The following is a 56,104-nucleotide window of genomic DNA, read 5'->3' on the forward strand; positions in this document are numbered from 1 at the left end:
TGCCGGGGTGTACCCGGCCTCGGCAAGGGCTTTACGGGCACGCTCCGCGGCGGCGGGATCGGTTTCGATCGCGGTCGTGTTCTCCTGCCCCGCCACTTCACAGACGTACGCGCTCGACAGGCCCGTACCCGCGCCGATGATCAGCACCCTTTTCCCTCGGGTGACGCCGGCCTGCTCGATCATCCACAGGATGACTCCCGGGAGGGTCGAGGACGACGTCGGGGTGCCGCCGGTTACCGGTCCCGTCGCGTTCTCGGCGAGAACGCCGTCGATCTGCGTGACCCATGTCGTGTTCTCGTAGCTGAGACGCAGCCAGTCCTCGGCCGAGAGATCAGCGCGGCGCGTGGGAGTCCAGACGGTGGTGCCCGGCGGCGGGCTGGGCCGGTAGATCGCCGGGCCGAGGAAGATCTCGCGGGGAACGGTCTCTCCGGCGCGGCGAACCTCGGGATCGTGCAGCAGGTCGTCGGCGACGAGCAGTTCGACGAGCCGTCGGCGCAGGGCTTCGGCGATGTCGGTGGTCATGTGGTGCTGCCCTTCAGGAGGGTGTCCGCGAGCGCGCTCGCGATGGCCTGAGTTGTCGGGTCGTCAACGAATGCCCACTGGCCGTTCGGATTGCACTCCAGGAACCACCATCGTCCGTCGCCGTCGAGAGCGAAGTCGAAAGCGCCGAAGAGCAGCCCGAATGCGTGAAGGTAGGACTGGACCGCGTCACGGATGGTCCGGGGAACGGGGATGGGCGAGCAGGTGATCAGCCCCTGGTCGTAACGCCAGTCCACGTGGTCGCCGTCGGTGTCGATCCGGCTCGCGAACATGCGGTTGCCGACTGCGGCAAGGCGGATGTCGGCGGTTTTCGGTACGCAGACCTGGAACAGGTGCGGGCACAGAGCGACGGAGTCGTCGATCTCGTCCGCCTGAACGAGGCTGGTCCAGATGGTTCGGTTCCGTCCGTCCTCGCCCCTCAGATGCACCCCGCGCACGGGCTTGTAGATCACCCTCCCTTGGTCGGCGACGAACTTCCGGGCGTCTTCGGGAACGTTCGTGATCAGTGTCTCGGGCACCGCCAGGCCGAGACGGGCCGCGGTGGTGAGCTGCGCGGGCTTGTGATCGGCGGCGCGGTTCCTCAAGGGGTCGTTGACGTGCAGGGCACCGGGCAGAGCGGTCAGTATCCCCGTGTAGCCGACCCGGGACTGTTCGACGGCGAACCGCTGTCCGGGCGTCTCAGCCTGGCGGGGGTCTGCGTAGGGGGTGGGACGCCGCCAGTAGACGGACCGCACTGCCGAGAGATCGAGGTGCCTGGTCGCCGTGGTCAGCTCGCCGGTGAGTCCGGCTCCCCCGATACGTGCGCTGACGCGCGCGGGACCGGGGAAATCGGCAGCCGGATCGAGCCGTACGGCTGGGACACCCCGGCCGTACAGCTCGTTCAGCACCAGATCCGCCGTCACGTCACCGAGCGAGGTGATAACAAGAACCGGTGGTGAGTCGGTCATGTCAGTCCGGTACGTGGTCTTCCAAGGAGTCCGTGTCCGCCGGTGCCGGCGGCTGAGAACCACCGCCGTCCGCACCGGTCGCGGTCTGGGACGCGGTCGCCTTGTTGGTACCGTGCTTGCCGCCCTCTCCCATCTCGACGCGCTGCCCGCTCACGTCGAAGTACCGCGCCGTCTGTGTCTCCGGGTCGATCTCGACCCGGGTGTACGGCAGCTGAACACTCGTCGGGTACGGCGCTAAGCGCTTCGTCCCCCATGGCTGCACCGCAATGCCCATGCGATCTCCTGGGTGATCTCGTGGATTCCTTGGTGGTGCGTTCCGTGCCCCGCCAGCTGCGAGCCGCCATGAGGAACGAGGCGAGTCGGCGCAGGAGCGCCCCGTGCCGAAGGGGTTCCGGGTGGGGCGCTCGTGTCCCGCCGAGGGGTCAGGCGCGGGTGGCGTACGAAAGGAAGCTGGTCCAGGTGGCAGGTGCGAGGGCGAGCTGGGGGCCCTGGTGCACCTTGGAGTCGCGGACGTGGACGGTGGTGGGGCAGGCAGCAACCTCGACGCAGTCGCCGCCAGAGGTACCGCTGTGGCTGGACTTGTGCCAGGACATGGCCACTTCGACACAGGAATCGCCGTCAGCGCTGCTGTAGCTGGACTTGCGCCAGGACAACGCCACCTCCACGCAGGAATCGCCGGAGGCACTGCTGTAGCTGGACTTGCGCCAGGACAACGCCACTTCGACACAGGAATCGCCGGAACCACCGCTGTAACTGCTCTTGAACCAAATCAGATCTGTGGTGCTCATCTGGGCTCCTCACATCCGCCGGAACGGGGTCATGCGGCCGTCCAGCGTAGAGACAGAGCGCCCGCCCCGATAGCGCGCCGGGAGCAGAACGGCCGAAGCCGGAGGGCCCACCGGGCGAGCGCCGGTGGGCCCCGAGTGCGATCAGCTCCGGGCGTACGAAAGGAAGCTGGTCCAGGCTTCAGGTGCGAGGGCGAGCTGGGGGCCCTGGTGCACCTTGGAGTCGCGGACGTGGATGGTGGTGGGGCAGGTGGCGACCTCGACGCAGTCGTCTCCGGAGGCGCCGCTGTGGCTGGACTTGTGCCAGGACATGGCCACTTCTACGCAGTCATCTCCGGAGCCACTGCTGTAGCTGGACTTGTGCCAGGACAGCGCCACTTCCACGCAGTCGCCGTCACCGCCACTGCTGTAGCTGCTCTTGAACCAGGACAGTGCTGAGGTGTTCATTGCGCTCCTCGCATCCGCTGCAACAGACCCACGGAGTCTTCCAGGGTAAGGGCCTGTGAGCGCATCCTGGCATACCGCATGTGAAGCGTGCTGACCACCTTCGAGTCAGAGATGAACTGGCCGCTCTCCTGTCCCTCGCAGTAGCCGAGCCACTTGTTCTGAGGAGTCTCCAGCAACCTCATCGGGCCGTGCAGACCTGCATGGTTCTCCCGCAGCAGCGGCATGATCTGAAGCTCGACGTTACGTAGCTCTGCAATCTCCAGCAGATGTTCGATGAGCCCCCGGGTGACCTCGGGTCCGCCCATACCCCGCAGTAGGAGCTGCTCCTCCAGGATGAAGCTGTACGCCGTGTTCGGCCGCTCCCGCAGCAGCCGCTGCCTCTCCGCCCGTGCCGCCCACTGTGCTTCGATCTTCTCGTCGCCCAGCAGCGGTAATTGGTTCACAAACACCGTGCGCGCGTACGGTTCGGTCTGAACCAGGCCCGGAACCAACCGGCATTCGTACGTGTAGAGGCTGATCGCCTCCTCCTCCAGCTTCGCCCACTGCCGGAACCAGCTCGCCAGCCCCGGCCGCCGCGACAGATGCTTCGCCGCGCCCCTGATCGCCCCGAACGCGTCCAGCACGTCCTCCGCCCGGTCCACGAAGTCCGGTGGCGGGAAGCGGCGGCCCTGTTCGATGGAGGCGACGGTGGGGACCGAGTACCGGACCTTCGGGGCGAACTGCTCCTGTGTCAGACGCGCCCGTTTGCGGAATGCCTTGACGACTTCACCGAACGCCTTGAGGCTGTCCGACGTCTCGGGTTCACCCCCCGTGGGGCAGGGGCCCGCACCGCCGGTCCCACCCGTACCGTCCGTACCGTCCGTCATGCCAGGACACCTCCCGCACACGTACCTCGTCGCACCAACCCACAGATCATCACGGTCGGTTACCCCTACCGTCCACACTTCGGACCCGTACGCAGACTCAGCGTACGGGTCGCTGAGCTGGTGAACAGCCGGAATTCCGCACCACATTGGGCCCATGACGCAACGCCCGCCTCAGCAAGCCCCGGTTACCGTACGTGTGTTCACGCAGCAGTTCAGCTCCAGCCCGCTCGGCGCCCACCTCGCCCGGCACATCACCCTGCGCCGGCTCCAGGACTGGGACCTGCCGTACGACACCGATGTCATCCACACCGCCGCCCTGCTCGTCGCCGAACTGACCGCGAACGCCGTCACGCACGGCCGGGTGTCGGGGCGGGACTTCGAACTGCGGCTCAGCCTCGCCCCGGACAAACTCGTCATCGAGGTGTCGGACGCCCGGGGCGAGCGGCGGCCCCCTGGCCCCGGTGAGCTGACCGCCCCGCCGTCCGGTTCCACCGACGGGCGGGGGCTGATCCTGGTGGAGGCGCTGGCCGACCGGTGGGCGGTGCTCGACCGCGTGCCGGCCGGGAAGACCGTACGCGCCGAACTGGACCTGCCCCACTGACGCGCCCGGAGCTGAACGACGTATGCCTGAGCTTCTCTGCCCGGCCGCCCGGAAGTGACCGGATGACGTCCGAGAGCCTGACCGCCGATGTCCCGCCGACCGGTACCGAGACCTGCTGTCACTGCGGGCGCACCACCACCGCGCCCGTGGAGGTCCGCCGTATCGAGGCGGCCGATGTCCCCGGCGTCACCCTGTACGCCTGTCCGGATGACGCCGTCCTGCTGCACCCCGGCCCGATCCCGGGAGAGTGCGGGCCGGGCCGGTGAGCCTCCCAGGGGACGGCTACCGCGTCCCTGGGCCGGTTACGCGTACGAGTGCAGCCCCTGCACGAAGATGTTCACTCCGTAGTAGTTGAACAGCCAGCACACGAACGCCACCAGCGCCAGCACCGCCGCCTTGCGGCCCTTCCAGCCCGCCGTCGCGCGCGCGTGCAGATAGCAGGCGTAGGCGACCCAGGTGATGAAGGACCAGACCTCCTTGGGGTCCCAGCCCCAGTAGCGGCCCCACGCGTCGCCCGCCCAGATCGCGCCGGCGATGATCGTGAAGGTCCACAGGGGGAAGACCGCCGCGTTGACGCGGTAGGCGAACTTGTCGAGGGAGGCCGCCGCCGGGAGACGTTCGAGGACGGAGGTGGCGAAGGCGCTCGGCTTGCCGCCGCGCGCGAGCTTCGCCTCGTAGAAGTCGCGGAAGAGATACAGGACCGTGCCGACCGCGCCGAGGTAGAACACCGCACCGCAGATGATCGCGGTGGAGACATGGATGACCAGCCAGTACGAGTCCAGCGCGGGAACGAGCTGGTCGCTCTCGGTGTAGAGGACGGTCGTGGCGAGGCCGAGGTCGGCCAGTACGGTCCCGACGAGCGGCAGGCCCAGCCAGCGGACGTTCTTCTTCGCGAGCAGGAAGCCGAGGTACGCGCCCACCACCACCATGGAGAACGTGGTGGAGAACTCGTACATGTTGCCCCACGGCACCCGCTGCACGGACAACGCGCGGGTGAGAACACCGCCCACGTGGACGAGGAACGCGAGCACCGTCAGGGAGATGGCGATCCGGCCGTACAGATCGCCCTTGACGGTGCCGCCCGCCGCTCCCGGGCCGTCCGGGACATCGCGGACACCGGGGCCGGAGCGGGTGACGATCTCGGGCTTGTCGAGGACGGCCGTGCCGCCGCCCTGCTTGCCGCGGACCTGGATCCGGGGCGCGGCGGCGGGCGCGGCTTCGGAGCCGGTCAGCGCCGCGGCCGTACGGCCGACCTTGCTGCGGCTGCCGAAGATCCATTCGGCGATGTGCGCGAAGAAGGCCAGCGTGTAGACGGCCATCGCCGAGTAGATCAGCACATTGCTGATCTCGGCGAGATTCTCATTGGTGGCGGCGGCGAGATTCACTTCTCAGCCCCTTCGGCAGAACCTGCGGACACTTCGGAATCCGGTTCGGCGACCGGCGGGGGCGCGCTGGGCGCCTCGGCGTGGAGCGTGATGGCGAGATCGGACAGTTCCTCGGGCAGCCTGGCCGACTCACTGCGGCCGAGCCCGGCCATCTCGACGACGGTCACCCCGTCGTCACCGGTGACGGCGCGCACCCAGACCCGCCGCCGCTGGATGAACAGCGAACCGGCGAGCCCCGCGATCGCGGCGATCGCGCCCGTCAGCGCCCAGCCGTTGCCGGGCTGCTCGGAGATCTGGAAACTCGCCCACTCCTTGACCTCCTTCTCGAAGGTGATGGAGCCCGCGCCGTCCGGGAGCTCCATCTTCTCGCCGGGCAGCAGCCGCGCCTTGAGGATGTCGCCGTTCTTGTCCTTGAACTGCTTCAGCCCGCGGGTGTCGAGCTGGTACACGTTCTGCGGCAGCCCGGAGTCGAGGCCGAGATCGCCGTGGTAGGCGTTGAGCGCGAGTACGGGGAAGTCCAGGCCGGGGAACTGCGAGAACATGTCACCGTTGCCCTCTCCGCCGAAAGTGGGGACGAAAAACGCCTGGAAGCCGAGCTGGGACTTCTTGCCGTTCTTGTCGCGGTAGCCGTCCGTCACCTTGATCGCGCCCGTGGAGGTGACGTTGTTGTCCAGGGGCAGCAGCGGTACGGCGACCTTGTCGTAGACGATCTTGCCCCTGCCGTCCCGGACGGTGACGACGGGCGCGTATCCGTGCGCCAGCAGATAGACCTTGCTGCCGTCGACGACGAGGGGCTTGTTCACCTCGATGACGGACTTGTTCTCCTTGCCGCCGGGCTTGGACCAGGTCACGGCCGCCTCGAAGGTGCGGGGGGTGCCGCGCTGCGGTCCGCTCCTCTCATAGGTGCCGGTGAAACTGTCCAGGTTGAAGCTGAAGGGGTCGAGGTCCTCGGTGCTGTAGAGGGAGCCCGACCTGAAGTCGTCGTACTGGGTGAGGGTGTTGGAGAATCCGCCGCCCTCGACGATCAGCTTGCCGCCCTCGGACTTGAAGAGCTGGCCCGCGGCGAACGCCAGCAGCATCACGATCAGCGAGATATGGAAGATCAGGTTCCCTGCCTCGCGGAGGTAGCCCTTCTCGCCCGCGACGGCGGTGCCGACGGTGTGGGCGCGGAAGCGCCGCCGCTTGAGGAGGGTGAGCGCGGCCTCGCGTACCCGCTCGGGATCGGCGTCCGTACGCCAGGTCGTGTACGCGGGCATCCGGGTCAGCCGGCCCGGGGCGCCGGGCGGACGGCTGCGGAGCTGGCCGACGAACTGCCAGGAGCGCGGGACGATACAGCCGATCAGGGAGACGAAGAGCAGGATGTAGATCGCGGAGAACCACACCGAGCTGTAGACGTCGAAGAGCTGGAGCTTCTCGTAGATCGGGGTGAGGCCCGGGTTGCTCTCCTGCCAGGCCTGGACCTTGAGGTCGTCGACGCTGCGCTGCGGGATCAGGGAGCCGGGGATCGCGCCGAGCGAGAGCAGGAAGAGCAGGATCAGCGCGATCCGCATCGAGGTGAGCTGGCGCCAGAACCAGCGGGCCCAGCCGATGGGGCCGAGCGTGGGTCCGCCGGTGACGGATTCCTCGCGGGGGGCGGTGGACAGCTGCGCTCCGGCGGCCAGGTCCCGGCGCTCGGCGGCGGCGGCCTCGTCGCGGCGCTCCTCGGCGCCCTTCTCCGCCGCTGCCTCTGTCTTGCTCATCGGAGTCAGACCCCTACCGTGAAGTCGGCGGACCAGTTCTGGATGTACTGCATCATGGTGTCCCAGACGCCGGTCAGCAGCAGGAGCCCGGTGACGATCATCATGATGCCGCCGATGCGCATCACCCAGGCGTAGTGGCGCTTGACCCAGCCGAACGTTCCGAGCGCCTTGCGGAAGGCCACGGCGGCGAGGACGAACGGCAGTCCGAGGCCGAGGCAGTACGCGACGGTCAGCAGGGCTCCGCGGCCCGCGCTGCCCTGGTCGGCGGCGAGGATCTGCACGGCGGCGAGCGTCGGGCCGATGCACGGCGTCCAGCCGACCCCGAAGAGCACCCCCAGCACGGGCGCGCCCAGCAGCCCGGTGACCGGCCGCTTGTGGATACGGAACTCACGCTGGCTGAGCCAGGGCATCAGCCCCATGAAGAAGGCGCCCATCAGCAGCATCAGCACACCGAGGATCCTGGTGAGCAGTTCCTTCTGGCTCTGGAGCTCCGCGCCGAAGTAGCCGAAGAGCGCGCCTCCGGAGACGAAGACGGCGGAGAAGCCGATCACGAAGAGGGAGGCGCCGAGGATCATCCGGCCGCGCTTGGCCTCGGCCAGATCGGTGCCGCTGACCCCGGTGACGTACGAGAGATAGCCGGGAACGAGCGGCAGGACGCAGGGGGAGAAGAAGGAGACGAGACCGCCGAGCACGGCGATCGGCAGGGCGAGGGCGAGGGCCCCGCTGAACACGGTCTCGTTCATGCCCACCGCGGCGAGGGAGACCGCCGGCTCTACGTTCCGCACGGGATCACTTCTCCGCGATCAACGGGTCGATCATCTTGCGGAGTTGCTTCTCGTTGAGCGCCATCAGCGCCCGGGCCGCGATCTTGCCGTCCCGGTCGAGGACGACGGTGGAGGGAATGGCCTGCAGGCTGAGCGTTCCCTTGGGGAAGCCTTCGACGATCAGCTCGCCTTTGGGGTCGTACAGGCTCGGGAATTCGATCCCGTAGTCCTTCTCGAAGGCGATCGCGAGGCCCTTGGAGTCGTCACGGGTGTTGAGCCCGATGAACTCCACGCCCTTCGGCTTCAGATCCTTCGCGACCTTGACGAGGTGGGGGGCCTCCGCCCGGCAGGGCGCGCACCAGGAGCCCCAGGCGTTCAGGACGACGACCTTGCCCTTGTAGTCGGCGACGTCGAGCGGCTTCCCTTCGAGGGTCTCACCGGCGATCTTGTTGGTGGCCTTGCGGTCCGCCTTGGCGACGGTGGAGATGCCGCCGGAGTCGGTGACGAAGTTGGTGTTGCTGCCGCCGCCGGAGACCCCTCCGTCCGTACAGGCGGAGAGGGTGAGCGCGCCGGCCGCGAACAGGGCGGTCGTCAGGGCAGCGCGGGGGGCACGGCTGAGGCTCATGTGAAAAGTTTCGCATGGCCGATTCCGCGATCTTCCCCGCCCCCCTCACTGCCCTCGGGGCCCCTGGCGTCCCTTGTCAAGCGGCCTTGAGGAAAGCGTTCCAGCCACCCGGGGGCGCCTGGCCCACGCCCAGGGTGCGGAGCCCGGCGAGGACCTGGGGCCGCTGGACGTCGAGCCAGTCGCAGAGCTGCCGGAAGGAGACCAGCCGTACGTCCTTCTTCCCCGCCATGCCCTCGACCGCCTCCTCGACGGCGTCCATGTAGATGCCGCCGTTCCACTGCTCGAAGTGGTTGCCGATGAACAGGGGCGCGCGATTGCCCTCGTACGCGCGGAGGAAGCCCGCGAGATACGCCTTCGTGGCCTGCTTCCGCCAGCCCGGCCGTTTCGCGGGAACGCCCTTGGTGGAGTTGCCGGACTGGTTCACCATGAAGTTGTAGTCCATCGACAGCACCTCGAAGGACCGGCCGGGGAACGGAAGCGACTGGAGCGGCAGGTCCCACAGGCCCTGGCGCTTGCCGGGCCACTCCTGACGGCCGCCGGGCGAGCTGGAGTCGTAGCGCCAGCCGAGTTTCCGGGCGGTCGGCAGCAGCTTCCGCTGCCCGAGCAGACAGGGGGTGCGGGCGCCGACGAGTTCCCTGGTGTAGTCGAACGGCAGCGGGTCGATATCGGTCCAGCCGCTGTTCGTACGCCATTGGGTGACGAATCCCACGGCCTGCTCGATCTCGTTCTCCCAGTCGGCGGGCGTCCAGTTCCCGACCGAGCCGGAGCCGCCGCAGAAATGCCCGTTGAAGTGCGTGCCTATCTCATGGCCTTCGAGCCATGCCTGGCGCAGATACTTCAGGGTCTCCTTGATATGGGCATCGGTGAGATAGCCGATGTCGGACGCACCGACCCGGTTGTTCGGCGGCCTGTAGAGATTCTTCTTCGACTCCGGGAGCAGATAGATCCCGGAGAGGAAGAAGGTCATCGCCGCGTCATGGTCTTTCGCGACCTTCAGAAAGCGCGGGAAGAGGCCGTTGCCGACTTCTCCCGCACCGTCCCAGGAGAAGACCACGAACTGCGGCGGCGCCTGGCCGGGTTCCAGGGGTACGGGCGCGGGCGGCTGGTCCGGCTGCTTCCCGGTGTCCGACGTGGAGCCGTCGCCGATGAGCCGGACGTTTCCCCCGGTCGGCGACGGGGTGGCTCCGGCCCCTGGTTCCGCCTTGTCCCCGGCCCTGGTGACGCTCCGGCCGCCGTCGCTTCCGTCGAGCATGCCGCACCCGGCGGCGCCCATCACGGCGGCGGCCCCGAGTCCGGCTCCGAGCAGACCCCTTCGACTGATGTCGCCCATCCTGTTCCCATCCCCACTCTCTCCCCCGAGGAGAGCCCCCTGTGCCGACTCCGTCCGGCTACGGATAGAGAGGACACAGGGGGCGCACAGGTTCCGAAAACGATCTATGAATGTTCTACCTACTGGCAGAAGGTCCCACAACCGGAGGAAAACAGGGGCCACTCGGCCGAAAGGGCTGCCCCCGGAGCAATATCCGGAACGGGCAGCCCTGTTGGGGAGAAAGGGACGGGTGAGACTAAGCGCCGAATGCTTTCGCCTTCCCCTTCACCGGCTTCGCACCGGCCAGAAGATGCGCCGGAACAAGATCACGGGCCGGTTCCGAGTAACCCACGGAAACGATCTTGTCGCCCTCGTAGGTGAAGCTGGTCAGCGATGCCAGCGTGCACTGACGGCGGCGCGGATCGTGCCACAGCCGCCGCCTTTCGACAAAGCTCCGCACAATCCAGATCGGTAGCTGATGGCTGACGCAGACGGCCTCGTGCCCCCGGGCCGCGTCCCGTGCCGCGTCCAGGGCGCCCATCATCCGTACGACCTGCTCGATGTACGGCTCGCCCCAGGAGGGGCGGAACGGATTGGTCAGATGCCGCCAGTTGGCCGGCTTGCGCAGCGCTCCGTCGCCCACGCCGAACGTCTTGCCCTCGAAGACATTGCCCGCCTCGATCAGCCGCTCGTCCATGGCGATGTCCAGACCGTGGCTCTTGGCGACGGGTGCCGCGGTCTCCTGCGCCCGCTCCAGCGGGGAGGAGACGACATGGGTGATGTCACGGGTCGCGAGGTGCTCCGCGACCCGGTCGGCCATCCGGCGGCCCAGCTCGGAGAGGTGGTAGCCCGAGCGCCGGCCGTAGAGCACACCGTCCGGGTTGTGGACCTCACCGTGGCGCAGCAGATGGACGACGGTCCTGTCACCGGCGGCGCTCATGCCGTGGCCTCCGCGGCGGCACGGGCCGCGCCGGGCAGCGCGGCGGCGATCCGCTCGACGGCCTCGGCGTCATGGGCCGTGGAGACGAACCAGGACTCGAAGGCGGAAGGCGGCAGATAGACGCCTCCGGCCAGCATGGCGTGGAAGAAGGCGTTGAAGCGGAACGCCTCCTGGCGCTTGGCGTCCGCGTAGTTCTCGACGGCGTCCCCGGTGAAGAAGACGGAGAACATGTTGCTCGCCGTCTGGAGCCGGTGCGTCACGCCCTCCTTGGTGAGCGCCTCCGTCACCAGGCCCTGGATCTCGGCGGAGACCGCGTCGACCTTCGCGTACGCCGCCTCGTCCAGCAGCCGCAGCTGCGCGAGGCCCGCGGCGGTCGCGATCGGGTTGCCGGAGAGGGTGCCCGCCTGGTAGACGGGACCGGCCGGGGCGAGATGGCCCATCACATCCCGGCGTCCGCCGAACGCGGCGGCCGGGAACCCGCCGCCCATGACCTTGCCGAAGGTCATCAGATCCGGCTCGACGCCGTCGACGCCGTACCAGCCGGCCCTGCTCGTCCGGAAGCCGGTCATCACCTCGTCCGAGATGTACAGCGCGCCCTGCTCCCGGCACAGGTCCCTCAGACCCTGGTTGAAGCCGGGCAGCGGCGGCACGACCCCCATGTTGCCCGGGGACGCCTCGGTGATCACACAGGCGATCTCCCCCGGGTGGGCCGCGAACGCCTGACGCACGGCTTCGAGGTCGTTGTACGGCAGCACGACCGTTTCCCCGGCCTGCGCACCGGTCACCCCGGGGGTGTCCGGCAGCCCGAAGGTCGCGACGCCCGAGCCGGCGGCGGCCAGCAGCGCGTCCACATGGCCGTGGTAGCAGCCCGCGAACTTCACCACCTTGGCCCGGCCGGTGAACCCGCGGGCGAGCCGGATCGCCGACATCGTCGCTTCCGTGCCGCTGGACACCAGCCGCACCTGCTCGACGGGGGCGATCCGCGCCACGATCTCCTCGGCGAGCGCGACCTCGCCCTCACCGGGGGTACCGAAGGAGGTGCCCCGGGCCACGGCCGCGTGCACCGCCTCCAGCACCGCCGGATGGGAGTGTCCGAGAATCATCGGTCCCCACGAGCAGACGAGATCGACGTACGAGCGTCCGTCCGCGTCGGTGAGGTACGGGCCGGTGCCGGACACCATGAACCGGGGCGTGCCGCCCACGGCCCGGAAGGCCCGCACGGGGGAGTTGACGCCGCCGGGCGTCACGACGGACGCGCGGTCGAACAGCGCCTGCGAAACTGGGGCTTCGTATGAATACGCCACTTTGGTCCTGATCTGCGATTCGGAGTCTGGGCGGCCGGGGCGATGGATCTCGGCCAGGATGAGCAGGGAGCGGGATCTCCTCGTATTACGAAACGGCGTCAGCCTCCTCGCATCTGCGAAACTGGGGCCACACAGGGAAGACTCATGGAATCCATGGTGTCAGAGGCTTGCGGTGTTCCTCACGGACAGGTGTTTCACCGGTCGCCCGTGGGGGAGGTCACTGACACGATGATCGGGTTGCGCGGCGGGGGCTGCGAGTGGTCGGGTGGAGATATGTATCGCGGTGGCGGACTGGGCGAGGGGACCGACGACCTGGGTCCTGAGCCCGCCGGGCGGGGAAAGCACCGGCGAAGCGACGCGGACGCGCATGCGCACGCGGACGCGATGGCAGGCAGGAGCGGCCGGGTGGGGGTGACCTACAAGTACTTCGGCGCGCCCGATGGAGCCACCGCCGCGAGAGTGCCCATCTCGATGCGCCCGGAGGAACTGGGCGGGGACGAACTGGGCATGGGCGGCCTGTTCACCAAGATCAAGCCCGAGACGATAGCCGCGATGGTGCTCACGGGCATACAAGGCATGCCCCTGAACAAGGTGCCGCCCCTCGAACTGGTGGTCCTCCACCCCGACTACGCGGTGGTCAAGCTCCCCCTGACGGTGGTCGACCCCCTCCGCGGCGTCGGCGAGGAATCCGTCGGCGCGGCGGCCTTCATCTGGTCGACCGTCCCGGACCGGGGCGGGCCACGGGACGCGTTCAACGTGTACCAGCTGCTCCACGAGTGGCAGGACTTCAGCCACCGGCTGCACGAGGCGGGGCATCAGCCCTACTGCCTTGTGTGGCCGTGACCCGGCGTTTCCCGTGGACGGGGCGGGGTCCTCGGACCCCGTGTTCGCCCTGTGACGAGGGGGCCGTCAGCCGCCGGGCACATCGGTACCGCCGGGTGCACGGATGTGCCCCGGATGTCGTCGCCGTCCTCCGACGCCCCGGCCTCGGACGCCTCGCACCTGCGCTCGCCGAGACCGAAGCCTCGGCCCGCGATCTGCGGCAGGTCTCCGTACGTCCGCGGCGCGCGAGCCCGGCCGGGTCCGAACGGGAGGACCTCGCGCGGTGACCGGAAACGTTCACCGGCCTGCGACGCCCGGCACGTCACCTCTCCCCCGTAGCCCTGCGGGCACGGGTGGCGCCCCCTGCGTTGTCGGACCGCGCGAGTACGGCGCGTACGAGCCGCGGACCTCCGCCTCGCGCCGCACCGCACCGGACGCCGCAGGCTCAGGAGTACGGCGCGTACGAGCCGCGGACCTCCGCCTCGCGCCGCACCGGACGCCGCAGGCTCACCGGCACACCTCTCCGGTCACCGCACTAGTGGGACCGCCAGGACGGGTCGCGGCCCGTGAGGGCGAGGACACGGTCGAAGGCGCTCGCGTCGTCGCCGACCGCGACCGGCTGGCCGAACACCCCGTTCTCCCGCGCCATCGGCGCCATCGCGGTCAGCGCGGGGGCGAGTTCCCCGATGACCGCCGGGTCCGGGGTGAAGTCCTGGCCCGTCGCCCGTGCCAGATCCCACGCGTGGACGGTCAGATCGCCGAGGACCATGAAGCCGACGGTACGCGCGGGCAGCCCCAGCTCTCCGGTGGTGCCCTCCTCCGCTCCGGGGGCCGCCCACGCCTCGGCCAGCGCCGCGGTCTCCCGGGCGAACCGGTCGCGCCAGCCGGCCGGGTCCTCGTCGACGAAGCGGGGCACCGCCCCGAAGTCGGCGGACTTCCGCTCCGCCAGCGCCTGGAAGTTGATCACGACCTGGAGCAGATGGTCGGCGAGGGCCCTGACGTCGTACTCCGCACACGGCGTGGGGTCGCCGAGCCGTTCGTCGGAGATGCCGCGTAGGACCGGTACGGCCTGTTCCGCCGCTGCTCCGAGCAGTTCACCCATGGTTTTCGTCATGACCCGACCGTAAGCGGGACCGCCTTCCCCGCGTCTTGAAGAAACGCGACATAGGATCATCCGCATGGGTCGCCCTCGCCATGACGTCCGGGGCATCGTCGGAGCCCGCGAGCTGCTGGCCCTCGTACACTTCCGCCGCCGTGAGCCCGCCCCCGCGCTCCGTCCGTATCTTGAGCACTACTGGCTCATCGACTGGGACCTGCCGGAGCCGTACACGTCCCATGTCGTACCGCACCCCTCGGTGCACATCGTCTTCCAGCGGCACGGCCGCGAACGCCCGTGGGGCGAGATCGCCGGTATCGCGCCCGGGCTGTTCGCCCAGCGGCTGGAGGGCGGGGGGCGGGTCTGCGGGGCGAAGTTCCGGCCGGGGGGCTTCCGGCCGTTCGCGCCGGGGACCTCGGTGTCCGACTGGACGGGCCACCGGGTACGGCTCCCGGACGCCCGGCTCGGCCCGGGCGGGGGCGGGAGTCCTGGCAGGGGCACGAGCACAGGCGGGGGCACGAGTACGGGCGGGGACGGGACCGCGGGCGCGGCCACGAGCGCGGCTCCCGGAGCCACCGCAGTCACCGCGGCCGCCGGAGCCGCGCGGGTGGACGCGGACGCGATCGTCTCCCCCGACTCCGAGGACCTCCGCGTCGCCGCCCTCGACGCCTATCTCCTGCGGCTCGCGCCCCGGCCCGACCCGCAGGCCCTGCGTGCGATGGAGCTGGTCGAGCGGGTGCACGGCGACCGGTCGATCCGGCGGGTCGCGGATCTGGCGGACGCCGAGGGGATGTCCGTACGGTCGCTCTAGCGGCTTTTCGCCGCGTATGTCGGGGTGGGCCCGAAGTGGGTGATCCTGCGCCACCGCATCCACGACGCGCTGGAGCGGGCCGAGCGGGAGCCCGGGGAGAAGCGCGGGGGCGGTGCGCCGGACTGGGCGGCGCTCGCCGCGGAACTCGGCTACAGCGACCAGGCTCATCTCGTACGGGACTTCACGGCGACCGTGGGTGTTCCGCCGGCCGCGTACACCACCCGCAACGCCTGACCCACGGGGCAGCCGGACCGCGCCTCCGCCGCACAGGAGCGTGCGGCGGCGACACCGACCGCGCCCGTCCCCGCTCGGCGGCGTACCGCGGAACCTCCGGCGGCCCGTCGAACGCCGTGCGGTGAGACCCGGGGCGCCACCCGTCCGGTGACGGCGGCCCCAGGGTGGGATTTATCTGCGTGACACAGATTCTGCGTTATGCCTAGTATCTCGTTCCGGGGGTTCTCCGACACCCCCGGCGACCTCGCGTGACCCGGGATTCCCGGGGTGATCCGGGCGATCTCCGCCGACCACGGCGGCGATCCGCCCTGCCCGGGACACCTCCGGCTCCCCGCACCCGCGGCCCCGGACGCCCGGACCCCCACGAGGGCTCGGAAGTGCCCGAAAGGCCCGGTGACCGCCGACACCGGATGCACCGACGCGGCGGGCACAGCGGACAGGCCGGACACGCCGGGATCGCCCTCCGGCACGGACAGCAGCAGCGACACGGACAGCAGAAGGGCACAACCCCATGACCACCCTTGTCACCGGAAGCCGCGGAAAGATCGGCTCCACCCTCGTCACGCTGCTCCACCGCACGGGCGCCCCCGTCCGCGCGGCCTCCGCCGCCCCCGAGATGCTCGACCTCCCACCCGGCGTCGAAGCGGTCGGCTGCCCGCTCGACGACCCCGCGGCCTTCCCCGCGGCCCTCGACTCCGTCACCTCCGTCTTCCTCTACGCCGAGCCCTCCGCCGTCGACGCCTTCCTCACCGAGGCGGACAAGGCGGGCGTCGCCCACATCGTGCTGCTCTCCTCCAGCGCCGTGGAGGACCCCGAAGCAGCGGACAATCCGGTCGCCGCCCTCCATCTCACGGTCGAACAGGCCCTCGCGGCCTCCCCCGTCCCGGCGACCGTCCTGCGACCCGGCGCCTTCGCCGCCAACGCGCTCCAGTGGCGCTGGGCCCTCCGGTCGGCCGGGACGATCGACCTTCCCTACCCCGGCAGTTACAGCGACCCGATCCATGAACTGGACATCGCCGAGGCCGCCTTAGCGCTGCTCACACACGACCGGGGGCGGGGCGGTACGTACCATCTGACCGGCCCCGAGTCGCTCACCTTCGCCGAGCAGACCACGATCCTGGCGGACGCCATCGGGATTCCCGTCCCGTACAACACCGTGACCCCCGAGGCGTGGAAGTCGTCCGTCGCCGATTATCTGCCCGGAGCCTTCGCCGACGGGCTGCTCAACCACTGGGCCTCGACGGACGGTTCACCCACGCCGCTGACCGGCGCCGTCGAGCGGCTGACGGGCCGCCCCGCCCGTACCTTCGCCCGGTGGGCGGCCGAGAACGCGGATGCCTTCCGGGACGCCCGATGACATCCTGACGGCGTGAACGGACCGGAAATCCATATCGCCGTCGCCCCCGAGCTGCGCCTCTTCGTCCCGTCGGACCGCCGCCAGGGGCCGACCGCGCTGGTCACCGACGGCTCGTCGACCCTCGGCCATGTCATCGAGTCGCTGGGCGTCCCGCTCACCGAGGCGGGCCGGCTCCTCGTCGACGGCCGGCAGGTGGCCGTCTCCCATATCCCGAGCGCGGGCGAGCGTGTGGAGGTGTACGGCGTCGAGCGGCCCCAGGAGGTGCCCGGAGCGCCCCTGCGCTTTCTGCTCGACGTCCACCTCGGCACGCTGGCGCGGCGGCTGCGGCTGCTCGGTGTGGACGCGGCGTACGAGAACGAGGACATCGGGGACCCCGCCCTCGCCGCGCTCTCCGCCCGCGACCGGCGGGTCCTGCTCTCACGGGACCGGGGGCTGCTGCGGCGGCGGGAGATCTGGGCGGGGGCGTACATCTACAGCGACCGTCCCGACGACCAACTGCGCGATGTCCTCGGGCGGTTCGCGCCCGCGCTGGCGCCCTGGACCCGCTGCACGGCGTGCAACGGGCGCCTGACGGACGCCGACAAGGACACCGTCCAGGACCGGCTGGAGCACGGGACGCAGCGTTCGTACGACGTGTTCGCGCAGTGCGAGGCGTGCGGCCGGGTGTACTGGCGGGGCGCGCACCACGCCCGGCTGGAGGCGATCGTGGACCGGGCGCTCCGGGAGTTCGGCGGGACGCCGGCGTAGCTCCGGCGTCCACTCCTGCGTCCACTCCGCGGGACGTCGGGCATGCGGGCTCGGCGCGGGGCGCGGGGTGCGGTGCGCCCGGCAGGCGGACGCGGCGATGGCTCGCGGCTCAGAGGGTTCCGGTGCGCAGGCGTTCGATCTGGGCGGTGCTCAGCGCGACCGCCCGCCGCATGTGGGAGGTGAGCAGGTCGATGTCCTCGGAGCCGTACGCCTCGAAGAGGGCGTACCAGTCGCCGTCGAGCCGCCGCCAGATCTCGCCGAACTCCGCCATCCGCTCCGGAACCGGCGCCACCAGCACCCGCCGGCGGTCCTCGGTGTCGCGGTCCCGTGTGACATACCCGGCCTGCTCCAGCCGGTCGACGAGCCGGGTCGCGGACCCCGTCGTCAGCCCGGTCATCTCGGCGATCCGGCCGGTGGTGACCGGGCCCGGTTCGAGGCCCAGCAGATTGAAGCACTGCAGGTCGGTGGGGTGGAGCCGCAGGTAGTCGGCGAGAGCCTGGTTGAACAGCACGTAGGCGGCCATATGACGGCGCGAGACCTCGGCCAGCTCGTCCATGCGCCGCCGCCGGTCCGCCACGGCGCGTGCCTTCTGCGTCATGCGGGGGATTGTACGGACGGTTCGGGCAGGTCAGCGGCGCGAAGCCGGGGCGGGGCAGCGGGCTCGGGCGCGCGGGCCGGGGCCGCACGCGGTGGATCACCGGCTCCGGACGGCCCGGCCGCCACCGGGTACGGGCACGTGACCGGTACGGCACGCCACCGGATACGGGCCCCGAGGCCGGAAGGCCCGCCGCGCCCCGGTCTCCGTAGCGCGCCCTGGACGTCAGCAGGCGTACGGGCCCTCCGCGGCGGCCTCAGAAGGTGTACGGATCACCCGTGGCGAGGGCCAGCACCCGATGCCCGTCGTTCGACGGGTTGCGGTCCGTCGCACCGCCGTTCCACTGTGTGGAGATCTTCACGACCACCTCGTCCGGGGCGCCCGCCGTCCGCAGACCGAGGACGATCCGGTGGGCAGCGCCACCCGCGCGCAGCGGTCCCGTCGCACAGAGCACGACCCGGTCGGAGGCCCTCAGACACTCCGCTGGCAGCCGCTGCGCGGCCGCCAGCGCGGTGGAGAACCCCAGCTTCACGGTCGCGCCCGCCACGCCCGACGGGCCGTGGCTCCGGGACTCCAGCAGGACACCCAGCCGTCCGGAGGCCAGCGTGACCCGGCCGTGGTGCGACACATCCGCCTCGGGCGCGATCACCCCGGCACCCGCGTACGCACCCGTATGCCCAGGCACGCCCGCGGCCGCGTCCGCCGCGCCCGTGCCGGAAGCCGCGTACCCCGTGCCCGTGGCCGCGACCGCGCCGAGGCCGACCAGCACCATCACCACCGTCGCGGACGCCATCGGCAGTGCCTTGCGCATCACACACATGAACAGAAACATACCTTTTGTCCGTTCATATTGATGATTGCCCCTCACTCCGGCGCGTCCCGCCGCGACCGCGTGCGACGCTGTGCCCATGTTCGTCGCCCGCTCGGTCGTCCTGTTCGCCGTCGCCGCCCTCTTCGAGATCGGCGGCGCCTGGCTCGTCTGGCAGGGCGTCAGGGAGCACCGCGGCTGGATCTGGATCGGCGCGGGGGTCATCGCGCTCGGTGCGTACGGCCTGGTGGCCACGTTTCAGCCGGACGGCGAGTTCGGCCGTATCCTCGCCGCGTACGGCGGTGTGTTCGTGGCGGGCTCCCTCGCCTGGGGCATGGTCGCGGACGGCTACCGCCCCGACCGCTGGGACGTGATCGGCGCGCTGGTCTGCCTGGTGGGCATGGCCCTGATCATGTACGCCCCGCGTGGCCGCTGAGTCCCCGCGCCCAGACGCCCCGCAGCTCGCAGCTCACGCATCGCGCCTCACGCGTCATAACCGCACGCCCGCCCGGCACCACGCGCGGGGCCTCGCCCCCGGCCTCGCACTCCGCGCCCGGCCGCGTACATCCCCGTACCACCGGGCCGCCTTCCGCCATGCGGCCCGGATACGGGCCACCGCCGCCGGACGCGGGCGGAATCCGCGCGTCTATCCTGGCCGCGTACCGATCACCCGCGCGAGGAGAGCCCGACATGACCGCCGCCGCCACCGGGAACGCCCAGGGCGCCGGGACACCCGTCGCCGTCGTCACGGGAGCCAGCAGCGGCATCGGCGCGGCCACGGCGCGGGGGCTCGCCGCCGCCGGATACCGGGTCGTGCTCACGGCCCGCCGCGAGGACCGGATCGAGACGCTCGCGGCCGAGCTGACCGACGGGGGCCACCAGGCCACCGCGTACGCTCTCGACGTCACCGACCGCCCGGCCGTCGACGCCTTCGCCGCCACGCTCGACCGCTGCGACGTGCTCGTCAACAACGCGGGCGGCGCACTCGGCGCGGACCCGGTCGCGACCGGCGACCCCGCCGACTGGCGCCGGATGTTCGAGGTCAACGTCATCGGCACCCTCCACACCACCCAGGCGCTGCTGCCCGCCCTCACCGCGAGCGGCAACGGCACCGTGGTGATCCTCACCTCCACCGCGGGCCACGGCACCTACGAGGGCGGCGCGGGCTATGTCGCCGCCAAGCACGGCGAACACGTCCTCGCCGAGACCCTCCGCCTGGAGATCGTCGGTACCCCGGTCCGGGTGATCGAGATCGCCCCCGGCATGGTGAAGACCGACGAGTTCGCCACGACCCGTTTCCGCGGTGACACGGACAAGGCGGCCAAGGTCTACGCGGGCGTCGCCGACCCCCTGACCGCCGACGACATCGCCGACACCATCACCTGGTCGGTCACCCGCCCGCCCCATGTGAACATCGACCTCATGCTGGTCCGCCCCCGCGCCCAGGCATCCAACTCCAAGGTCCACCGGGAGCTCTGACGCCGGGCGCGCCCCCGCCCTCCCCCGGGCCCGCCCCCAGTGCGGCCCCCGGGGCCGGCCCTCCCGGGTCAGCCCTTCACGCAGACGACCTGCTTCAGCTTCGCCACGACCTCCACGAGATCGCGTTGCTGCTCGATGACCTTCTCGATCGGCTTGTACGCGCCCGGGATCTCGTCCACGACACCGGAGTCCTTACGGCACTCCACGCCCCGCGTCTGCTCTTCCAGGTCCTGGGTCGAGAAGCGCTTCTTCGCCTGGTTGCGGCTCATCCTGCGGCCGGCGCCGTGGGAGGCGGAATTGAAGGACTTCTCGTTGCCGAGGCCCTTCACGATGTACGAGCCCGTGCCCATCGACCCCGGGATGATCCCGTAGTCGCCGCTGCCCGCGCGGATCGCGCCCTTGCGGGTGACCAGCAGGTCCATGCCCTCGTACCGCTCCTCCGACACATAGTTGTGGTGGCAGGAGATGACCGGGTCGAAGGTGACGTTTGCCCTGCGGAACTCACGGCGGACGACCTCCTGGAAGAGACCCATCATGATCGCGCGGTTGTACTTCGCGTACTCCTGCGCCCAGTACAGGTCGTTCCGGTACGCCTCCATCTGCGGGGTGTCGGAGACGAAGACGGCGAGATCGCGGTCGACGAGACCCTGGTTGTGCGGCAGCTTCTGCGCCTCGCCGATGTGGTGGTCCGCCAGCTCCTTGCCGATGTTCCGCGAGCCGGAGTGCAGCATGAGCCACACCGCATCGGATGTATCCAGGCAAAACTCTACGAAGTGGTTGCCGGATCCGAGCGTACCCATCTGCAGGGCCGCCCTCTCCCGGCGGAACTTCACCGCGTCCGCCACTCCGTCGAACCGGCTCCAGAAGTCGTCCCAGCGCCCGCCCGAGGCCGTCGCGAACCCGAACACCCTCGCCGGATCCACCGGCTCGCCGTGCATCCCGCGACCCACCGGAATCGCCTGTTCGATCCTGGAGCGCAGCCGGGAGAGATCACCCGGGAGGTCGTTCGCGGTCAGGGAGGTCTTCACCGCGGACATCCCGCAGCCGATGTCCACACCGACCGCCGCCGGGCACACCGCGCCGTGCATGGCGATGACCGAGCCGACCGTCGCGCCCTTGCCGTAGTGGACGTCCGGCATCACGGCCAGGCCCTTGATCCAGGGCAGGGTCGCGACGTTCCGGAGCTGGCGCATGGCGACGTCCTCGACCGAGGCGGGGTCGGCCCACATGCGGATGGGGACGTTGGCTCCCGGTACCTCTACATACGACATAGGTCCTCAATCCCCCAGAAATGCCCTCAAGATCAGTGAAGCGCAAAACCTGCGCCAATGCCCGCGAAAGACCCAGCGGACCGGCGTTCACAGCAGCGCGTGCGATAGACATTGTGTCCATCGGCCGTGTTTGCGCAGCAACCGCTTTTCCATTCGAAGGGATCGAACAGCCCGAAGGCTCGAACGGCTCGGATCGCACGACCCGCCGAACCGTACGGCCGTCCGGCGCGAACCGGCGGCACCACCGCTCGACACCACGACCGTCCGACACCACCACCGCTCCACGTCACGACCGCCCGAGACCACGACCGCCCGAGACCACCACCGCTCGACGTTTGAAGCCCGATCGAAGGGAGCCTGGAACCGTGCAACGAAAGGCGTATGCCTCCGGACTCGCGGCAGCGCTCCTCGCGTTGCTCGCCACCGGCTGCACGTCCGGCGACGACGGCGACGGCACCACCACGGATTCCAAGGCGGGCAAGGGCGCCAAGCAGCCCGTCGCCCAGCCCGGCAAGTACCGCACCCTGCTCGAACCGTGCGGCTCCGTCGGCGGCTCCACGCTGAAGGATCTGCTGCCCGGCGCGGCCGAACTCGCCGACGACCAGCGCCAGAGGGCCCTCAGGGGCACGCCCGCCAGTACGTACGACACCGACCGCCGCGTCGGCTGCGGCTGGAAGGCCGACGCCCCTGACGCCTCGCACGCCTTCAGCCTCGACTTCGAGCGTGTCGTCTCGTACGACGAGGCCGTGGGCGACGACGACCGGGCCCAGGAGATCTTCGCCGGCAAGCAGCTCGCCGCCGGTCTGCCGCCCGCCGTCCCTCCCACCGGGTCCCCGTCCGGCACGACCTCGTCGGCGCCGCCCTCGACGCCCGTGCCCCCGTCGGGCAGCGCGAGCGGCACCGGAGACGGAGGGCCACCGTCCGGGTCGTCCACCGGCACCCCCGAGGGCCTCGAACCGCGGGTTCTCGACGACCTCGGGGACGCGGCCTTCCTCGACGACGTCCTCACCCCCACGAGCGCCGGATCGACCGCGCAGCGCCGGACCGTCAGCGTGGTGTTCCGCACATCGAACGTGATCGTGACGATCGTCTATGTGAAGCAGCCGACGCGCACTGCTGAGGTCCCGGACAGCAAGGAACTGCAGGAAAGAGCGCAGAGCGTGGCCCGGAGCCTGGTCGACAGAATCAGGGAATGAGGCCCTCCTGGAACCGGCCGTACTCAGGCGTACGTATCCGGAGACACACCCACCCGCGCGCCGACTGCGCGTACCGTGGCCTCGCCGACCGGAGAACGCGGTGACCGGGAGAGACCGGGGCACCGCGGGACCGGGGAGCCGGAGAGGCCGCACGGCGGAGAGCGACCGTACGACAACCGACTGAAGGAACCATGCACCGATCAGCCCCGCGACTCACCCGCATACTCGTCTGCGCAGCCGTTCCGGTGACGCTCCTCGTCACCGGCTGCTCCTCGGGCTCCGGCGACGGTGACAAGAAGGACAAGAGTCCGTCCTCCTCGTCCGCCGACTCCGGCGGGACCTCGGCGGGTTCGGGCTCCGGCTCGGGCAAGAAGCAGACACCGGTCGTCGAGCCCGCGAAGTACGCGAAGTTGCCCGACGCCTGCAAGTCGCTCTCCGAGAAGACGATCAAGGCGCTGGTGCCCTCGGTCAAGGTCAAGGGCGGCACCGCCGGACGCTCCACCGATCTGCTGGCGCGCGGCAGCTGCTCCTGGAACGGCCTGGAGGACAAGGGCGTCAAGGGCTCGCAGTACCGCTGGCTCGATGTCTCCTTCCTGCGGTACGACTCCGAGGAGGCGCTCGCCGTCAGCGGCGCGGAGCGCGCGCAGAACAGCTACACCAAGGAAGTCGCCAAGGCCAAGGCCGTCAAGGGCGCGAAGAATCTGCGGACCTCGCCCGCGGCCTGGGTGGGCCAGCAAGCGACGGCCGTCGGTTACGAGCTGCGCAAGACCGGTGTGGACTTCACCTACGCCACGATCGTGACCCGTACGGACAACGTCGTCATCACGCTGACCTACAACGGCACGGGCTACGCGGGCGCGAAGCCCCCGACGGCGGGCGCCCTCACGACCGACGCCGTGAAGGCGGCCAAGGAGGCCGTCGCCTCGGTCGCCACCGCCAACCGCCAACCGGTGGCCGCCGGCGGCTGACGCACGCCCGGCGACGCGGCGCCCGCCCGGCCCCGGGGAAGCGGCCCCCCGGGAAGTGACCCGCGGCAAGCGGCCGGCGGATACGGTCCGCGCACGCCGTCCGTGAGTGCTTCCGGACACCGTCCGTCGAGCCATGGACACTCGAACACCGACAAGTACATTCAGGCCACGCCCTGTTCGCGGAGCCCGCATTCCCCCAAGGGGAGCGGGCTCCGCGGTCATGTGCCAGGCTGTCCCCCTGGCCGGAAGGGAACGCGCGTTTCGAACACGGGAGGGGATCGCGGGTGGCCGCGATGCAGCTGACACGCACGCACCGGATACTCATCGGGGTCGTGGTGGCCGGTGCGGTGATCATCGCCGGTATCGGCTTCGCGGGTTCCTACGCCGCCGTGCGCGACCTGGCCGAACGCAAGGGCTTCGGCGACTTCGCCCTGGTCTTCCCGATCGGCATCGACGCGGGCATCTGTGTGCTCCTCGCGCTGTTCCCTGTCAAGTCCTTGTGTTCAAACTCTCGGCTCCGTGGCCATTGTGACCAGATCACGAGCGTCACCTGTTGCAGAACCGGCCGTCAGGCGATTTATATCTCCCGTACAGCGCGCCCGCGGCCATAACAGGGAGCTCCACTGGGCACAAGCTCCCAAACCTCTCCGGGCTATACGGTTCGATCAGCTCGGCTCTTCAACCAATACGCACGAGCCAGGCCCTTCTCGTCTGGATGAGTGGCAAGGCGCGCGAAGATCCACGCTGCCCGTGGATCTAGTCCTGGGCGCCGCTTGGTCATACGGAGAGCGCGCCAGGTCGTCACGGGGGCGAGTAGCCAGCGACTGATGGTGATTCCCCCGAACTCGCGTGACGGCCTAGACAACTTCGCTGCTCCCTTCGTGCGGCTGGTCAAGCTGCTGCTCGCGCTTGCGCTGCTCGACTCGTAGGAGTTCGATCTCCTTGGCGAGCTTGGCCAGCCTGAGGTGCTCCCCACCCTCGTCATAGGGGTAAATGCCCAAGTCGAAGGCCGTAGCATGGCGTTCGATGTCGTCCGCCGTCTGCTGGAGGTAGAAGGCTCTCTCGCGCCACTTGTAGTATCCGGCGAAACCTGCTGCTGCAGCCACGGCGAAGGTGATACCCATGGCCCAGTACTTGAGCGGAGCCGGAGTGTCAGCGAGGGCAGAGACGGACGTTCCACCCAGAGACCCCAGAATGATGATGGCCTGGGCGACGTTGTGCTTCCTCCTGTACTTCCTTCCGTCCTTGCGCAGACCGTCAAGCTCCGCCGGGATTGAGTCCTTGTACGAGTATTGGCGGTCTGGGACCGGAAGTCCGAGGCGAGCGGCGTCCAGAAGGCGCAGTTCCTCCGCAGCTTCAAGTTCGATCTTGAGCTCGCGCGCCTTCTTTTCGTAGTGCCCCTCCGCGTTCTCCTCTACGAAACGGATCCCCCAGAAGGTCCCTGCGCTGAGCACGAAGATCGGGATAGCGATCTTGTTCGCGAGGACGATTGCAGACCACCCAACGGCCACGTTCGCAACGATGAAGGTGAAGAGCAGGACGACGGCAAGGGTGCCAGATAGCCAGCGGATTACGGTCTGGGCGGTTCTGATCCGTAAGGCGACCCGGATCTCAGATATAGACTTTTTGTGCTCAAGTAGGCGATTCACCCGTCCTGCTGTGTCCGGCGGAGTGCCCTCCATCATTCCCAACCTCTCTCTCCGTAAGGGTTGAACCGCGGGGACCGGGTGAGGCGCAGGCACCTGGCCGCGGCTCACCGCCGCATCGCCCGGCAGGATCCCGGGTTCCCCCTCGCGCTGCACGGAACGGGTGCTTCGCTGCAACGCAATGACAAGGAACACCCCACCGAGCACACCGACAAGCGTGATCAATGAGCCCACGCCGACAGCAACGAGAATCGGATAGGCGGCTTCCAAGATCTTCCCCGTTAGTTCGTGATCACATCGCCAGCTTCGTTGACCGAACTGCAACAGGCCCATCAACGTGGCGAAGAGTCAGGTTAGTTGCCCCCGCCACCGATGGCGTTTGACTGCCGGATTCGGCCACCTAAGTGGCCAGATCTCTTTGGCGTTGGGGGACTCGTCACGCCCCGGGCGAGAAGGGCAGAGTCGTCGGAGCGTCCTGAGCGGAACCTGTGCCGGCGGGGAGGAATTTCGGTTGCGTCCTGGGAAGTGGTGTACGGGTTCCCACCTGATCCGGGTGTTTGCCCGGGCATCAGGGTGAGGGCCCGGATATGAGAACGGCCACCGGCTGATCTTCGAAGTGTCGAAGCCTCGAAGGAGATCAGCACGATGACCGCACCGGACAGTCTGCCCTTGCACGTCCTCGCCGGGAACAACCTTGCCGCGGCGAGTCCCGATCTGCTGCGCGCGATGGTCAAGACGTTCGCCGACGCACTCATGTCCGCCGAGGCCGACGCCTTGTGCAACGCTGAATACGGGCAGGTCAGCGACGAACGCGTCAACCACCGCAACGGCTACCGCCCACGCGAGTGGGACACCCGCGCGGGCACCGTCGAACTCGCCGTCCCCAAACTGAGGTCCGGCAGCTACTTCCCCCACTGGCTCCTCGAACGCCGCCGCCGCGCCGAACAGGCCCTCATCTCGGTGGTCGCCACCGCCTACCTTCTCGGCGTCTCCACCCGCAGAGTCGAGAAACTCGCCGAGTCCCTCGGCGTCACCCAGCTCTCGAAATCCCAGGTCAGCGCGATGGCCAAACACCTCGACGAACAGGTGACCGCGTTCCGCAACCGTCCGCTCGACGCCGGACCCTACACATTCGTCTGGGCCGACGCGCTGACCCAGAAGGTCCGCGAGGGCGGCCGGATCACCGACGTCCACGCGCTGATCGCCGTCGGGGTCAACGCCGACGGGCACCGCGAGATCCTCGGCCTGGACGTGGCCACCTGCGAGGACGGCGCCGGCTGGCTCGCCTTCCTGCGCTCCCTGACCGCCCGCGGCCTGTCCGGCGTCCAGCTGGTCGTCGCCGACGCCCACACCGGCCTGGTCAACGCGATCGGCGCCGTCCTGCCCGGAGCATCGTGGCAGCGCTGCCGCACCCACTACGCGAGGAACCTGCTGAGCCAGGTTCCGAAATCGGCCCAGCCCTGGGTGGCAACCCTGCTGCGGACCGTGTTCGAACAGCCCGACACGACGGCTGTCCAGGCCCAGATGAGGCACGTTCTGGACGCACTGGAGGCCAAGTTCCCCAAGGCGGCCGCCCACTTGGACTCGGCACAGCACGACCTGCTGGCGTTCACGGGCTTCCCGCGTGAGATCTGGCGGCAGATCTGGTCGAACAATCCGCAGGAACGGCTGAACAAGGAGATCCTCCCCCACGGCTGCGCCGCGGGAGGTGCCCCCAGCCGCACCGACGTCGTCGGGATCTTCCCCGACCGCACGGCCGTGATCCGGCTGGTCGGCGCGGTCCTGGCAGAGCAGAACGACGAGTGGACCGAGGCCCGCCGCTACATGGGCCGCGAACTCCTCGCCAAGGCCCGGCTCCACCCGATCGAGTCAGAAACCGACGAACCCACCATCCCGACCGAACTCACCGCATAGCCTCAAAACCGAGATCACCGAGTGGCCGTCGATACACCACTCCAGCGGACGTGACCGCAATTTCGTCGGCGGTCAGTCTGAGATGTGGACACGCACGACCGCCTCGCCCACTGCGCTACATCGTGGAAATCGAACCAGGTAGAGCCGTTGCCGCTGTCGTCCCTTGAGGCAGCGCGAGACACGTCGTCCCGAGGCGGCAATGGCCAGAGTCGTCCTGTGAGCTGGTGTTCTCACGCAGTCGGTGGGCGAAACGGCACTACGTTGTCAGGAGTCGGGACAGGTTCTGCTGACGTGCCCCGCTCTTGGGTGAGTACGGCGCTGGCGAGGGTGAGGCCGGTGACCTGGTGGCGGAGTTCGTCGATCTCGGCCTTCTGGTTCGCGATGGTCTTCCTGAGCTTGGCGACGGTCTCTCGGAGCCGCTTTTCGGTCTCGGGTACCTGCTGGGTCTCGGTGCGGACGCGTTCGTAGAACTCGTTCTTCAGGTCCGCGTGCCGCTTCATGAGTGCCATGCGGTGGACGTCCGCTTCAGCGGCCAGGGCAGTGACGGTGAGGCTGCCGTTGGAGGCGGTGGCCTGTCCAGTCAGGAGGCGGTCCATGGCCTCGCGGATGCGGGTGCGTTCGTCCGGGTGCTGCTGGGTCATGTGAGGGCCTCGATGCTCTGGGCGGTGGCGTCGTGGGCGTCGGCCGTCTCGCGGAGCCGGGCGGCGTTGGCCCGCAGTTTCCGGGCGATGGGGCCGGGTGCGTGGTTCGCGAAGTAGTCGATCTCCTCGGCTCGCGCTCGCAGTTGGCGGGCGTGGGTGTCGGTGCGGACGGTGTTGCCGCAGCCGGTTTTGCAGGCGTACTGCCTTGGGGCAGTGGCGCCGGGCTCGGGTTCGCAGAGCGCGTTGTCGTGCTTTAAGGCGCAGATGAGGAACGCGTCGGGGTTGTCGTAGAGGACGATGCCGTCCCGAGCCAGGAACGCGGTGGCCTTCTTCGCGAAGGTCTTGGGTACGAGGCGGCCTTCGAAGCGGGGTGCTTGTGCGGCGGCGGTGACGGCTCGGCGGGCCGCGGGACCGGAGATCTTCTCGCCGGCCGCGGTGCGGTCGCGGAAGCGGGCGGCGGTGTCGGCAGCCGCCAGGGCGGTCTCGACGTCGAGGACGCTGTGCAGACCGCGACGGCTTCGGGAGGCATAGCCGCTGGAGGTGCGGGTGTCCAGGACGGTGCGCATGTGGCCGTACTGGATGGCCAGGGCGACCAGTCCGCCGGGGCGGCGGGCGACGTGCCAGGCCAGGGTGCGGCGGAACCGGGACATGCCGATCGCGCCGTGCGGGTCCTCGGGAACGGACTGGTCGGGGATCCCCTGGGCTTCGGCCTCACGGTTTACCCAGACGATGAAGGACTCGATCCGCCGGTTCAGGGACATCTTCCGGATCGCTCCCTGGTGCTGTTTTCCGCCGGGGCGATGCACGTCGTGGTGGGCAGCGCTGAGGAGGAGTTCACCCTCGGGGACCATGCGTTCCAGGACCCGGATGGCGCGGACGACCGGAGTGATCGCGACCCACGGGACGTCGCGGACCTCGCCGGCGGAGACGTGGTTGCCGTTGTCGTCGAGGACGTTCTTGAAGTGGTGGCTTCGGATCAGGTGCCGGCCAGTGGTGCCGTCGGTGGCCGCATCGGGGGCGGGGCAGCAGCCCGAGCGCAGGGCCTGAACTTCCTGGGGGCGCATGCCGGTGAGGTAGACGATCACCAGGGCAGCGGCGGTGCCCAACTGCTGCATCAGGGTCGCCGCTTCGCCGAAGAAGATGTGTTCGCGCCAGGGTCTGCCCTCGATCTCGCCGGTGACCGGGACATTCAGCGGGCAGGGGGCCGGGCGCTCCAGGACGAGGTCCTGGACGCCGTGCAGCATGACGAGCCGCTCGATCTGGGCGTGCGTGGCTCCGGTGTGTGCGGCAACGTAGTCGCGGGCCAGGTAGAGCCTGCCCTTGACGTACGCGGCGGGCAGCGGGGCACCCGAGTTAACGAGCGGGAGCAGGTACTCCTTGAGCGCGGCCCGGCTCGCCGAGGTGGCGGTGTTGCTCGCCGCCACTTCCATCAGGCGGCGCTGCTCGGTCCAGGCCGCCAGGATGTCGTCGGCAAAGTTGTCGACGAACCGCAGCGCCCAGATGAGCAGCGGGCCCAGGACCTGCGGGTCGAGCGGCTCGGTCGAGTTCTCCGCGTTGTCCGTGCCGTCGGCGGCAGGAAGGTAGTCGTCGATGCCCTCGGTCTCCCACGGCGGGCAGCTGATGCCTGCGGGCCGGGCGCTGAGCTGGTCGTACACCCACAGGTCCGTGAAGTAGCCAAGGACCATCTCGGCGTGCACCCGGCTGATGCCCTCGTCCCGGCGCACGCCCGCGTAGATCTGCCACTGGTCCTCGGTGCAGTCCGCGAGACGGGTGATGCCGCGCTGGTGCAGCCAGCGGGCCAGCCGGAACCACTCGCAGTACTTCTGCAGCATGGTCTGAGCCGCGCCCCGCCCCCGGGTCGAGAGCCCCTTAGTACGCAGAAAGGTAGGTCTCCGCTCACCGTTGATCAGGGCCCAGACCACGCGCTTCATCTCGTCCCGCAAGGGTGCCGGGCAGTTCTTCCAGTGGATCGAAATCAGGGTGGCGCCCGGGTTGTCGATGAGCGGGGCCAGAGACCAGACGGAGTCGCGGTAGCGGGTGTTGGGGTGGGTGTTGCCCGGGTCGATCCACTGGGGCAGCACCACGGGGCTGTCCGGGGCGGGCACCTGCAGGATGTACGGGTCGCTTTCGTGGGCGAGTGCGGTGGTCACGGTGCGAGGTCTCCCTTCACCAGGAGGTGGACGAGGGTGTGGTCGTCGCTGCCTGCGCGGGCCAGGGCCGCCTCCCAGGCTGCGGCGCCGACTTTGTCGCGCAGGTCTTGCAGCCGCAGCGAGTGGTCCTGCCAGCGCTCGCTCCACTCGCTGTCGTCCAGCACGGATCGCAGGCTTACGAGCTGCTGTTCCAGGAGCGCGAGGCGGGGGTGGTGTCCGGGGTGAACGTAGGCGTTCTTGCAGGCCAGGCAGAGCATGAGGTCGGCTCCGCAGCCGCCTTCCGGCGTGGGCCAGGGGCTGGTCGTCTCGTCCTCGCAGTCCGCCGTCACGGTCTGTTCGTGGGCAGGATCCGGGGCGTCGGCGAGGTGTCCGCCGAAGACCACGGACTCGGCCTGTTCCAGGGCTTCCTCGGCCCCGTCCGCGAAGACGCTCCGTGAGGCGCGCTGAACGTTCTCGTCGGGCAGGACGTAGACGCGTTCGTTGGTGCTCTGGGAGTGCTGCCGGGGTTGGCCGTCACGGGTCACCGTGGTGCGGCGTACGCGCTGGAAGGGCGAGCCGCCCAGGTCGTGTTCCCGTTGCCAGCGCTGTGCGTCGTTGTAGCTGATACCGAAGCACAAGGGGCCGACCGGACGCGGGCGTTCGGTGTTCTGGTGGCGGTGGGCAGCCTTCGCCGGGGCGTACAGGCGCGCGACCATCAGCAGGTCGGTGCCCGGTGCCAGACGGGCGGCCAGGTCACGGCCGTGCGCGGTGACCTCCAACGCCTGCGTGATCAGCCGTCCCGGGGAGTCGGCACCGGAGTCGGTGATGTTCTCGGTGGAGAACCATCGTCCCTGGCCCGTACGGTGCTTCTCCACCTGCACCTGGTAGGTAGTCGTGGTCGACTCCCCAGCGGACGGGCCTGCCGTGGGAGCGGGCATCCGGTCGTAGATCTTCAGGTTCCAGGCGAACTGGTCGGTGAGGAGGACGGCCAGAGCCGTCAGCTCCATGCGCGACAGGAACAGCCGGCCCCAGGTCTGCTCGGTACCGGCCCCGCCGAGGAGATTTCGATCATCCACATGAGGCTGACCACTCGGCAAGATGATGCGCGGGACGTCTCCCGTACGCGCGAGATGGTCCAGCACTTTCCCGAGCCGACCGTCCCGGCTGCCTTCCTCCAGCTCACCCGCCCGCCACACCCTCAACAGGCGAGTGTTCTCCTCGATCCGCAGCCGCGCCGCCCTGAACTGCCGCTGCGCGGCCAGCACGACGTGCTTGCGTTCGTCATCCTCATAGGACTGCTTGCTCGGCTTCGCGGCGGGAAAGCGCCGCAGCAGCTCCTCCGTCACGGACCCACCGGAGAACCGCGGGTCCTGCTGCAGCAACAGACGCACCGTACTCAGCACAGCCTTTCCGGTGACCGTACTCACGTGCCGGGCACGCCAGCGCTTGAGCACCACCACGGTTACACCGTCCAGATCCTGCGGGGTGTTCTGCAGCTCGGACAGGAATGTGGCGAAGACCATCGTCCTGGACCAGCAGGTCTTGGCGGTGTCATGGCTGGTCCAGGCCCTCGACCGAGCCGCGTACAGACGGGCCAGCGAACGCTGCAAGGGCTCGGGGACCGGCAGCTCGGAGAAGTCGAACTCCTTCGCGTAGCCAGCCTTGTTGACCACGGTGACCGTCAGTCCGTCCGGCCCCAGCGGCGATTCGGTACGGTGATCCGCCGGAGGCAGCCCGGCCCGATGCCCACGCCGACTCACGACGCCTCCCCCAGGAGGATGCCGATGTCCTGGATACCGGCAGACTCACGGGCAAGGCGGGCGAAGACGTCGTCCAGGTTGCCGCGCTCCTCGTCCTGCTCGTCGCTGTTCTCGGCGGCGGCAAGGATCGACTCCAGCTGCAGATGCGCGACGGGCGCCAGATAGTGCCGCTTCGTCGTCTCCACATCCGCGTGCCCCAATAGCGTCTTCACCAGCCACCACGGGTCACCGAAGAGCAGCGCGAAGTCCCGCCGGTCCTTCTGCGAGAGCCCGTAGCGGTTCTCCATCAGCTCGTTCAGCACCACCAGCATGTAGAGCGCGTACGAGTGCCGGGCGGAGTGCGGCGTCGCGTACGGGCTCTTGCCTCGCACCTCCGCCAGCCGAAACCCCCGCCCCAACTCCCGCTCCTTTGGTGCGAGAAGAACCTCTTCGCAGCGCAAGTTCGCGGCCCGGAACACACCGTTCCACCGGTCAGGGGCCATCGGCAGACCCTGCTCGGACAGCCACAGCCAGGCCGGTTCCGGCCCCTCCGGCCCCTCCATGAACAGCCACTGCCGCTCACGCCACCCGAGTCGGCCCAGCTCCCGGCCGCCGACGACACCATCCTGGTCCACCCACTCCACCATCGGCTTCAGCCCCCGCGTCACCTTCGTGACCAGCCTCATCACGGGCAGACGCTCATAGCGGCCCTCCGCCTGAGCACGCTGAACCGCCCACGCCCGCTCCGACTCGATGTATGCCTCGACCTGCCCGACGGCATCCACCGACGCGTAGAACGTCCTCCCCTTCTTTGCCCTGGTCACCGCTCCGGCGATGGCTCCATGGCAGTACCTGCCACGCCGCAGCTGCTGCGTGGGCAACTCGAACGTCAGCAGCGATCCGCCCTCCTGCCGCCGCAGCCCGGAACTGAGCAACAACTGCACGAAGGCCGTGTTCCGCAGCTCAGTCCGCGCATCCCATCCCGGCACCGGTGCCCCAGCCCTGTCGTGGCCACGCAGCCCGACGTCCGACCACAGAGCCCAGGTGCGCGGCGTCAGCCACGACACCCGCGCACTGACCGAGTCCGCCGCCCGGTCCTCACGCCGCGAGACGTCCACCGGCAACGGCCGGACCTTTCCCCACGTGAACAGCTTCGTGAACGCAGCCGCCTCGCGGTTCCACTTCGTCCCGCTGATCCGCTCGGGGTTCGCCGGCGCATCGCACCGCCAGTTCCGGTAGTCGGCCAAATCCTGTTCCGCGGCCTTCCGCCACGGCACTCGCCGCGAGGACAAGAACTCCAGCAGCAGCCGGATGTCCGTCGCATAGTTCCGCTTCGTCTCCCGCTCCAGGTTCCGGAACTCCTTCGAGCGGACGAAGTCGAGCAGATCCGTATCCACCGCGCCGTCCGGCCGTACGTACACCGGATCACCGGACCGCAGCCCGATCCGGGACACCGCCTCCGGCAGGTCCCGCACCCCCAGCACCCCCTCCGGCGGCAGGACACCCCACCGACCCGGATCCGGCACCCACACCACGAACCATGAACCCATCAGACGCCTCCCTTGACGCTTGAACTCATCCAATCATCAGGGAAGCGCTGGATCTGCTGCTCACCTGGATGCGTATCCCCTTCCCGCTGCTGCGCCAGACGGCCTGGCTGCTCACGGTGGCCACGATCGCCTTCAACGGCGCGGCCTCCTGGCCCGATCCGCTCGGCGTGGGCATGCACGCGGTGATCCCGGTGCTGTTCGTCGTCACGGTCGAGGCGGCCCGGCACGCGATCGGCCGGATCGCCGACATCACGGCCGACAAGCACATGGAGGGTGTACGGCTGACGCGGTGGCTGCTGTCGCCCGTCCCGACGTTCAAGCTGTGGCGGCGCATGAAGCTGTGGGAACTGCGGAGTTACGACCAGGCCATCAGGCTGGAGCAGGAGCGGCTGGTCTATCAGGCCCGCCTCCAGGCGCGTTATGGCCGGTCGTGGCGGCGCAAGGCCCCGGTGGAGTCGCTGATGCCGCTGCGGCTGGCGAAGTACGGGGTTCCGCTCACGGACACGGCCCCGGCGGGGCTGGCCGCCGCGGGGGTGGACCCGGTGCTGCTGCCGCCCGCGCCCCGGCCCGAAACGGCGCTGGAGAAGCCGGGGAGTGACCGGGCTGCCGTCCCCGCGCAGCTGCCGCGCGGACCGGAGTACGGGCCGCGGGACGAGCGCGAACACGGACCCGGGTACGAGCAAAAGTACCGGCCGGACCGGCCGGAGTACGAGCGGGCCTACGGACCGGAGTACGGCCACCGCGACGACCACGAGGCTGATGCGGAGGCGTACGACCGGTACGAGCGGCAGCGGTACGAGGAGTATCTGCGCCGGCAGGAGCACCGGCGCCACACGGAACAGGGCGGGGACAGCGGGCAGGACGTGCGGGGCGAGCAGGCGAACCCGTGGTTCGCGCCCAGCCGGCCGCCGGAGGGATTCGACGGCGGCCCTGCCCCCGGGTACGCGGAGGAACCGGAGCCCATCCGCATTCCGGCGGGGCCCGGCGGCCGTACCCGGATCCTCGGCGACCCCGACCTGCGTGAGGCTCCCGAAGCGGAACCGGAGGCGGTGGCGGGGACGGTGGCGGGGACGGTGGCGGAGCCGGAGGCCGTACCGGCGGTGGAAACGGCGGACGCCGTTCATCCGGAGCAGCTCGGGGAAGAGCCGGCCGAGAAGCCGAGGGAGGTGCGGGCAGAGCGGCCGGAGAAGCCCGGCGGGCAGAAGGACGTCGCGGAGCCGTACCCGGATGTGGAGGAGCTGGAGTTCTACGAGGCGGCGTACCCGGTCTTCGTGTCGTACTCCAGCGAGCTGGGCGACTACCCGAAGGCCGAGCAGCTCGACATACATCTCTCGGACGTGCACGGCATCACCCACCCGCACAGCGCGAGGCTGCTCCGGCAGGCGATGGTGGGGTTCAAGAGGCGTTTCCAGGAGGAGCTGGAGTCCGAGCACATCGCGTGACGCACCACCGCGCGCAGCAGCACCGCGTGTGGCAGCACCGCGTGTGGCAGCACCGCGTGTGGCGCCGTGTGACCTGTCCGCGTGAGGCACCGTGTCACGTACCCACAGCACAGCCGTGAGGGGCACATGCGACGGCACTCGCAGGACACGGCCATGGGGGCAACCAAGGTGCGGCGCCCCGGACTTCAGGACCGGCCGCGCTTGCGGGCCTCTCCCGTGAGCGCGATGGCCAGGCCGACGACCAGGATGACGGCGTACCCGGCGGTGGGGATGTCCCACCACTTGTGGAGCAGACCCCAGGGGCCGTCTCCGAACTGCTGGCCGGCGGCGCCCAGACCGCCCTGTACGGCGGCAACCCATCCGATGATGAGGATCAGTTCGTTCTTCATGTCTTCACGGTCCCGCACCCCACGCCCGGATTCGTCATGCGCACGGCGGAACCACCAGTACACCGAAGGATGCACAACCATGAGGACAGGCAGGATCCGAGCCGGTCAGGCGACTGCCCGGTGGTAGGCGCCGCCGTCCCCGGCCCCGGTCAGCATGCCGCCTCCGCTCCACCCGGCCCGCGCCCCGGCCCGGGGCGCGGGCCCCTGCATCAGGACCCGCGCCCCGGCCCTACGCCGCCAGCAGCTTGCGCACGCGGTCCGCGCCGACCGCGAGCAGCAGCGTGGGCAGCCGCGGTCCGGTCTCGCGGGTGACGAGCAGCCGGTAGAGCAGGGCGAAGAACGTCCGCTGCGCGACCTTCAGCTCCGGCGTCGGCTTGGCGTCCGGCGCCAGTCCGGCCATCACCTTCGGCACGCCGTAGACCAGCGTCGTCAGCCCTTCGAGGGACCAGTGGGAGTCCAGGCCGTCCAGCAGCAGCCGCAGCGACTCGCGCGACTCGTCGTCGAGGGACGCCAGCAGCTCCGTGTCGGGCTCGGCGCGCACGACGGTGCGCTGATCGGCCGGAACCTGGGTGGTGATCCAGCTCTCGGCGCGGTCGAGCCGGGGCCGGACCTCGTCCAGGTCGCCCACCGGATTCGCCGGGTCCAGCTCGCTGAGGATGCGGATGGTCTGCTCGTCGTGCCCGCCGGTGATGTCGGCGACGGACGCGAGGGTGCGGTACGGCATCGGCCGCGGTGTGCTCGGCAGCTCACCGGCGGCCGTGCGGACCGCGCGGGAGTACGCCGCCGCGTCGGCGGGCAGCACGGTGCCGTCCGCGACCTTGGCGGCGAGCCTGTCCCACTCGTCGTACAGCCGCTGGATCTCCTGGTCGAACGCGATCTTGAAGGCCTGGTTGGGCCTGCGGCGCGCGTACAGCCAGCGCAGCAGGGGCGCTTCCATGATCTTCAGAGCGTCGGCGGGGGTGGGGACCCCGCCCTTCGACGAGGACATCTTCGCCATGCCGCTGATACCGACGAAGGCGTACATCGGCCCGATGGGGCGCTCACCGCCGAAGATCGGGCAGATGTCCTTGCCGACCTGGAACGACGACCCCGGCGAGGAGTGGTCGACGCCGGAGGGCTCGAAGACGACGCCCTCGTACGCCCAGCGCATCGGCCAGTCGACCTTCCACACCAGCTTGCCCCGGTCGAACTCGCTCAGCCGGACGGTCTCGGAGAATCCGCAGGCCGCGCAGGTGTAGGTCAGCTCGGTGGTGTCGTCGTCGTACGCGCTGACGGTGGTGAGGTCCTTGTTGCAGCCGCCGCAGTAGGGCTTGTACGGGAAGTATCCGGCCGAACCCGTGCCGTCGTCCTCGGAGGCCGCGCCGGAGCCCTCCGCGGCCTCCAGTTCGGCCTCGTCGACGGGCTTCTGCGACTTCTGCTGCTTCTGCCCCGGTGCGGACCGGGTGTCCTTGCCGGGGTCCTTCTTCGTCCGGAAGCGGGCGAGGATCGCGTCGATCTCGCCACGCCTGCGCATCGCGAGCAGGATCTGCTCGCGGTAGGCACCGGAGGTGTACTTCTCGGTCTGGCTGATGCCGTCGTACTCGACGCCCAGCTCGGCCAGCGACTCGACGAGGGCGGCCTTGAAGTGCTCGGCCCAGTTCGGGTGCGGCGACCCCTTGGGGGCGGGAACCGAGGTCAGGGGCCGTCCGATGTGCTCGGCCCAGGTCTCGTCGACCCCGTCGATACCGAGGGGGACCTTGCGGAACCGATCGTAGTCGTCCCAGGAGATCAGATGCCGGACCTCGTGCCCACGGCGCCGGATCTCGTCGGCGACCAGGTGCGGGGTCATCACCTCGCGGAGATTGCCCAGGTGGATGGGCCCGGAGGGTGAAATTCCGGACGCGACGACGATGGCTGCCGGGGCGGCGGCGGGTGCGCCCCGGTGTTTGGTCCCAGGCGCACGGCGTTCCGAATCCGCAATGACCTCGTCCGCGAAACGGGAGACCCAGTCGGTCTCGGTGCTGCTCTGAGCCACGATCGGCACGTCCTTCTTTCTCGTCATCCGGCTCGTATCCGGGATTGACCCATTCTCCCAGACGGATCGACCGGCTCCCGGCCTGTCCACAGGCAGGGGGGCACGGGGTTGTCCACAACCGGGCAGCGGCCGGGGTTGTCCACAACCGGGGAGAAACGGGTTGCCGCCCCATGGGACACTTGACAACCGACGGAGAGGTGACCTCGCGCGGGCACCGCCGGCGTCCCCCGGGCATCGGTCCGGACGCCGGAGCCGGTCCAACCCGGACATCGCTCCCGACGCCGGTTCCGACACCGGTCCCGGCATCGACGCAGACGCCGGTCCCGACATCGGTCCGGGCACGGCAGACACCCAGCGGACACAGCTCCGGACAGACATCCACCCCTGACAGGAACGGAAGCTCATGGCCTCGGTCCCTTCCCTCGCCTCGAATGTGCAGCAGCGCCTCGCGGACGCCCTCTCGGCAGCCCTGCCGGAGGCCGGTTCCGCCGACCCGCTGCTGCGACGAAGCGACCGGGCCGACTTTCAGGCCAACGGCATCCTGGCCCTGGCCAAGCGGCTCCAGGGGAATCCCCGTGAGCTGGCGGCGAAGGTCGTCGGCGCGATCGGGGCGAGCGATCTGCTCCAGGAGATCGAGGTCTCGGGCCCCGGCTTCCTGAACATCACGGTCTCCGACGAGGCGATCGTGCGCACGCTGGCCGCCCGCGCGGCCGACGACCGCCTCGGCGTTCCGTACACGCAGGGCGCGGGCACGACGGTGATCGACTACGCGCAGCCGAATGTCGCCAAGGAGATGCACGTCGGGCATCTGCGCTCCGCCGTGATCGGCGCGGCGATGGCCGAGATCCTGGAGTTCACCGGCGAGAAGGTGATCCGGCGCCACCACATCGGCGACTGGGGCACCCAGTTCGGCATGCTCATCCAGTATCTGATCGAGCATCCGCACGAGCTGGACCACAAGGCGGGCGAGGAGGTCTCCGGCGAGGAGGCCATGTCGTCGCTGAACCGGCTGTACAAGGCGTCGCGCGCCCTGTTCGACTCGGACGCCGGTTTCAAGACCCGCTCCCGTGACCGGGTGGTCGCGCTCCAGGCGGGGGAGCCGGAGACGCTGGCGCTGTGGCAGCGGTTCGTCGACGAGTCGAAGATCTACTTCTACTCGGTCTTCAACCAGCTGGACATGGAGATCCAGGACCCGGATGTCGTCGGCGAGTCCGGTTACAACGACATGCTCGACGAGACGTGCCGCATCCTGGAGGAATCGGGTGTCGCGGTCCGCTCCGAGGGCGCGCTCTGTGTCTTCTTCGACGATGTGCTGGGGCAGGACGGCAAGCCGACCCCTCTGATCGTGAAGAAGTCGAACGGCGGCTACGGCTACGCGGCGACCGACCTCTCCGCGATCCGCGACCGGGTGCGGAACCTGGGCGCGGACACCCTGCTGTATGTGGTGGACGCGCGTCAGTCGCTGCACTTCAGGATGGTCTTCGAGACCGCGCGCCGGGCCGGCTGGCTGGACGGCGAGGTCACCGCGGTCCAGCTCGCGTTCGGCACGGTGCTCGGCAAGGACGGCAAGCCCTTCAAGACCCGTGAGGGCGAGACCGTCCGGCTGGTGGACCTGCTGGACGAGGCCGTCGAGCGGGCGACCGCCGTCGTACGCGAGAAGGCCGAGAAGGTGGGCCTGAGCGAGCAGGAGACCGTGGAGAACGGTCGGTACGTCGGCATCGGCGCGATCAAGTACGCCGACCTGTCGACGTCCGCCGTGCGCGACTACAAGTTCGACCTGGACCAGATGGTGTCGCTGAACGGGGACACCTCCGTCTACCTCCAGTACGCGTACGCCCGTATCCGTTCGATCATCCGCAAGGCGGGCGGCACCGAGCCGGTCGCGCACCCGGAGCTGCCGCTGGCCCCGGCGGAGCGGGCGCTCGGGCTGCATCTGGACCGGTTCGGCGAGACGGTCGCCGAGGTGGCGTCGTCGTACGAGCCGCACAAGCTGGCCGCGTATCTGTACCAGCTGGCGTCCCATCTGACGACGTTCTACGACCAGTGCCAGGTGATCAGCGACGACAACCCCCCGGAGGTCGTCGAGAACCGGCTGTTCCTGGTCGACCTCACGGCCCGGACGCTCCAGCTGGGCATGGCGCTGCTGGGCATCCGTACGCCCGAGCGGCTGTAACACCCGACCGGCCCCCGCCGAAACCCCGCGTTCCCGCGGTCGCTCGGGCCGTCCGCTCACACCGGTCACTCGCGCGGACCGGATCCACCGGCCGCACCCACCGGCCCCTGCCGGCCCCGCCCACGCGGGGTTTCGGCGGGGGCCGGTCGGCTGCGGTCGGTGCGACGGCCACGGCGGGTGTCGCGCGGGCAGCGGATGACACGGCGGCGGCCGTGCGACGGCGGTGGGCCGCGCCGACGGTGGGTGGATCGCGGGTCAGGCGGCGGGAGGGTACTGCCCGACGAGCTGCCCGTAGCCGCCGGCGGTCCACACCCGGGTGCGGAACTCCTGGAAGGTCAGGGCCCGGGCCGGCTGCTCGTCCGGGAAGTGAACGGTCCCGCAGTGCGCGCAGTGCCAGGCACCGGACCACATCAGCCGGGCGTTCGCCTGGTCCGCGACGGCTTTCCGGTGGGCGAGCATCCGTTTCATCGCCCACCCGAAGAAGACCAGGTACAGGACGGCGATGGTGATCGAGATCCACCACACGGCAGGAAAGTACAGACCGGGTTCGGGAGCGGGATTCGAGGTGATCGGCCACCCCGTTTCGCCGGCCCGCGCGTCCTCCCGCCGCTTCTGCCCGAGCCCGATGACGAACAGGATCACGCCCACGACCACGAGCAGATTGACGCCCATCGCCTGCCGCACGGTCGGCTTCAGTGGTGGGGGAACCCAGGCCAGCGCCTTGTACAGGCCCCTCCGGCGGTCGGCCCACGGCAGGAACAGCGCGCGCTTCGCGGCTTGGTGCACGGAGGGAACGCTCGTGAGCCCGTCGTGGCGTCCGCACCCCGGACACGGCCCGGACGGCCGCTCCCCCGTGCCGTACAAACCCGCCATGACGCCCCCGATCCCCCACTCCACCCACTGTTGTGGCGTGCATCACAGAGTAGTCGCGCGCCGGACGGCCGGGGAGGGCCGCCGCAGGACATGCCTGACCCCTGTCGGGGACCCGGGGGCGGCCCCCCTCCAGGTGTGTGCGGAATCGGCGTACCTGATCGATGTACGGGACCGCCCCCCGTACGGGATCCGGCGCACCCGATTCCGTACGCACCCGATGGACGCACCCGATTCCGTACGGGCGGCGAGGGTACGGAATCAGGCGTCCCGTCGGCCCTGCTCCGCGCCGCCGGTCCGGAGCCGCACACCGTCTCCCGGTCGCCGTCGACCTCGGCGGCGACGGCCGGCATGACCGGTCCGCGCGCTGTCCGCATCCGCGTCTGTCCGCGCGTTGCCGCTGTCCACAAAGCGACGGCTTCCGGTTCGGTCGCTTCTCACCCTCACCCCGGGCCGTGAACAGCGGCACGTACGCACTTTCGGGTGTGTGGGGCGGTCACCTCAGCGCGTGCGAGGTGTGGCCCGAGACTTCGTCGATCTCCGTGTGGGCCTTCTGCAGCAGTTGCGACGCGATGTCCATGAGGGCCCTCGCGCCCGCGATCTCCTCCCCGACCCGCAGCTGCTCGGGGTCGGAGGGGTGGCGCTGGGCGTTGCCGTGCCCGCGGATCTCCGTAGCGTCGTTCAGCCTGACCATGGCGGCGGCCCTGGTCCGGTCGCCTTCCTCGCGGAATTCCATCTCCACATGCCATCCGGCGAGTGTCCGCATGATGGATCACCTCCAGCGGTCCCATCTCCCAGGGTGCGCCGGTGTCCGCCGATGCGCACCCCCATCACTCACCTTCTGGTAAGTACCCCACTTAATAGTCGGTACTTGTGAGGTGGTGAGCACCCGGTGAGGATGAGCGAAATCCTCGAAAGCACTGCTCAAGGAGCCTTCCCATGTCCGCGCACGCACCCCGGTCCGACTCCGCGTCCGCCTCCCCGGCCCTCCCCTCCGCCGCCGAATCACCGGTGTCCGTGCTCGGCCTCGGCATGATGGGTACGGCGCTGGCGCAGGCGTTCCTGCGCGCGGGGCACCCGGTCACCGTCTGGAACCGGACCGCGGCCAAGACCGGCCCCCTCGCCGCCCAGGGCGCCACACCCGCGGCGACGACCGCCGAAGCGATCGCACCGGGCGGACTCGTCGTCCTGTGCCTGATGACCAACGACAACGTCCGGGAGGTCCTCGAAGCCCTCGGCGACACGCTCGCGGGCCGGACCGTCGCCAATCTGACGAACGGCACCCCCGCCCAGGCACGTGAGCTGGCCGCCTGGTCGGCCGAGCGGAAGGCCCGGTACCTCGACGGCGGCATCATGGCCGTTCCCCAGATGATCGGCGGACCACAGGCGTACGTCTTCTACAGCGGCGACAAGGCGGCGTTCGACACCCACGAGCGCACCCTCGCCGTGCTCGGCGGCGCCCAGTGGGCCGGTGACGACCCGGGGCTCGCCGCACTCAGCGACATCGCGCTGCTCACCGGGATGTACGGCATGATCGTCGGCGTGATGCAGGCGTTCGCCCTGGCCCGCACGGCGGGCATGGAGGCGACCCGGCTGTCCGAGCGGCTCGTGCCCTGGGTCCACGCGATGCTGGACGGTACCCCGGGCTGGGCGGCGGCCATCGACTCCGGCGAGCATCTCACCGACGTCTCCAGCATCGCCGTCAACCAGGCCGCCCTCCCGAATCTCCTCGACACCCTGAGCGGTCAGGGCGTCACCACGGAGTTCCTGGAGCCGCTGGCGGCGGTCCTGGACCGGGCGGTCCGGGAAGGCCACGGCGCCGACGGACTCTCCCGCCTGGCGGACCTGCTCATCACCCGCCGCGCCTAGGGCGCTTCTGATGGATCTTGCTGGGCTCGCGTGCCCTGGCACCGCGCTCCCCCTGGGCCTGGCGGCCCGTGAGGTACCCCACGCCGCGTTGTCGTCGGTCGCCCATGGCCCCCTGCGCCCTGCGGGCACGGGGGTACCCCCACCGCATGGACTCTCCCCCGGAGCTTCGCCCGGGAGGTACCCCCATCCTCCGCCTTGCGATCCACGCCACCAGACCCCGCTCACTGACCCAGCCTGACCCATCAGAAACGCCCCAGTAGTACGGCTACGGCGGGCTGGCGCGCGGCGCCTCACAGCGCGGGCCCAGCCGGGCAGCACGGGCCGGTCGGGCAGCGCGGGCCGGGCTCGGGTCCGGTGCCGCGGACGGAGACCCACGGAACCGGCGACGCCGCATCTGCGCGACCACTCCCCTGCCGCGGACTCCGGTTCGATGTCCTGGGCCCGGGACCGCGGAGCCTCCTGTTACGGGAAGGCACGCGGTGCGGACGGACGGGCGCACTCCCCCACGGCGGGCAGCGGCACCCTCCCGCTCGTACCCCGTGATGCCACCCCTCCTGCCCGCATCGCCCCGCCCACTCCGCACAGTTGCTCAGGAATTCGCATTGGTCTATACCTTGACTGGCTCACGTCAACGCGCTTCAGTGGGGTCACAACCCCCCACCACGGCCTGCTCGGACGGGCTCCCCACAGCTCGACCGGCCCTCCGGGCAAGGCCGTTGACGCACGAAGGAGGAACTCGTGCTCAAACAGCGCGTCAAAGCGTTCCTGGTCGCCTTCCTCGCGGCCGGCGGACTGGCGGCGGCGAGCCTCATCCCCTCGGCGAGCCCCGCCTCGGCGGACGCGTGCACCAGCGCGCCCAACTGGCAGCAGGGCACCTGGTACACGACTGGCAACGTTGTCAGGTACACGGACGGCAAGTACTACATCGCCGAGCACGACAACCCGGGCTACGACCCCACCGTCAGCACCTGGTTCTGGGACCCGTACACCTGCGGCGGGGGCGGGAACCCCAACCCGAACCCCGGCGACTTCGTGGTGAGCGAGGCGCAGTTCAACCAGATTTTCCCGAGCAGGAGTTCGTTCTACACCTACGCGGGTCTGAAGGAGGCGCTCGCCTCGTACCCCGCCTTCGCCAACACCGGCAGCGACACGGTCAAGAGGCAGGAGGCCGCGGCCTTCCTCGCCAATGTGAGCCATGAGACCGGCGGCCTGTACCACGTCGTGGAGCAGAACACCGCGAACTACCCGCACTACTGCGACCGGAACCAGCCCTACGGCTGTCCGGCCGGCCAGGCCGCGTACTACGGCCGCGGCCCGATCCAGCTGAGCTGGAACTTCAACTACAAGGCCGCGGGCGACGCGCTCGGCATCGATCTGCTCAACAACCCCTGGCGCGTCCAGAACGAGCCGGCCGTCGCCTGGCAGACCGGCCTGTGGTACTGGAACACCCAGCGCGGCCCGGGCACGATGACCGGCCACGCGGCGATGGTGAACCAGGCCGGGTTCGGCCAGACGATCTGGTCCATCAACGGCGCCCTGGAGTGCAACGGCGGCAACCCCGCGCAGGTCCAGAGCCGGGTCAACAACTACACGCGGTTCGCCCAGATCCTGGGTGTGCCGACGGGTGCCAATCTGTACTGCTGACACGGGTCGGGCCGCCGGCACTGCGCGGAACGGCCGGTTCGTCGGGGCGCCGGGCCGGGCCCCGGCGGCACCGGGCCGCCGAACCCCCGCTGATCCACCACAGGGCCGCGGGCCGGGGAGCTCTCCCCGGCCCGCGGTCGGCCTTCACGGCACAGGCGCCGAACCGGTATCGGAACCGCAGCCGGAACCGCCGATCACCCCGCCACCGCAGCCCTCCGTCACCGAAAGTCGTCCGCGTGCTCGCGCGGCCATGCGGCGAAGGTACGGCCGGGCCTGCCGATGGCGTCGTTCAGCGACGGCAACGGCCCGAACGCGGACAGGTCGAAGTCCCCTCCCTCGGACGGGTCCAGGGAGTTGCCATCGAAATCGGTGAAGCCCAGCAGAAGGTCCGCCGCGGCCGCCGCGAAGCCGCCCTGTGCGATGTACTCCTCCCGCGCCTCCTCCCGGGTGTTGCGCTCCACACGGATCTCCACCCCGATGGCCCTCGCGATGGCGCCCACCTGCTCGCGCAGACTGATCGCCTCGGGCCCGTGAAGCGTATGAGCCGCTCCGATGTGACCGTCCTCCAGGAGTGCGGTGACGGCGACATCGGCGATGTCCTGCTCGTGCACGGCGATCCAGGCGTCATCGGGGGCGGGGTGGCGCACCACCCGCCGCTCCCGGACGGAAGGCCCCCACAGGGCGATCTTGTTCGCCATGAACTCCCCCGGCCGTACGTGGGTCCACTCCAGCCCCGACTCCTCGACGGCCCGCTCCACCGGGAGGTGGACGGTGGTGTCGGATCCGTCCGCCGCCGCGGCCGAGGACAGGACGACGATCCGCCGCACCCCTGCCTCCTTTGCGAGAGCGACGACTTCGGAAGCGGTCCCGGTCACCGGGAAGAGATACATCCGCTCGACGCCCACCAGCGCGTCCCGGACGCTGCCGGGCCGGGTGAGATCGCCCGCCACCAGCTCCGCCCCGCCCGAAACCCCCGACGCCGTGGCCGGGTTGCGGGTCAGCGCACGGACATCCGCTCCCGCGTCGACCAGCCCCCGCACCACCAGCCGGCCGACCTGTCCCGTCGCGCCGGTCACCAGGATCGTCATCAGTGCCCCTCCTGAGCGCCCATATCTCCGTACAGTGTACGCAGTACAGTGTACGGAGTATCAGCCCCTCGCGCACCGACCGGACGGCGACACCCGCCCTCCGGACCGCGGCCCGACCCGGCGACCCCACCGCCGACCCCCCGCACCAACCCGGCCGGGACCCCGGACCGGCCCCGCCCGACGCCGCCGGACAGACCCGGAGCCGGCATCACCCGAGGCCAACCCCCGCCGCTTTCCCCTCGGTTGTTGAGAAAACAGCATTGGTCTATACCTTGACTGAACCCCTTCAGGAGCGCTTGGGTGTGGCATACACCCGATACGGCGTGCCCAGGAGAGACACCGTCCCCACTGGGTCTCTCCGGCATGCCCGTTGACGCACGAAAGGGATAGTCGTGCTCAGAGAACGTATGAAGGCGCTCATGGTCGGCGTCGTCGCGGCAGGTTCGCTCGCGGCGACGGCGATCATGCCGACCGCGACGGCGAACGCCGCCTCCCCGGTGGACGAGTGCGCCATCGCGCCCAACTGGTCCGCCGGTGCCAACTACCGGGCCGGTGACATCGTCAAGTACACCGACGGCGAGATCTACGTCGCCGAGCGCGACAACCCGGGCTACAACCCGGTGGTGAGCACGTATTACTGGGACCCGTACACCTGCGGCGGCAACGGGAACCCCAACCCGGACAGCTTCGTGGTGAGCGAGGCGCAGTTCAACCAGATGTTCCCGAAGCGGAATCCGTTCTACACGTACAAGGGTCTGACGGACGCCATGAAGGCGTTCCCGAAGTTCGCCCACACCGGCACGGACACGATGCGCAAGCAGGAGGCCGCGGCCTTCCTCGCCAACATCAGCCATGAGACGGGCGGGTTGTTCTACATCAAGGAGATCAACGAGGACAACTACCCCCACTACTGCGACCGGGATCAGCCCTACGGCTGTCCGGCGGGCCAGGCGGCGTACTACGGCCGCGGCCCGATCCAGCTGAGCTGGAACTTCAACTACAAGACGGCCGGCGACTATCTCGGCATCGATCTCCTCCAGGACCCCTGGGAGGTCGAGCGCAATCCGGCCGTCGCCATGATGACGGGCCTGTGGTACTGGAACACCCAGGACGGCCCCGGCCCGGTGACCGGTCATGACGCGATGGTGAGCGGCGCGGGCTTCGGCCAGTCGATCCGGTCGATCAACGGCGCGCTGGAGTGCGACGGCAAGAACCCGAGGCAGGTGGAGAGCCGGATCACCAGGTACCGGAACTTCACGCAGATCCTGGGTGTGCCGATGGGCTCGAACATCTCCTGCTGAGCCCCGCGGATCATAAAGGGAACGGGCCGGGGAGAACCCCCGGCCCGTTCACCTCACCCGGGCCCGGGCGAACAGACCCGCCCGGCCACCTCGCACCGCCCGCTCAGAGCGTGCGCGCGACCTCCGTCGCCCAGTACGTGAGGATCATCTGCGCCCCCGCCCGCCGGATCCCCGTCAGCGTCTCCAGGATGGCCTTGTCCCGGTCGATCCAACCCTTCTCGGCGGCGGCCTCGACCATCGCGTACTCACCACTGATCTGATACGCGGCGACCGGAACGTCCACGGCCTCCGCGACCTTCGCCAGCACATCGAGATACGGCCCCGCGGGCTTCACCATCACCATGTCGGCGCCCTCGTCGAGGTCGAGAGCCAGCTCCCGCAGCGACTCGCGGACATTCGCCGGATCCTGCTGGTACGTCTTGCGGTCACCGCGCAGGGACGACCCGACGGCCTCCCGGAACGGGCCGTAGAACGCGGAGGAGTACTTGGCGGTGTACGCCAGGATCGACACGTCCTCCTTGCCGATGGTGTCCAGCGCCTCCCGGATGACGCCCACCTGGCCGTCCATCATGCCGCTCGGCCCGACGACATGGACGCCCGCGTCGGCCTGGACCTGCGCCATCTCGGCGTACCGCTCCAGGGTGGCGTCGTTGTCGACCCGGCCGTCGGCGTCCAGGACACCGCAGTGGCCGTGGTCGGTGTACTCGTCCAGACACAGGTCGGACATGATCACGAGATCGTCCCCGACCTCGGAGCGGATGTCGCGGATGGCGACCTGAAGGATTCCGTCGGGGTCCGTACCCGCGCTACCGGCCGCGTCCTTCTTGCCGTCCTCCGGCACCCCGAACAGCATGATCCCCGCGACCCCGGCCCGACGCGCCTCGACGGCGGCCTTCCGCAGGGTGTCCCGGGTGTGCTGGACCACTCCGGGCATCGCGGAGATCGGCACGGGTTCACCGATCCCCTCCCGGACGAAGGCCGGAAGAATCAGATCGGCGGGGTGCAGCCGGGTCTCGGCGACCATGCGCCGCATGGCCGGTGTGGTCCGCAGCCGCCTCGGCCGCGCCCCGGGAAACGATCCATACGCACTCATGCCCCCACGCTACGCCTCAGCCGGCGGGGGCCTTGCGCAGGCGCAGGGTCAGGCCGATCTCGGACACGTTCTTGGCGAGCTCGAAGTTCACCCAGGCCGCGATGTCGACCAGATTCTGCGGTTCGCCCCAGGGCAGGCCGGCGGTGCGGTCGGTGGAGTCGAGGTCGTCGTCGCCGAGCCGGACCAGTTCCCCGCGCCACTCGTCCTTCAGCCCCCGCAGCCATGCGACGGCCGGCTCGGCGCCACCGGGCCAGGCGATCTCCTCACGCGGGGGCGCCCCGGGGCCGAAGCACTCCCTCAGCGTGGTCGTCCACCAGTAGCCGATGTGCCAGGACAGCCAGGCGATCGAGGTGGTCGGCACGGGGTCGGGCTCGGGCACCTGCCAGTCGGCGACCCAGCGTCCCGCGCCGTCCTCCCGTACGGTCCACGCGCCCGGCGCGGGTTCCCAGAGGAAGGAGTCGTCGTCCAGTTCCGGGTGGTGGTACTCGAACAGGGACCAGACGAGATCGAGCTGGCGGACGAGCAGTTCGGCACGGGGAGAGGTCATCGGGGGAGCCTCCCACCGGCCCCGTGGGCGGGCAATCGAATAAGCCCGGCGGCGGCTCGTTCCGCACATCGCTGACATGTCCGGGACATATCTGGGTTATGCCCCGGATGCATGGAACGCTTGTTCGGTCCATGCCGGGCCACCGGCTCCCGCCCGTACGGACGCCCGCGGCCCCGGCAGACCCCGACACCCCCGAGAGAGCAGGAGGAGCCAGAACCCATGCCGATCCCGTTAGCCCCCGCAGCCCCCGCTTCCGCTCCCGCCCACCCGGCGGCCCCGGCTCGCACGCTCACACACCGGCATGCCCGGAAGCCGGTGCGGTCATGCTCGTGACCGACTTCAGTACGGACTCGGTGGCCGTACACGACCGGTTCGCCCGGTTCGAGGCGACCGCCGACAGCTGGTATCTGCCCAACCACTTCCGCAGTGACCGTGCGGACGACTTCCGGGCCAGGATGCGCGGGCTGTTCCTGGGTGACCTCACGCTCTCGGTACTGACCTGCTCCCATCTGGAAGTCACCCGGACCCCGAAACTCATCCGGCAGCAGGACCCAGAGGTCTACCAGTTCCACTACGTGCCCCACGGCCTGGGCGTTCTGTCACAGGCCGGGCGTGAGGCACGGCTGCGCGGCGGCCGTCTCGTGATCACGGACAGCTCCACCCCGTACCACGGCTGGATCAAGGGCGAGCACGCCTTGCCCTGCTCGATCGTCGTCCACGTCCCCCGCCGGATCCTGCCGCTGCCCCGCCGGGCCGTCCAGCGCGTGCTCGCCGTCCCCCTCCCCGTGGACCAGGGCGTGGGCGCGCTGTACGCGCGATGGCTCGCCGACCTCAACGCCCGCGCCCATGAGTTCACCCCCGCCGAGGCCCCCTCGCTGGCCGACGCCACTACCGGGCTGCTCAGCTCCCTGCTCAGCCGCGTCCTGGACACCGGACGGCCCCCCTCCCCGGAGGCCCGCAAGGGCGCGCTGTGGATCGAGATCCGCGACTTCATCCACCGCCACCTCGACGACCCGTCCCTCACCCCGGCCGCCGTCGCCACCGCCCACGGCGTCTCCGTACGCCATCTGCACGACCTGTTCGCGGCCCAGAGCACCACCCCGGCCGGCTGGATCCGCCACCGCCGCTTGGAACGCTGCCGCCACGACCTCGCCGACCCGGGCCTGGCCGGCCGTCCCATCCAGACCATCGGCGCCCGCTGGGGCTTCCCGGACCCGGCCCACTTCAGCAGAACCTTCCGCACGGCGTACGGCATGGGACCCCGCGACTACCGGCACATGGCCCTGCGCGAGGCACCCATGCGCAAACAGTCAACAGGTGTGCAAGGAAATCCATGGGCCTCATGAGCGCCGGGGGGCATCGTCGGACAACGGAGCTCCGATCCACCCATCCGGAGCGACTTCTCATGAAGCCGCCGAGCCGAGAGGACACCGACACATGACGCAATCACCTCACCACGAACGTACGACCATAAGGCGCGCGCTGGCCGCCTTAGCCGGCGCCGTGATGCTGCTGCTCGCCTTCGGGGCACCCCAGGTGAGCGCGGCACCCCAGGGCTTCACCGCCCAGGCCGTGGCGGCGGGCCTGACCACCTCCGAGGCCACGGCCCTCCAGGCCGAGGTCGACCGCTACCTCGCGAAGACGGGCGGCACCCAGATCGCACCCAATGTGATCGACCTGGGCCGAGGCAACGGTGTCCAGGTCGCGGTGCCCGGAGAGCGTCAGCCCCGCGACCTGACCCACGGCAGGGGAGCTTTCATCCCGGGATGCGTGGGAGGCGCTGACCCCGACTACTTCTGCGCCTACGAGAACTCCTCCTACACGGGCAGCCATGTCTATCTGCACGGCTGCCCCGGCGGTGTGGCCATCCCGTTCGGGAGCGGCGGATCCTGGGACAACTACCTGAACAACAGCGTCAAGGTGCGCATGTACGACAACTTCAGCACCCTGATCTACACCACTCCGAACTCCCACAGCCGGGACGCGACGGCTGACTGGACGCCGATCTACCGGGTGCAAGGCTGCTTCTGATGCCCTGAAGGCGGAGCGTGGGATCACGCCGGATCAGTGAGCGGGGCCCGGTACCGGGGGCACCACCACGCCGAAGGCCGTGGGCGCCATCCGCGACCGACGACAATGCCGGCCCCCGGGCCGTCGGCCTCCCGCTCACCCGGCGCGAGCACCCGTCTCCGCCGCTGGACACGGGGGCCTGACGGCCCCTCCCGTCCCGGAAACACCGGTGGGGCGCACGGATCACCGTGCGCCCCACCGGCCTTGCGGTGCCCCGACGCTCAGGTCGTCGTCGTACGCCTGCGCCGGCCCCCCGGCCTGCGCTCGCTCGGCCGGGCCACATGCTCGCCCGCCTCCACGGCGGCGGCCCGCCGGGACGCGCCGAACTCCGCCAGCGCCTCCGCGAGCCGGTGCACGGACGGCTCCGGTGACAGCACGTCCACGCGCAGCCCGTGCTCCTCCGCGGTCTTGGCGGTGGCGGGACCGATACACGCGATCACGGTCACGTTGTGCGGCTTGCCGGCGATACCGACCAGGTTCCGCACCGTGGACGACGACGTGAAGAGTACGGCGTCGAAGCCACCGCCCTTGATCGCCTCACGGGTCTCGGCCGGCGGCGGCGACGCGCGCACGGTCCGGTAGGCCGTGACGTCGTCCACCTCCCAGCCCAGCTCGATCAGCCCCGCGACCAGCGTCTCGGTCGCGATGTCGGCGCGCGGCAGGAACACCCGGTCGATGGGGTCGAAGACGGGGTCGTACGGCGGCCAGTCCTCCAGCAGCCCGGCCGCCGACTGCTCACCGCTCGGCACGAGATCGGGCTTGACCCCGAAGTCGACCAGGGCGGCGGCGGTCTGCTCGCCCACCGCGGCGACCTTGATCCCGGCGAAGGCGCGGGCGTCGAGCCCGTACTCCTCGAACTTCTCCCGGACCGCCTTGACCGCGTTGACGGAGGTGAAGGCGATCCACTCGTAGCGCCCGGTGACGAGCCCCTTGACCGCGCGCTCCATCTGCTGCGGGGTCCGCGGCGGTTCGACGGCGATCGTCGGGACCTCGTGCGGCACGGCTCCGTACGAATGGAGCTGGTCCGAGAGCGAGGCTGCCTGCTCCTTGGTCCGCGGCACCAGGACCTTCCAGCCGAACAGCGGCTTGGACTCGAACCACGCGAGCTGGTCCCGCTGCGCGGCGGCGCTGCGCTCACCGACCACGGCTATCACCGGACGGTGTCCCTCCGGCGACGGCAGCACCTTCGCCTGCTTGAAGGTCTGCGCGATCGTGCCGAGGGTCGCCGTCCAGGTGCGCTGCCGGGTCGTCGTCCCGGCGACCGTGACGGTCAGCGGGGTGTCCGGCTTGCGACCCGCCGACACCAGCTCGCCCGCCGCCGAGGCGACCGCGTCGAGCGTGGTGGAGACGACGACGGTGCAGTCGCTCGCGCCGACCTCGGTCCAGCAGCGGTCACTGGCGGAGCGCGCGTCCACGAACCGTACGTCCGCGCCCTGCGCGTCCCGCAGCGGCACACCGGCGTACGCGGGCACCCCCACCGCGGTGGCGATACCCGGCACGACCTCGAAGGTGATCCCCTCGGCCGCGCACGCGAGCATCTCCTGCCCCGCGTCGGCGTCCAGCCCCGGGTCGCCCGTCACGGCACGGACGACCCGCTTGCCGTTGCGTGCTGCCTCCATGACAAGATTGACGGCATCCCTGAGTACGGGGATTCCGGCGGCTGTTGACGTATCGTCAACAATCGTCAGCTCAGGCGTGCTGACGCTCGCCCGCGCATGGCCGCGTACGACTTCGAGCACATCCGGCTCGGCGATCAGTACGTCGGCTCCCGCGAGTGCTTCGACGGCGCGCAAGGTCAGCAGTCCGGGGTCGCCTGGTCCGGCGCCGAGGAAAGTGACGTGCCCGTGTGCCGAGAACGCCGAGGACGGGTTGGTGGTGGGGCTCAATGTGCTCGCTCCCCCATAAGACCGGCCGCACCCTTGGCGAGCATCTCGGACGCGAGTTCGCGACCGAGCGCGATGGCGTCGCCGTGCGACGTGGGTACGGGACCGGTGGTGGACAGCTGCACCAGCGTCGAGCCGTCGATCGTGCCGACGACGCCGCGCAGGCGCATTTCGGTGAATGCCTGGCCGTCGCCCAACAGGTCGGCCAGCGCCCCCACGGGTGCGCTGCAGCCGGCCTCCAGGGCGGCGAGCAGGGAACGCTCGGCGGTGACGGCGGCCCGGGTTGCCGGGTCGTCGAGCCGCGCGAGCAGGGCGGCGAGATCCGCGTCGTCCGCGGTGCACTCGATCGCCAGGGCCCCCTGGCCGGGGGCGGGCAGCACGAAGTCGACCGACAGGAAGTCGGTCACCTCGTCACTTCTTCCACACCGGTTGAGCCCGGCCGCGGCGAGAACCACCGCGTCCAGCTCACCGCTGCGGACGTATCCGATCCGGGTGTCGATGTTGCCGCGGATCGGCACGGTCTGTATGTGCGTGTGGTGCGCCCGGGCGTACGCGTTCAGCTGCGCCATCCGGCGCGGCGAACCCGTCCCGACACGGGCGCCGTCGGGCAGCCGGTCGAAGGTCAGCCCGTCCCGCGCCACCAGCACGTCCCTCGGGTCCTCGCGCCGCGGCACGGCCGCGAGGAGGAGCTCGTCGGGCTGGGTGGTGGGAAGGTCCTTCAGCGAGTGAACCGCGAAGTCCACCTCACCCGCGGCGAGCGCCTCACGCAGCGCGGCCACGAAGACACCGGTGCCGCCGATCTGCGCGAGATGCTCGCGGGAGGTGTCGCCGTACGTGGTGATCTCGACCAGCTCGACGGGACGGCCGGTCAACTGGCGCACCGCCTGAGCAACTTGCCCGGACTGGGCCATGGCGAGTCTGCTCCGCCTGGTCCCCAGTCTCAGTGCCCTCTCGGTCATACTCGCCCTCGGTTCTTGACGTCTGCGTCATTCATGTCGGCCCGGCTGACGGAGGCGACCGTCTCCGGGTCGAGGTCGAAGAGTGTTCGCAGCGCGTCCGCGTACCCGGCGCCACCGGGCTCGCTCGCGAGCTGCTTCACCCGCACGGTCGGCGCGTGCAGCAGCTTGTCGACGACACGCCGAACGGTCTGGTTGATCTCGGCCCGCTGCTTTTCGTCGAGCCCGGTGAGCCGCCCTTCGAGGCGCGCGATCTCGCCCGCGACCACATCCGCCGCCATCGTCCGCAGGGCGACGACGGTGGGTGTGATGTGCGCGGCGCGCTGCGCGGCCCCGAATGCGGCCACCTCGTCCGAGACGATGCGACGCACCTGATCCACATCGGCGGCCATGGGGGCGTCGGCCGAGGCCTCCGCGAGGGACTCGATGTCGACGAGCCGCACCCCCGGAATCCGGTGAACGGCATGATCGACGTCCCGCGGCATGGCAAGATCAAGAAGCCCCAACCGCACGGCCCCGCCGCTGCGTCCGCCGTTCCCCACCCCGTGAACGGCCGATCCGGTGTTCTCCGCCCAGACCCCGTGCTGCGCAAAGGCGTCCACGGCCTCATGCGCACCCAGCCCGACGGGACAACCGCCATCGCCCTGACCGACATCCGCGCCCGCGGACACGACCGCGTCCGCGGTCCCGTCGGCGACCGGAGCCGCACCGGTGCCTCGGCCGCCGGCCGTACCGGAACCGGTCCCGGTATCCGTACGGGTCCCGGCGTCGGCACCCGTATCTGCCGGAGCCACGCCGTCCGCCGGGCCGGACGCGCCCTCGGCGGAGCCCGGCGCGGCGCGGTCCAGGACGCGTCCGTCACGGGCGGCCGTGGCGGCCAGCCGTGCCACCAGGCTGCCGTCGGGCGCGCGCAGGCCGTCCTGCGGTCCGGCGGTCGGGGACTCGGGCTGCGGAGGAACCTCGCCCGGGACGGCCAGCGCCTCGGCGACCGCGTCCGCGGTCAGCACGAGTCCGGTCGCACCGGTGCAGGACACCACCGCGTCGGCACGTGTCAGCTCGTGGGGCACCTCGGTCATGGACGCCACCCGGACCGTGACCCCGCCGGTCTCGGCGAGCACCGACGCCAGGCGCTCGGCCCGCTCGGGCGTCCGGTTGGCGATGACGAGTTCGCGTACGCCCAGCCGTGCGAGCGTCGTCGCGGCGAGGGAGGACATCGACCCCGCCCCGATGACGAGCACCCGCTTCCCGCGGGCCCAGGCCACGGTGTCCGCGCCGTCCGCGAGCTGTTCGAGCCCGAAGGTCACGAGCGACTGCCCGGCCCAGTCGATCCCGGTCTCGCTGTGGGCGCGCTTGCCCACCCGCAGGGACTGCTGGAAAAGATCGTTGATCAGCCGCCCGGCGGTGTGCAGTTCCTGGCCGCGCGCGAGGGCGTCCTTGATCTGCCCGAGGATCTGGCCCTCGCCGACGACCATGGAGTCGAGCCCGCACGCCACCGAGAAGAGGTGGTGGACGGCCCGGTCCTCGTAGTGCACGTACAGATAGGGGGTCAGCTCTTCCAGGCCCACCCCGCTGTGCTGCGCGAGCAGCGTGGACAGCTCCGCGACACCCGCGTGGAACTTCTCGACGTCCGCGTACAGCTCGATGCGGTTGCAGGTGGCGAGCACCGTCGCCTCGGCGGCGGGCTCCACCGCCAGGGTGTCCTGGAGGAGTTTGGCCTGCGCGTCCGCGGACAGCGACGCCCGCTCCAGCACGCTCACCGGCGCGCTGCGATGACTCAGTCCGACGACCAGAAGACTCATGCCGGCATCACGGCGGGCATGTCCCCGTCAGGTCCCTTCCGGGCCTCGGCCCCCGGCGTACCGGAGCCCGGCAGGGCCCCGTCACCGGCGGCCGCGGCCACACTCGCCGCGGCGGCCTCCGCGACCGCCGCGGCGCCCGTCTCCGCCTCGGCCTCCTCGCCCGCCTTCCGCTGCTCGTGGAACGCGAGGATCTGAAGCTCGATCGAGAGGTCGACCTTGCGCACGTCCACCCCGTCCGGCACGGACAGCACGGTGGGCGCGAAGTTCAGAATGGAGGTCACGCCCGCCGCGACGAGCCGCTCGCAGACCTGCTGCGCGGCGCCCGCCGGGGTCGCGATGACACCGATCGACACACCGTTGTCGCTGATGATCTTCTCCAGCTCGTCGGTGTGCTGGACCGGAATCCCCGCGACCGGCTTTCCGGCCATCGCCGGGTCCGCGTCGATCAGCGCGGCCACCCGGAAGCCACGGGAGGCGAAGCCGCCGTAGTTCGCGAGGGCGGCACCGAGGTTACCGATACCGACGATCACCACGGGCCAGTCCTGCGTCAGCCCCAGCTCACGCGAGATCTGGTAGACGAGGTACTCCACGTCGTAGCCGACGCCCCGCGTCCCGTACGAGCCGAGATACGAGAAGTCCTTCCGCAGCTTCGCGGAGTTGACCCCCGCCGCCGCCGCCAGTTCTTCGGATGAGACTGTGGGCACGGAACGCTCGGACAGAGCGGTCAGCGCCCGCAGATACAGCGGAAGTCGGGCGACGGTGGCCTCGGGGATTCCTCGGCTACGGGTCGCCGGTCGGTGATTTCGGCCAGTTGCCACGGTGCTCCTGCGGGATGAGCGAGGCTCTAGGCGGCCGTGTGTCCCAAGACCGCCCCGTCGAATGCAGGCTATGTCTTTGTGAACGCGTGCACAAAGATGGTGTCCGTTTTGTCCGAGCAAAGTGATCGGGGTCACGCGTTCTGATCGCGTAAACCTGGAACCAGGAGACGCGCCGACCCGTTGCAGACCCGAAGGGGGCAAAACCGTACACACTCCTCACGCATACGCCCCCGAGACCGCTCTACTGTGCCCTGTTTCGCCTGCGCCCGATAGAGCCATGACAAGGGGAACGCTGGGTCGACCCACCCGGCACCACCGCCCCTTCGATCACACCCGCCCCGCCCATCGCTTGTGAACGGACACACCAGCCCCTCTCACTCTCGCGCCCACCCCTGCCACCAGCGGAAACAGCACATCCGCGGGTGACGATCACTCTCCGGGCGCCGAGCACGGCGACGAACTCAGCGACGAACTCGACGACGGCGGACCGGCGGCGGGCCCGGAGCCGTCCTACGCCCCCAGCGCGCGGCGCAGCCTGTCCGCGTCGACACGCCAGAACGTGTGCTGCTCTCCGTCGACCAGCACCACCGGAATCTGCTCCCAGTACGCCCGGTGCAGAGCCTCGTCCCGGGTGATGTCCTTCTCCTCCCAGGACGCACCGGTCTCGCCGCACACCTCCTCGATCACGGCCCGCGCGTCGTCGCACAGATGACACCCCGGCTTCCCGATCAGCGTCACGACACGCTCGCCGGCCTTCTTCTTCGTACGCCGCAGCAGTGGACTCATACGTCCATTCTCCGCCGTGCCGCACCGCCCGGCCCCTCCCCGGGGCACACGGGCCCTGAGACAGAGCCCACAGTCCTGAGCACGGGGAACGCCCAGGACTCCCGCGT

The 56,104-nt window shown here is 70.0% G+C and carries 50 protein-coding genes and 3 pseudogenes (1 of these 53 cut by a window edge); 19 read left to right on the forward strand and 34 right to left on the reverse strand.

The features are described from left to right. From tgmC to ACFYT4_RS08775, 6 genes are all read right to left on the reverse strand, one after another. Nucleotides 1-522, reverse strand: partial view of an ATP-grasp peptide maturase system methyltransferase gene (gene tgmC / locus ACFYT4_RS08750; RefSeq protein ID WP_389266661.1) — the start only. 636 nt of this gene lie to the left of the window's left edge; only the first 522 of its 1,158 coding nucleotides appear in the window; its start codon is at nucleotides 520-522; the stop codon falls past the left edge of the window. Continuing rightward, nucleotides 519-1,487, reverse strand: a complete 969-nt coding sequence (gene tgmB / locus ACFYT4_RS08755) for an ATP-grasp ribosomal peptide maturase (RefSeq protein WP_389266663.1) — start codon at nucleotides 1,485-1,487, stop codon at nucleotides 519-521. Before tgmB ends, tgmC begins: the two co-directional genes overlap by 4 nt. Before the next feature lies 1 nt (nucleotide 1,488). Continuing rightward, nucleotides 1,489-1,761 (reverse strand): putative ATP-grasp-modified RiPP, encoded by a 273-nt coding sequence (tgmA, locus tag ACFYT4_RS08760; RefSeq protein ID WP_389266665.1) that lies wholly within the window; start codon nucleotides 1,759-1,761, stop codon nucleotides 1,489-1,491. Nucleotides 1,762-1,909: 148 nt separating this feature from the next. Beyond that, complete coding sequence (locus ACFYT4_RS08765) at nucleotides 1,910-2,275, reverse strand: DUF397 domain-containing protein (protein ID WP_389266667.1); 366 nt, start codon at nucleotides 2,273-2,275, stop codon at nucleotides 1,910-1,912. A 141-nt stretch (nucleotides 2,276-2,416) separates the two neighbouring features. Next, entirely contained in the window at nucleotides 2,417-2,719 is a 303-nt protein-coding gene (locus ACFYT4_RS08770; protein WP_389266669.1) for a DUF397 domain-containing protein, read from the reverse strand. Next, entirely contained in the window at nucleotides 2,716-3,585 is an 870-nt protein-coding gene (locus tag ACFYT4_RS08775) for a Scr1 family TA system antitoxin-like transcriptional regulator (protein ID WP_389266671.1), read from the reverse strand. Before ACFYT4_RS08775 ends, ACFYT4_RS08770 begins: the two co-directional genes overlap by 4 nt. A gap of 154 nt (nucleotides 3,586-3,739) precedes the next feature. On the opposite strand from ACFYT4_RS08775, the gene ACFYT4_RS08780 reads away from it, so the two are divergent. Together ACFYT4_RS08780 and ACFYT4_RS08785 are read left to right on the forward strand one after the other, a co-directional pair. Continuing rightward, nucleotides 3,740-4,186 carry an ATP-binding protein gene (locus tag ACFYT4_RS08780; protein WP_389266673.1) on the forward strand — a complete coding sequence of 149 codons (447 nt, stop codon included), beginning with the start codon at nucleotides 3,740-3,742 and terminating at the stop codon, nucleotides 4,184-4,186. Between the two features lie 62 nt (nucleotides 4,187-4,248). Beyond that, on the forward strand, nucleotides 4,249-4,452 hold the full coding sequence (locus ACFYT4_RS08785) for a hypothetical protein (RefSeq protein WP_389266675.1): 204 nt from the start codon (nucleotides 4,249-4,251) through the stop codon (nucleotides 4,450-4,452). A 36-nt stretch (nucleotides 4,453-4,488) separates the two neighbouring features. Here the strand turns inward: ACFYT4_RS08785 and ccsB are convergent, their stop codons facing one another. From ccsB to hemL, 7 genes are all read right to left on the reverse strand, one after another. After that, nucleotides 4,489-5,571, reverse strand: coding sequence for a c-type cytochrome biogenesis protein CcsB (gene ccsB / locus ACFYT4_RS08790; protein WP_389266677.1), 1,083 nt, complete (start codon nucleotides 5,569-5,571; stop codon nucleotides 4,489-4,491). Continuing rightward, nucleotides 5,568-7,310, reverse strand: a complete 1,743-nt coding sequence (locus ACFYT4_RS08795; RefSeq protein WP_389266679.1) for a cytochrome c biogenesis protein ResB — start codon at nucleotides 7,308-7,310, stop codon at nucleotides 5,568-5,570. Before ACFYT4_RS08795 ends, ccsB begins: the two co-directional genes overlap by 4 nt. A gap of 5 nt (nucleotides 7,311-7,315) precedes the next feature. After that, a complete protein-coding gene (locus ACFYT4_RS08800; protein WP_389266794.1) occupies nucleotides 7,316-8,053 on the reverse strand; it encodes a cytochrome c biogenesis CcdA family protein in 738 nt (245 codons plus the stop codon). A gap of 46 nt (nucleotides 8,054-8,099) precedes the next feature. After that, complete coding sequence (locus ACFYT4_RS08805; protein WP_389266681.1) at nucleotides 8,100-8,699, reverse strand: TlpA family protein disulfide reductase; 600 nt, start codon at nucleotides 8,697-8,699, stop codon at nucleotides 8,100-8,102. A 76-nt stretch (nucleotides 8,700-8,775) separates the two neighbouring features. Next, entirely contained in the window at nucleotides 8,776-10,029 is a 1,254-nt protein-coding gene (locus tag ACFYT4_RS08810) for a hypothetical protein (protein ID WP_389266683.1), read from the reverse strand. Between the two features lie 235 nt (nucleotides 10,030-10,264). Then, a complete protein-coding gene (locus ACFYT4_RS08815; RefSeq protein ID WP_389266685.1) occupies nucleotides 10,265-10,948 on the reverse strand; it encodes a histidine phosphatase family protein in 684 nt (227 codons plus the stop codon). After that, the gene (gene hemL / locus ACFYT4_RS08820) at nucleotides 10,945-12,252 is read right to left on the reverse strand and encodes a glutamate-1-semialdehyde 2,1-aminomutase (protein ID WP_389266687.1); all 1,308 of its coding nucleotides are present in this window, start codon (nucleotides 12,250-12,252) and stop codon (nucleotides 10,945-10,947) included. The genes ACFYT4_RS08815 and hemL overlap by 4 nt, the downstream gene beginning before the upstream one ends. 273 nt (nucleotides 12,253-12,525) lie before the next feature. On the opposite strand from hemL, the gene ACFYT4_RS08825 reads away from it, so the two are divergent. Next, complete coding sequence (locus ACFYT4_RS08825) at nucleotides 12,526-13,095, forward strand: hypothetical protein (RefSeq protein WP_389266795.1); 570 nt, start codon at nucleotides 12,526-12,528, stop codon at nucleotides 13,093-13,095. Nucleotides 13,096-13,609: 514 nt separating this feature from the next. Here ACFYT4_RS08825 and ACFYT4_RS08830 read toward each other — a convergent pair. Further along, complete coding sequence (locus tag ACFYT4_RS08830) at nucleotides 13,610-14,188, reverse strand: TIGR03086 family metal-binding protein (RefSeq protein WP_389266688.1); 579 nt, start codon at nucleotides 14,186-14,188, stop codon at nucleotides 13,610-13,612. Nucleotides 14,189-14,252: 64 nt separating this feature from the next. Here ACFYT4_RS08830 and ACFYT4_RS08835 point away from each other — a divergent pair. From ACFYT4_RS08835 to ACFYT4_RS08845, 3 genes and pseudogenes are all read left to right on the forward strand, one after another. Further along, nucleotides 14,253-15,215 (forward strand): annotated as a pseudogene (locus tag ACFYT4_RS08835) (DUF6597 domain-containing transcriptional factor). A gap of 511 nt (nucleotides 15,216-15,726) precedes the next feature. Continuing rightward, the gene (locus ACFYT4_RS08840; protein ID WP_389266690.1) at nucleotides 15,727-16,572 is read left to right on the forward strand and encodes an NAD(P)H-binding protein; all 846 of its coding nucleotides are present in this window, start codon (nucleotides 15,727-15,729) and stop codon (nucleotides 16,570-16,572) included. Nucleotides 16,573-16,584: 12 nt separating this feature from the next. After that, the gene (locus tag ACFYT4_RS08845) at nucleotides 16,585-17,319 is read left to right on the forward strand and encodes a Mut7-C RNAse domain-containing protein (protein ID WP_389266692.1); all 735 of its coding nucleotides are present in this window, start codon (nucleotides 16,585-16,587) and stop codon (nucleotides 17,317-17,319) included. A gap of 109 nt (nucleotides 17,320-17,428) precedes the next feature. Here the strand turns inward: ACFYT4_RS08845 and ACFYT4_RS08850 are convergent, their stop codons facing one another. Continuing rightward, the gene (locus ACFYT4_RS08850; RefSeq protein WP_389266694.1) at nucleotides 17,429-17,917 is read right to left on the reverse strand and encodes a MarR family winged helix-turn-helix transcriptional regulator; all 489 of its coding nucleotides are present in this window, start codon (nucleotides 17,915-17,917) and stop codon (nucleotides 17,429-17,431) included. A gap of 253 nt (nucleotides 17,918-18,170) precedes the next feature. Beyond that, the gene (locus tag ACFYT4_RS08855) at nucleotides 18,171-18,746 is read right to left on the reverse strand and encodes a hypothetical protein (RefSeq protein WP_389266696.1); all 576 of its coding nucleotides are present in this window, start codon (nucleotides 18,744-18,746) and stop codon (nucleotides 18,171-18,173) included. Nucleotides 18,747-18,822: 76 nt separating this feature from the next. On the opposite strand from ACFYT4_RS08855, the gene ACFYT4_RS08860 reads away from it, so the two are divergent. Together ACFYT4_RS08860 and ACFYT4_RS08865 are read left to right on the forward strand one after the other, a co-directional pair. Beyond that, nucleotides 18,823-19,158, forward strand: coding sequence for a YnfA family protein (locus ACFYT4_RS08860; protein WP_389266698.1), 336 nt, complete (start codon nucleotides 18,823-18,825; stop codon nucleotides 19,156-19,158). Between the two features lie 254 nt (nucleotides 19,159-19,412). After that, nucleotides 19,413-20,201: an SDR family NAD(P)-dependent oxidoreductase gene (locus ACFYT4_RS08865; RefSeq protein ID WP_389266700.1), complete on the forward strand. Its 789-nt coding sequence runs from the start codon at nucleotides 19,413-19,415 to the stop codon at nucleotides 20,199-20,201. A 68-nt stretch (nucleotides 20,202-20,269) separates the two neighbouring features. On the opposite strand, the gene ACFYT4_RS08870 is transcribed toward ACFYT4_RS08865, so the two are convergent. Further along, complete coding sequence (locus tag ACFYT4_RS08870; protein WP_389266702.1) at nucleotides 20,270-21,472, reverse strand: RtcB family protein; 1,203 nt, start codon at nucleotides 21,470-21,472, stop codon at nucleotides 20,270-20,272. A 365-nt stretch (nucleotides 21,473-21,837) separates the two neighbouring features. Between ACFYT4_RS08870 and ACFYT4_RS08875 the strand changes: the two genes are divergently transcribed. The 3 genes and pseudogenes from ACFYT4_RS08875 to ACFYT4_RS08885 form a co-directional block, all read left to right on the forward strand. Next, the gene (locus ACFYT4_RS08875; RefSeq protein ID WP_389266704.1) at nucleotides 21,838-22,668 is read left to right on the forward strand and encodes a DUF3558 domain-containing protein; all 831 of its coding nucleotides are present in this window, start codon (nucleotides 21,838-21,840) and stop codon (nucleotides 22,666-22,668) included. 191 nt (nucleotides 22,669-22,859) lie between these two features. Further along, nucleotides 22,860-23,636, forward strand: a complete 777-nt coding sequence (locus ACFYT4_RS08880) for a DUF3558 domain-containing protein (RefSeq protein ID WP_389266706.1) — start codon at nucleotides 22,860-22,862, stop codon at nucleotides 23,634-23,636. 284 nt (nucleotides 23,637-23,920) lie between these two features. Then, nucleotides 23,921-24,118, forward strand: a pseudogene (locus tag ACFYT4_RS08885) (DUF2637 domain-containing protein); the annotation flags it as partial. 375 nt (nucleotides 24,119-24,493) lie between these two features. Here the strand turns inward: ACFYT4_RS08885 and ACFYT4_RS08890 are convergent. Then, nucleotides 24,494-25,552 (reverse strand): SLATT domain-containing protein, encoded by a 1,059-nt coding sequence (locus tag ACFYT4_RS08890; protein WP_389266708.1) that lies wholly within the window; start codon nucleotides 25,550-25,552, stop codon nucleotides 24,494-24,496. Between the two features lie 375 nt (nucleotides 25,553-25,927). Between ACFYT4_RS08890 and ACFYT4_RS08895 the strand changes: the two genes are divergently transcribed. Next, nucleotides 25,928-27,196 carry an IS256 family transposase gene (locus ACFYT4_RS08895; RefSeq protein WP_389266711.1) on the forward strand — a complete coding sequence of 423 codons (1,269 nt, stop codon included), beginning with the start codon at nucleotides 25,928-25,930 and terminating at the stop codon, nucleotides 27,194-27,196. Nucleotides 27,197-27,426: 230 nt separating this feature from the next. Here the strand turns inward: ACFYT4_RS08895 and ACFYT4_RS08900 are convergent, their stop codons facing one another. The 4 genes from ACFYT4_RS08900 to ACFYT4_RS08915 are packed head-to-tail and all read right to left on the reverse strand — an operon-like array spanning nucleotide 27,427 to nucleotide 33,255. Further along, nucleotides 27,427-27,837, reverse strand: coding sequence for a hypothetical protein (locus tag ACFYT4_RS08900; RefSeq protein ID WP_383920753.1), 411 nt, complete (start codon nucleotides 27,835-27,837; stop codon nucleotides 27,427-27,429). Next, entirely contained in the window at nucleotides 27,834-29,987 is a 2,154-nt protein-coding gene (locus ACFYT4_RS08905; RefSeq protein ID WP_389266713.1) for an integrase, read from the reverse strand. The genes ACFYT4_RS08900 and ACFYT4_RS08905 overlap by 4 nt, the downstream gene beginning before the upstream one ends. Next, on the reverse strand, nucleotides 29,984-31,726 hold the full coding sequence (locus ACFYT4_RS08910; protein WP_389266715.1) for a hypothetical protein: 1,743 nt from the start codon (nucleotides 31,724-31,726) through the stop codon (nucleotides 29,984-29,986). Before ACFYT4_RS08910 ends, ACFYT4_RS08905 begins: the two co-directional genes overlap by 4 nt. Further along, entirely contained in the window at nucleotides 31,723-33,255 is a 1,533-nt protein-coding gene (locus ACFYT4_RS08915; RefSeq protein WP_389266717.1) for an integrase, read from the reverse strand. Before ACFYT4_RS08915 ends, ACFYT4_RS08910 begins: the two co-directional genes overlap by 4 nt. Before the next feature lie 44 nt (nucleotides 33,256-33,299). Here ACFYT4_RS08915 and ACFYT4_RS08920 point away from each other — a divergent pair. Next, a pseudogene (locus ACFYT4_RS08920) lies at nucleotides 33,300-34,697 on the forward strand (DUF2637 domain-containing protein); the annotation flags it as partial. A 185-nt stretch (nucleotides 34,698-34,882) separates the two neighbouring features. Here the strand turns inward: ACFYT4_RS08920 and ACFYT4_RS08925 are convergent. Both ACFYT4_RS08925 and lysS read right to left on the reverse strand, forming a co-directional pair. Further along, nucleotides 34,883-35,086, reverse strand: coding sequence for a hypothetical protein (locus ACFYT4_RS08925; protein WP_389266719.1), 204 nt, complete (start codon nucleotides 35,084-35,086; stop codon nucleotides 34,883-34,885). Between the two features lie 229 nt (nucleotides 35,087-35,315). Continuing rightward, on the reverse strand, nucleotides 35,316-37,109 hold the full coding sequence (lysS, locus tag ACFYT4_RS08930; protein ID WP_389266797.1) for a lysine--tRNA ligase: 1,794 nt from the start codon (nucleotides 37,107-37,109) through the stop codon (nucleotides 35,316-35,318). A gap of 394 nt (nucleotides 37,110-37,503) precedes the next feature. On the opposite strand from lysS, the gene argS reads away from it, so the two are divergent. After that, the gene (gene argS / locus ACFYT4_RS08935) at nucleotides 37,504-39,273 is read left to right on the forward strand and encodes an arginine--tRNA ligase (protein WP_389266721.1); all 1,770 of its coding nucleotides are present in this window, start codon (nucleotides 37,504-37,506) and stop codon (nucleotides 39,271-39,273) included. A 255-nt stretch (nucleotides 39,274-39,528) separates the two neighbouring features. On the opposite strand, the gene ACFYT4_RS08940 is transcribed toward argS, so the two are convergent. Together ACFYT4_RS08940 and ACFYT4_RS08945 are read right to left on the reverse strand one after the other, a co-directional pair. Beyond that, nucleotides 39,529-40,059: a hypothetical protein gene (locus ACFYT4_RS08940; protein WP_389266723.1), complete on the reverse strand. Its 531-nt coding sequence runs from the start codon at nucleotides 40,057-40,059 to the stop codon at nucleotides 39,529-39,531. 580 nt (nucleotides 40,060-40,639) lie between these two features. Beyond that, nucleotides 40,640-40,909, reverse strand: a complete 270-nt coding sequence (locus ACFYT4_RS08945) for a DUF1876 domain-containing protein (protein WP_389266725.1) — start codon at nucleotides 40,907-40,909, stop codon at nucleotides 40,640-40,642. 173 nt (nucleotides 40,910-41,082) lie between these two features. Here ACFYT4_RS08945 and ACFYT4_RS08950 point away from each other — a divergent pair, with 173 nt between their 5' ends. Both ACFYT4_RS08950 and ACFYT4_RS08955 read left to right on the forward strand, forming a co-directional pair. After that, nucleotides 41,083-42,012, forward strand: coding sequence for an NAD(P)-dependent oxidoreductase (locus ACFYT4_RS08950; RefSeq protein WP_389266727.1), 930 nt, complete (start codon nucleotides 41,083-41,085; stop codon nucleotides 42,010-42,012). 738 nt (nucleotides 42,013-42,750) lie between these two features. After that, on the forward strand, nucleotides 42,751-43,656 hold the full coding sequence (locus ACFYT4_RS08955) for a chitinase (protein WP_389266729.1): 906 nt from the start codon (nucleotides 42,751-42,753) through the stop codon (nucleotides 43,654-43,656). Between the two features lie 218 nt (nucleotides 43,657-43,874). Here the strand turns inward: ACFYT4_RS08955 and ACFYT4_RS08960 are convergent, their stop codons facing one another. Then, a complete protein-coding gene (locus tag ACFYT4_RS08960) occupies nucleotides 43,875-44,744 on the reverse strand; it encodes an SDR family oxidoreductase (protein ID WP_389266731.1) in 870 nt (289 codons plus the stop codon). A gap of 392 nt (nucleotides 44,745-45,136) precedes the next feature. Here ACFYT4_RS08960 and ACFYT4_RS08965 point away from each other — a divergent pair, with 392 nt between their 5' ends. Beyond that, nucleotides 45,137-46,045 carry a glycoside hydrolase family 19 protein gene (locus ACFYT4_RS08965; protein ID WP_389266733.1) on the forward strand — a complete coding sequence of 303 codons (909 nt, stop codon included), beginning with the start codon at nucleotides 45,137-45,139 and terminating at the stop codon, nucleotides 46,043-46,045. Nucleotides 46,046-46,148: 103 nt separating this feature from the next. Here ACFYT4_RS08965 and hemB read toward each other — a convergent pair whose 3' ends face one another. Then, entirely contained in the window at nucleotides 46,149-47,138 is a 990-nt protein-coding gene (gene hemB / locus ACFYT4_RS08970) for a porphobilinogen synthase (protein ID WP_389266735.1), read from the reverse strand. A gap of 16 nt (nucleotides 47,139-47,154) precedes the next feature. Next, the gene (locus tag ACFYT4_RS08975) at nucleotides 47,155-47,685 is read right to left on the reverse strand and encodes a DinB family protein (protein WP_389266737.1); all 531 of its coding nucleotides are present in this window, start codon (nucleotides 47,683-47,685) and stop codon (nucleotides 47,155-47,157) included. 323 nt (nucleotides 47,686-48,008) lie between these two features. Between ACFYT4_RS08975 and ACFYT4_RS08980 the strand changes: the two genes are divergently transcribed. Both ACFYT4_RS08980 and ACFYT4_RS08985 read left to right on the forward strand, forming a co-directional pair. After that, on the forward strand, nucleotides 48,009-49,031 hold the full coding sequence (locus tag ACFYT4_RS08980) for a helix-turn-helix domain-containing protein (protein WP_389266739.1): 1,023 nt from the start codon (nucleotides 48,009-48,011) through the stop codon (nucleotides 49,029-49,031). 91 nt (nucleotides 49,032-49,122) lie between these two features. After that, the gene (locus ACFYT4_RS08985) at nucleotides 49,123-49,716 is read left to right on the forward strand and encodes a hypothetical protein (protein ID WP_389266741.1); all 594 of its coding nucleotides are present in this window, start codon (nucleotides 49,123-49,125) and stop codon (nucleotides 49,714-49,716) included. A 260-nt stretch (nucleotides 49,717-49,976) separates the two neighbouring features. Here the strand turns inward: ACFYT4_RS08985 and ACFYT4_RS08990 are convergent, their stop codons facing one another. From ACFYT4_RS08990 to ACFYT4_RS09010, 5 genes are all read right to left on the reverse strand, one after another. Continuing rightward, nucleotides 49,977-51,641 carry a uroporphyrinogen-III synthase gene (locus ACFYT4_RS08990; protein WP_389266743.1) on the reverse strand — a complete coding sequence of 555 codons (1,665 nt, stop codon included), beginning with the start codon at nucleotides 51,639-51,641 and terminating at the stop codon, nucleotides 49,977-49,979. Next, nucleotides 51,638-52,597: a hydroxymethylbilane synthase gene (gene hemC / locus ACFYT4_RS08995; protein WP_389266745.1), complete on the reverse strand. Its 960-nt coding sequence runs from the start codon at nucleotides 52,595-52,597 to the stop codon at nucleotides 51,638-51,640. The genes ACFYT4_RS08990 and hemC overlap by 4 nt, the downstream gene beginning before the upstream one ends. Next, nucleotides 52,594-54,393 (reverse strand): glutamyl-tRNA reductase, encoded by a 1,800-nt coding sequence (locus ACFYT4_RS09000; RefSeq protein WP_389266747.1) that lies wholly within the window; start codon nucleotides 54,391-54,393, stop codon nucleotides 52,594-52,596. The genes hemC and ACFYT4_RS09000 overlap by 4 nt, the downstream gene beginning before the upstream one ends. Continuing rightward, entirely contained in the window at nucleotides 54,390-55,211 is an 822-nt protein-coding gene (locus ACFYT4_RS09005) for a redox-sensing transcriptional repressor Rex (RefSeq protein WP_389266749.1), read from the reverse strand. The genes ACFYT4_RS09000 and ACFYT4_RS09005 overlap by 4 nt, the downstream gene beginning before the upstream one ends. Nucleotides 55,212-55,721: 510 nt before the next feature. Beyond that, the gene (locus tag ACFYT4_RS09010; protein ID WP_389266751.1) at nucleotides 55,722-55,997 is read right to left on the reverse strand and encodes a glutaredoxin family protein; all 276 of its coding nucleotides are present in this window, start codon (nucleotides 55,995-55,997) and stop codon (nucleotides 55,722-55,724) included. Nucleotides 55,998-56,104: the final 107 nt, after the last annotated feature.

The organism is Streptomyces sp. NPDC004609, from assembly GCF_042873655.1.
Classification (GTDB): domain Bacteria; phylum Actinomycetota; class Actinomycetes; order Streptomycetales; family Streptomycetaceae; genus Streptomyces.

Excerpts from the sequence above, each read along its gene's own strand:
- ACFYT4_RS08800 (WP_389266794.1), bottom strand. The coding sequence starts at position 8,053 with ATGAACGAGACCGTGTTCAGCGGGGCCCTCGCCCTCGCCCTGCCGATC.
- tgmA (WP_389266665.1), bottom strand. The coding sequence starts at position 1,761 with ATGGGCATTGCGGTGCAGCCATGGGGGACGAAGCGCTTAGCGCCGTAC.
- ACFYT4_RS08785 (WP_389266675.1), top strand. The coding sequence starts at position 4,249 with ATGACGTCCGAGAGCCTGACCGCCGATGTCCCGCCGACCGGTACCGAG.
- ACFYT4_RS08770 (WP_389266669.1), bottom strand. The coding sequence starts at position 2,719 with ATGAACACCTCAGCACTGTCCTGGTTCAAGAGCAGCTACAGCAGTGGC.
- ACFYT4_RS08865 (WP_389266700.1), top strand. The coding sequence starts at position 19,413 with ATGACCGCCGCCGCCACCGGGAACGCCCAGGGCGCCGGGACACCCGTC.
- ACFYT4_RS08850 (WP_389266694.1), bottom strand. The coding sequence starts at position 17,917 with ATGACGCAGAAGGCACGCGCCGTGGCGGACCGGCGGCGGCGCATGGAC.
- ACFYT4_RS08945 (WP_389266725.1), bottom strand. The coding sequence starts at position 40,909 with ATGCGGACACTCGCCGGATGGCATGTGGAGATGGAATTCCGCGAGGAA.
- ACFYT4_RS09010 (WP_389266751.1), bottom strand. The coding sequence starts at position 55,997 with ATGAGTCCACTGCTGCGGCGTACGAAGAAGAAGGCCGGCGAGCGTGTC.
- ACFYT4_RS08855 (WP_389266696.1), bottom strand. The coding sequence starts at position 18,746 with ATGTTTCTGTTCATGTGTGTGATGCGCAAGGCACTGCCGATGGCGTCC.
- ACFYT4_RS08815 (WP_389266685.1), bottom strand. The coding sequence starts at position 10,948 with ATGAGCGCCGCCGGTGACAGGACCGTCGTCCATCTGCTGCGCCACGGT.
- ACFYT4_RS08805 (WP_389266681.1), bottom strand. The coding sequence starts at position 8,699 with ATGAGCCTCAGCCGTGCCCCCCGCGCTGCCCTGACGACCGCCCTGTTC.
- ACFYT4_RS08840 (WP_389266690.1), top strand. The coding sequence starts at position 15,727 with ATGACCACCCTTGTCACCGGAAGCCGCGGAAAGATCGGCTCCACCCTC.
- ACFYT4_RS08900 (WP_383920753.1), bottom strand. The coding sequence starts at position 27,837 with ATGACCCAGCAGCACCCGGACGAACGCACCCGCATCCGCGAGGCCATG.
- ACFYT4_RS08780 (WP_389266673.1), top strand. The coding sequence starts at position 3,740 with ATGACGCAACGCCCGCCTCAGCAAGCCCCGGTTACCGTACGTGTGTTC.
- ACFYT4_RS08795 (WP_389266679.1), bottom strand. The coding sequence starts at position 7,310 with ATGAGCAAGACAGAGGCAGCGGCGGAGAAGGGCGCCGAGGAGCGCCGC.
- ACFYT4_RS08980 (WP_389266739.1), top strand. The coding sequence starts at position 48,009 with ATGCTCGTGACCGACTTCAGTACGGACTCGGTGGCCGTACACGACCGG.
- ACFYT4_RS08810 (WP_389266683.1), bottom strand. The coding sequence starts at position 10,029 with ATGGGCGACATCAGTCGAAGGGGTCTGCTCGGAGCCGGACTCGGGGCC.
- tgmB (WP_389266663.1), bottom strand. The coding sequence starts at position 1,487 with ATGACCGACTCACCACCGGTTCTTGTTATCACCTCGCTCGGTGACGTG.
- ACFYT4_RS08925 (WP_389266719.1), bottom strand. The coding sequence starts at position 35,086 with ATGAAGAACGAACTGATCCTCATCATCGGATGGGTTGCCGCCGTACAG.
- ACFYT4_RS08985 (WP_389266741.1), top strand. The coding sequence starts at position 49,123 with ATGACGCAATCACCTCACCACGAACGTACGACCATAAGGCGCGCGCTG.
- ACFYT4_RS08975 (WP_389266737.1), bottom strand. The coding sequence starts at position 47,685 with ATGACCTCTCCCCGTGCCGAACTGCTCGTCCGCCAGCTCGATCTCGTC.
- ACFYT4_RS08870 (WP_389266702.1), bottom strand. The coding sequence starts at position 21,472 with ATGTCGTATGTAGAGGTACCGGGAGCCAACGTCCCCATCCGCATGTGG.
- ACFYT4_RS08960 (WP_389266731.1), bottom strand. The coding sequence starts at position 44,744 with ATGACGATCCTGGTGACCGGCGCGACGGGACAGGTCGGCCGGCTGGTG.
- ACFYT4_RS08880 (WP_389266706.1), top strand. The coding sequence starts at position 22,860 with ATGCACCGATCAGCCCCGCGACTCACCCGCATACTCGTCTGCGCAGCC.
- ACFYT4_RS08915 (WP_389266717.1), bottom strand. The coding sequence starts at position 33,255 with ATGGGTTCATGGTTCGTGGTGTGGGTGCCGGATCCGGGTCGGTGGGGT.
- hemC (WP_389266745.1), bottom strand. The coding sequence starts at position 52,597 with ATGACCGAGAGGGCACTGAGACTGGGGACCAGGCGGAGCAGACTCGCC.
- ACFYT4_RS09000 (WP_389266747.1), bottom strand. The coding sequence starts at position 54,393 with ATGAGTCTTCTGGTCGTCGGACTGAGTCATCGCAGCGCGCCGGTGAGC.
- ACFYT4_RS08775 (WP_389266671.1), bottom strand. The coding sequence starts at position 3,585 with ATGACGGACGGTACGGACGGTACGGGTGGGACCGGCGGTGCGGGCCCC.
- argS (WP_389266721.1), top strand. The coding sequence starts at position 37,504 with ATGGCCTCGGTCCCTTCCCTCGCCTCGAATGTGCAGCAGCGCCTCGCG.
- hemB (WP_389266735.1), bottom strand. The coding sequence starts at position 47,138 with ATGAGTGCGTATGGATCGTTTCCCGGGGCGCGGCCGAGGCGGCTGCGG.
- ACFYT4_RS08860 (WP_389266698.1), top strand. The coding sequence starts at position 18,823 with ATGTTCGTCGCCCGCTCGGTCGTCCTGTTCGCCGTCGCCGCCCTCTTC.
- ACFYT4_RS08950 (WP_389266727.1), top strand. The coding sequence starts at position 41,083 with ATGTCCGCGCACGCACCCCGGTCCGACTCCGCGTCCGCCTCCCCGGCC.
- ACFYT4_RS08825 (WP_389266795.1), top strand. The coding sequence starts at position 12,526 with ATGTATCGCGGTGGCGGACTGGGCGAGGGGACCGACGACCTGGGTCCT.
- ACFYT4_RS08895 (WP_389266711.1), top strand. The coding sequence starts at position 25,928 with ATGACCGCACCGGACAGTCTGCCCTTGCACGTCCTCGCCGGGAACAAC.
- ACFYT4_RS08765 (WP_389266667.1), bottom strand. The coding sequence starts at position 2,275 with ATGAGCACCACAGATCTGATTTGGTTCAAGAGCAGTTACAGCGGTGGT.
- ACFYT4_RS08830 (WP_389266688.1), bottom strand. The coding sequence starts at position 14,188 with ATGACGAAAACCATGGGTGAACTGCTCGGAGCAGCGGCGGAACAGGCC.